This is a genomic window from Methylobacterium persicinum, from assembly GCF_022179525.1.
GTDB lineage: Bacteria > Pseudomonadota > Alphaproteobacteria > Rhizobiales > Beijerinckiaceae > Methylobacterium > Methylobacterium persicinum.
In genome coordinates this window covers 1-57671 of record NZ_BPQX01000043.1, presented here as the reverse complement: position 1 = coordinate 57671, position 57671 = coordinate 1, and the positions used below count along the sequence as shown (strand labels likewise).

At 68.8% G+C, this 57671-nt stretch carries 39 protein-coding genes (1 of these 39 running past the window's edge); 15 read left to right on the top strand and 24 right to left on the bottom strand.

What is annotated here, in order from left to right; translation table 11 throughout:
* Both MFF22_RS18295 and MFF22_RS18290 read left to right on the top strand, forming a co-directional pair.
* On the top strand, window positions 1-1038 hold the 3' portion of the coding sequence (locus MFF22_RS18295; RefSeq protein WP_238250554.1) for an aldose epimerase family protein. 105 nt of this gene lie to the left of the window's left edge; 1038 of the gene's 1143 nt are visible here — the last part of the coding sequence; the start codon falls outside the window, past its left edge; the stop codon is at window positions 1036-1038.
* Complete coding sequence (locus tag MFF22_RS18290; RefSeq protein WP_238250552.1) at window positions 1035-2828, top strand: IlvD/Edd family dehydratase; 1794 nt, start codon at window positions 1035-1037, stop codon at window positions 2826-2828. Before MFF22_RS18295 ends, MFF22_RS18290 begins: the two co-directional genes overlap by 4 nt.
* A gap of 372 nt (window positions 2829-3200) precedes the next feature.
* Here the strand turns inward: MFF22_RS18290 and MFF22_RS18285 are convergent, their stop codons facing one another.
* The 4 genes from MFF22_RS18285 to oxlT all read right to left on the bottom strand — a co-directional run bounded on the left by MFF22_RS18285 (window position 3201) and on the right by oxlT (window position 10618).
* Window positions 3201-6473 carry a PAS domain-containing hybrid sensor histidine kinase/response regulator gene (locus MFF22_RS18285; RefSeq protein WP_238250550.1) on the bottom strand — a complete coding sequence of 1091 codons (3273 nt, stop codon included), beginning with the start codon at window positions 6471-6473 and terminating at the stop codon, window positions 3201-3203.
* A gap of 144 nt (window positions 6474-6617) precedes the next feature.
* Window positions 6618-8150, bottom strand: coding sequence for an acyl--CoA ligase (locus MFF22_RS18280; protein ID WP_238250548.1), 1533 nt, complete (start codon window positions 8148-8150; stop codon window positions 6618-6620).
* Between the two features lie 34 nt (window positions 8151-8184).
* Window positions 8185-9192: a 2-dehydropantoate 2-reductase gene (locus tag MFF22_RS18275; RefSeq protein WP_238250546.1), complete on the bottom strand. Its 1008-nt coding sequence runs from the start codon at window positions 9190-9192 to the stop codon at window positions 8185-8187.
* A 121-nt stretch (window positions 9193-9313) separates the two neighbouring features.
* The gene (gene oxlT / locus MFF22_RS18270) at window positions 9314-10618 is read right to left on the bottom strand and encodes an oxalate/formate MFS antiporter (protein WP_238250544.1); all 1305 of its coding nucleotides are present in this window, start codon (window positions 10616-10618) and stop codon (window positions 9314-9316) included.
* Between the two features lie 392 nt (window positions 10619-11010).
* Between oxlT and MFF22_RS18265 the strand changes: the two genes are divergently transcribed.
* Window positions 11011-12279: an MFS transporter gene (locus MFF22_RS18265; protein WP_238250543.1), complete on the top strand. Its 1269-nt coding sequence runs from the start codon at window positions 11011-11013 to the stop codon at window positions 12277-12279.
* Window positions 12280-12287: 8 nt separating this feature from the next.
* Here the strand turns inward: MFF22_RS18265 and MFF22_RS18260 are convergent, their stop codons facing one another.
* Entirely contained in the window at window positions 12288-12587 is a 300-nt protein-coding gene (locus MFF22_RS18260; protein WP_306424685.1) for a hypothetical protein, read from the bottom strand.
* Between the two features lie 84 nt (window positions 12588-12671).
* Complete coding sequence (locus MFF22_RS18255) at window positions 12672-13106, bottom strand: GlcG/HbpS family heme-binding protein (RefSeq protein WP_238250541.1); 435 nt, start codon at window positions 13104-13106, stop codon at window positions 12672-12674.
* A 470-nt stretch (window positions 13107-13576) separates the two neighbouring features.
* Between MFF22_RS18255 and MFF22_RS18250 the strand changes: the two genes are divergently transcribed.
* From MFF22_RS18250 to MFF22_RS18240, 3 genes are all read left to right on the top strand, one after another.
* The gene (locus tag MFF22_RS18250; protein WP_238250540.1) at window positions 13577-13819 is read left to right on the top strand and encodes a hypothetical protein; all 243 of its coding nucleotides are present in this window, start codon (window positions 13577-13579) and stop codon (window positions 13817-13819) included.
* Between the two features lie 283 nt (window positions 13820-14102).
* Window positions 14103-15266 (top strand): mandelate racemase/muconate lactonizing enzyme family protein, encoded by a 1164-nt coding sequence (locus tag MFF22_RS18245; protein ID WP_238250539.1) that lies wholly within the window; start codon window positions 14103-14105, stop codon window positions 15264-15266.
* Between the two features lie 198 nt (window positions 15267-15464).
* Complete coding sequence (locus MFF22_RS18240) at window positions 15465-17153, top strand: methyl-accepting chemotaxis protein (RefSeq protein WP_238250537.1); 1689 nt, start codon at window positions 15465-15467, stop codon at window positions 17151-17153.
* A 57-nt stretch (window positions 17154-17210) separates the two neighbouring features.
* Here MFF22_RS18240 and MFF22_RS18235 read toward each other — a convergent pair whose 3' ends face one another.
* Window positions 17211-17951: a FadR/GntR family transcriptional regulator gene (locus MFF22_RS18235; RefSeq protein ID WP_238250536.1), complete on the bottom strand. Its 741-nt coding sequence runs from the start codon at window positions 17949-17951 to the stop codon at window positions 17211-17213.
* Between the two features lie 296 nt (window positions 17952-18247).
* On the opposite strand from MFF22_RS18235, the gene araD1 reads away from it, so the two are divergent.
* A complete protein-coding gene (araD1, locus tag MFF22_RS18230) occupies window positions 18248-19228 on the top strand; it encodes an AraD1 family protein (RefSeq protein WP_238250535.1) in 981 nt (326 codons plus the stop codon).
* Window positions 19229-19240: 12 nt separating this feature from the next.
* Here the strand turns inward: araD1 and MFF22_RS18225 are convergent, their stop codons facing one another.
* Complete coding sequence (locus MFF22_RS18225; RefSeq protein WP_238250534.1) at window positions 19241-19666, bottom strand: UCP034077 family protein; 426 nt, start codon at window positions 19664-19666, stop codon at window positions 19241-19243.
* Between the two features lie 290 nt (window positions 19667-19956).
* Here MFF22_RS18225 and MFF22_RS18220 point away from each other — a divergent pair, with 290 nt between their 5' ends.
* A complete protein-coding gene (locus MFF22_RS18220; RefSeq protein WP_283206191.1) occupies window positions 19957-20586 on the top strand; it encodes a sugar transferase in 630 nt (209 codons plus the stop codon).
* 196 nt (window positions 20587-20782) lie between these two features.
* On the opposite strand, the gene MFF22_RS18215 is transcribed toward MFF22_RS18220, so the two are convergent.
* Genes MFF22_RS18215 through MFF22_RS18205 form a run of 3 tightly spaced genes read right to left on the bottom strand, consistent with a single transcriptional unit; the run spans window position 20783 to window position 25225 of the window.
* Window positions 20783-22510, bottom strand: coding sequence for a response regulator (locus MFF22_RS18215; protein ID WP_238250533.1), 1728 nt, complete (start codon window positions 22508-22510; stop codon window positions 20783-20785).
* Complete coding sequence (locus tag MFF22_RS18210; RefSeq protein ID WP_238250532.1) at window positions 22507-22968, bottom strand: response regulator; 462 nt, start codon at window positions 22966-22968, stop codon at window positions 22507-22509. Before MFF22_RS18210 ends, MFF22_RS18215 begins: the two co-directional genes overlap by 4 nt.
* Window position 22969: 1 nt before the next feature.
* Window positions 22970-25225: an ATP-binding protein gene (locus tag MFF22_RS18205; protein ID WP_238250531.1), complete on the bottom strand. Its 2256-nt coding sequence runs from the start codon at window positions 25223-25225 to the stop codon at window positions 22970-22972.
* A 295-nt stretch (window positions 25226-25520) separates the two neighbouring features.
* Here MFF22_RS18205 and MFF22_RS18200 point away from each other — a divergent pair, with 295 nt between their 5' ends.
* Both MFF22_RS18200 and MFF22_RS18195 read left to right on the top strand, forming a co-directional pair.
* A complete protein-coding gene (locus MFF22_RS18200) occupies window positions 25521-25715 on the top strand; it encodes a hypothetical protein (RefSeq protein WP_238250529.1) in 195 nt (64 codons plus the stop codon).
* A gap of 488 nt (window positions 25716-26203) precedes the next feature.
* The gene (locus MFF22_RS18195) at window positions 26204-27688 is read left to right on the top strand and encodes a methyl-accepting chemotaxis protein (RefSeq protein ID WP_238250528.1); all 1485 of its coding nucleotides are present in this window, start codon (window positions 26204-26206) and stop codon (window positions 27686-27688) included.
* Window positions 27689-27721: 33 nt separating this feature from the next.
* On the opposite strand, the gene MFF22_RS18190 is transcribed toward MFF22_RS18195, so the two are convergent.
* Window positions 27722-29449, bottom strand: coding sequence for a sensor histidine kinase (locus MFF22_RS18190; RefSeq protein WP_238250527.1), 1728 nt, complete (start codon window positions 29447-29449; stop codon window positions 27722-27724).
* A gap of 132 nt (window positions 29450-29581) precedes the next feature.
* Window positions 29582-30880 (bottom strand): ammonium transporter, encoded by a 1299-nt coding sequence (locus MFF22_RS18185; protein WP_238250526.1) that lies wholly within the window; start codon window positions 30878-30880, stop codon window positions 29582-29584.
* Between the two features lie 432 nt (window positions 30881-31312).
* Between MFF22_RS18185 and MFF22_RS18180 the strand changes: the two genes are divergently transcribed.
* Window positions 31313-32665 (top strand): MFS transporter, encoded by a 1353-nt coding sequence (locus MFF22_RS18180; RefSeq protein WP_238250523.1) that lies wholly within the window; start codon window positions 31313-31315, stop codon window positions 32663-32665.
* Between the two features lie 48 nt (window positions 32666-32713).
* Here the strand turns inward: MFF22_RS18180 and MFF22_RS18175 are convergent, their stop codons facing one another.
* The 3 genes from MFF22_RS18175 to MFF22_RS18165 all read right to left on the bottom strand — a co-directional run bounded on the left by MFF22_RS18175 (window position 32714) and on the right by MFF22_RS18165 (window position 34948).
* Window positions 32714-33373 carry a hypothetical protein gene (locus tag MFF22_RS18175; RefSeq protein ID WP_238250522.1) on the bottom strand — a complete coding sequence of 220 codons (660 nt, stop codon included), beginning with the start codon at window positions 33371-33373 and terminating at the stop codon, window positions 32714-32716.
* A 45-nt stretch (window positions 33374-33418) separates the two neighbouring features.
* A complete protein-coding gene (locus MFF22_RS18170) occupies window positions 33419-33802 on the bottom strand; it encodes a hypothetical protein (RefSeq protein ID WP_238250521.1) in 384 nt (127 codons plus the stop codon).
* A 276-nt stretch (window positions 33803-34078) separates the two neighbouring features.
* Window positions 34079-34948 carry a MipA/OmpV family protein gene (locus MFF22_RS18165; protein ID WP_238250520.1) on the bottom strand — a complete coding sequence of 290 codons (870 nt, stop codon included), beginning with the start codon at window positions 34946-34948 and terminating at the stop codon, window positions 34079-34081.
* A gap of 179 nt (window positions 34949-35127) precedes the next feature.
* Here MFF22_RS18165 and MFF22_RS18160 point away from each other — a divergent pair, with 179 nt between their 5' ends.
* A complete protein-coding gene (locus MFF22_RS18160; protein WP_238250519.1) occupies window positions 35128-35634 on the top strand; it encodes a peptide deformylase in 507 nt (168 codons plus the stop codon).
* Window positions 35635-35664: 30 nt separating this feature from the next.
* Here MFF22_RS18160 and MFF22_RS18155 read toward each other — a convergent pair whose 3' ends face one another.
* From MFF22_RS18155 to MFF22_RS18140, 4 genes are all read right to left on the bottom strand, one after another.
* Complete coding sequence (locus MFF22_RS18155) at window positions 35665-37053, bottom strand: HD-GYP domain-containing protein (protein ID WP_238250518.1); 1389 nt, start codon at window positions 37051-37053, stop codon at window positions 35665-35667.
* A gap of 353 nt (window positions 37054-37406) precedes the next feature.
* On the bottom strand, window positions 37407-44138 hold the full coding sequence (locus MFF22_RS18150) for an MBG domain-containing protein (RefSeq protein WP_238250515.1): 6732 nt from the start codon (window positions 44136-44138) through the stop codon (window positions 37407-37409).
* 38 nt (window positions 44139-44176) lie between these two features.
* Window positions 44177-45871: a two-partner secretion domain-containing protein gene (locus tag MFF22_RS18145; protein WP_238250513.1), complete on the bottom strand. Its 1695-nt coding sequence runs from the start codon at window positions 45869-45871 to the stop codon at window positions 44177-44179.
* A 108-nt stretch (window positions 45872-45979) separates the two neighbouring features.
* The gene (locus MFF22_RS18140) at window positions 45980-47848 is read right to left on the bottom strand and encodes a ShlB/FhaC/HecB family hemolysin secretion/activation protein (protein ID WP_238250512.1); all 1869 of its coding nucleotides are present in this window, start codon (window positions 47846-47848) and stop codon (window positions 45980-45982) included.
* 272 nt (window positions 47849-48120) lie between these two features.
* Here MFF22_RS18140 and MFF22_RS18135 point away from each other — a divergent pair, with 272 nt between their 5' ends.
* Complete coding sequence (locus MFF22_RS18135) at window positions 48121-48438, top strand: hypothetical protein (protein ID WP_238250511.1); 318 nt, start codon at window positions 48121-48123, stop codon at window positions 48436-48438.
* A 121-nt stretch (window positions 48439-48559) separates the two neighbouring features.
* On the opposite strand, the gene MFF22_RS18130 is transcribed toward MFF22_RS18135, so the two are convergent.
* Window positions 48560-49345, bottom strand: coding sequence for an SDR family NAD(P)-dependent oxidoreductase (locus MFF22_RS18130; RefSeq protein ID WP_238250509.1), 786 nt, complete (start codon window positions 49343-49345; stop codon window positions 48560-48562).
* Window positions 49346-49687: 342 nt separating this feature from the next.
* Between MFF22_RS18130 and MFF22_RS18125 the strand changes: the two genes are divergently transcribed.
* On the top strand, window positions 49688-51391 hold the full coding sequence (locus tag MFF22_RS18125; RefSeq protein WP_370877594.1) for a PQQ-dependent sugar dehydrogenase: 1704 nt from the start codon (window positions 49688-49690) through the stop codon (window positions 51389-51391).
* A 177-nt stretch (window positions 51392-51568) separates the two neighbouring features.
* Here the strand turns inward: MFF22_RS18125 and MFF22_RS18120 are convergent, their stop codons facing one another.
* Both MFF22_RS18120 and MFF22_RS18115 read right to left on the bottom strand, forming a co-directional pair.
* Window positions 51569-54238, bottom strand: coding sequence for a bifunctional diguanylate cyclase/phosphodiesterase (locus MFF22_RS18120; protein ID WP_238250506.1), 2670 nt, complete (start codon window positions 54236-54238; stop codon window positions 51569-51571).
* A 306-nt stretch (window positions 54239-54544) separates the two neighbouring features.
* The gene (locus MFF22_RS18115) at window positions 54545-54925 is read right to left on the bottom strand and encodes a winged helix-turn-helix transcriptional regulator (RefSeq protein WP_238250505.1); all 381 of its coding nucleotides are present in this window, start codon (window positions 54923-54925) and stop codon (window positions 54545-54547) included.
* A 97-nt stretch (window positions 54926-55022) separates the two neighbouring features.
* On the opposite strand from MFF22_RS18115, the gene MFF22_RS18110 reads away from it, so the two are divergent.
* A complete protein-coding gene (locus MFF22_RS18110; RefSeq protein WP_238250504.1) occupies window positions 55023-56087 on the top strand; it encodes an SDR family oxidoreductase in 1065 nt (354 codons plus the stop codon).
* Between the two features lie 7 nt (window positions 56088-56094).
* Here MFF22_RS18110 and MFF22_RS18105 read toward each other — a convergent pair whose 3' ends face one another.
* Window positions 56095-57555: a DUF2252 domain-containing protein gene (locus tag MFF22_RS18105; protein ID WP_238250503.1), complete on the bottom strand. Its 1461-nt coding sequence runs from the start codon at window positions 57553-57555 to the stop codon at window positions 56095-56097.
* Between the last annotated feature and the right edge of the window lie 116 nt (window positions 57556-57671).

Below are 57671 nucleotides of genomic sequence, written 5' to 3'. Positions count from 1 at the left end.
GAGGAGGTGACCCTTTCCAACGGCACCCTCACCGCGCGGATCATCGCCTGGGGCGCCGCCCTCCGCGCCCTCCACGTCCCCGACCGGGATGGGCATGCGGCGGACGTGGTGCTCGGCTATGCCGATCTCGCCTCCTACCTCGACAAGCCGAACTATTTCGGCGCAAGCGTCGGCCGCTACGCCAACCGCATCCGGGACGGCCGATTCAGCCTGGACGGCAAGACCTACACCCTCGCCACCAACGACGGGCCGAACTCCCTCCACGGCGGCAAGGAGGGCTTCGACAAGAAGCTCTGGACCATCGCGCATCTCGAAGGCGGCGCCACCCCCTCGGTCACCCTGAGCTATGTCAGCCCGGATGGCGAGGAGGGCTATCCCGGCACCCTCACGGCCCGGGTCACCTACACACTCTCCGCCCCCGACACCCTGCGGATCGAGTACACGGCGACCACGGACAAGCCGACCGTCGTCAACCTGACGAACCACAGCTACTTCAACCTCGCCGGGGAAGGCTCGAGCCGCTCCGTCCTGGACCAGCGCGTCCTGATTCCGGCGGAGCAGTACACGCCGGTCGACGCCACCCAGATCCCAACGGGGGAGCGGGCGCCGGTGGCGGGCACCCCCTTCGACTTCCGCGCGCCGGAGGTGATCGACGCCCGGATCCGCGATGGGCGCGACGTCCAGATCGTCCGCGCCCACGGCTACGACCAGAACTTCGTCCTGGCCGATGCGCCGACCGACGCGCTTCACCTTGCCGGACGAGTCGAAGACCCGGCCTCGGGGCGCGTCCTTGAGGTGGCCACCACGGCACCGGGGGTGCAGTTCTACACGGGCAACATGCTCGACGCGACGGCGGTCGGGAAATCGGGCTTGGTCTACCGGCAATCGGATGGCCTCGCCCTGGAGCCGGAGCTGTTCCCCGACACGCCGAACCAGCCGGCCTTCGGCTCGGCCCGCCTCGATCCCGGCGGGACGTTCCGCAACGTGATCACCTACCGCTTTTCCACGCTGGCCCCCACCGATCGGACTGTCCGATGACCGACGCCCCCCACAAGCTCCGCTCCCGTGCCTGGTTCGACAACCCGGACAACATCGACATGACGGCGCTCTACCTGGAGCGCTACCTGAACTTCGGCCTCAGCCTGGACGAGCTGCGCTCGGGCAAGCCGATCATCGGCATCGCGCAGACGGGCTCCGACCTCTCGCCCTGCAACAGGCACCACCTCGTCCTGGCCGAGCGGATCCGCGAGGGCATCCGCGAGGCGGGCGGCATCGTGCTGGAATTCCCGGTCCACCCGATCCAGGAGACCGGCAAGCGGCCCACCGCCGGGCTGGATCGCAACCTCGCCTATCTCGGCCTCGTGGAACTGCTCTACGGCTACCCGCTCGACGGGGTGGTGCTCACCACCGGCTGCGACAAGACCACCCCGGCCTGCCTCATGGCGGCGGCGACCGTGAACATCCCGGCCATCGCCCTCTCCGTCGGGCCGATGCTCAACGGCTGGTACAAGGGCCAGCGGACGGGGTCGGGCACCATCGTCTGGCGGGCCCGGGAGATGCTCGCGGCGGGGGAGATCGACCATGACGGCTTCATCAAGCTCGTGACCTCGTCGGCGCCCTCCACCGGGTTCTGCAACACGATGGGTACGGCGACCACCATGAACACCCTGGCTGAGGCGCTGGGCATGATGCTCCCGGGCACGGCCGCGATCCCGGCCCCCTACCGGGACCGGCAGGAAGCGGCCTACCGCACCGGCAAGCGCATCGTGGAGATGGTGGCCGAAGACCTGAAGCCCTCGGACATCCTCACCCGCGACGCGTTCCTCAACGCCATCGTCGTCAACTCGGCCATCGGCGGCTCGACCAACGCCCCGATCCACCTCGCGGCCATCGCCCGCCATGTCGGCACCGAACTGGACGTGACCGACTGGCAGACCCACGGCCTCGACGTGCCGCTCCTCGTCAACCTGCAGCCGGCGGGCACCTACTTGGCCGAGGACTACTACCGGGCCGGCAGCCTGCCCGCGGTGGTCGCCCAGCTGATGGAAAGCGGCCTGATCCGGGAGGGCGCCCTCACGGTCAACGGCCGGTCGATCGGCGACAATTGCCGGGGCGTCGCCATCGAAGACGAGGACGTGATCCGGCCCTTCGACAGGCCGCTCAAGGAGGCGGCGGGCTTCCTCGTGCTGAAGGGCAATCTCTTCGACGCGGCGATCATGAAGACCAGCGTGATCGGCGAGGAATTCCGGACGCGCTACCTCTCGAACCCCGACGACCCGGATGCGTTCGAAGGCCGTGTCGTCGTGTTCGACGGCCCGGAGGATTACCATCACCGCATCGACGACCCGTCCCTCGATATCGACGAGGACACGCTCCTCGTGATGCGCGGGGCCGGGCCGGTGGGCTACCCCGGCGCCGCCGAGGTGGTGAACATGCGGCCCCCCGCCCACCTCATCAAGGCCGGCGTCTTCGCCCTCCCCTGCCTCGGGGATGGACGGCAATCGGGCACCTCCGCCTCGCCCTCGATCCTGAACGCCTCGCCCGAGGCGGCGGCCGGGGGCGGCCTCGCCCTCCTGCGCACGGGCGACCGGGTGCGGATCGACCTGCGCCGCGGCACCGCGGACATGCTGCTGCCGGAAGAGGAAATCGCCGCGCGCCGCAAGGCTTTGGAGGCGGCGGGTGGCTTCGCCTACCCCGCATCGCAGACGCCGTGGCAGGCGATGCAGCGGGCCGTCGTCGGCCAGATGCATACGGGCGCCATCCTGGAAGGCGCCGAGGCGTTCCAGCGCATCGCCCAGACCAAAGGCCTGCCGCGGGACAACCATTGAAGCATTTTCCGCCGAATTGAGTGCCAGTTCGGCGCTATAAAATGCAGCAAAAACGTTAGTCTAGAGCGTTTCCTGTGATCCAAGGATTACAGGAAACGCTCTCGCGCCGCTCTCGATCGGGTTACGCCGGGTGGGTCCACATCGGCGTCACCTTCATTCCCACCATCGCCCTCATCCTGAGGCGCCGTCGCGAAGCGATGGCCTCGAAGGAGGGGTCCAGCTACCGGGGGATCCCTGGAGCCCTCCTTCGAGGCCGCTGACGCGGCACCTCAGGATGAGGGAGCGGGTGGGACGGATCGGCGGACAGGGACTATCAGGAGTGCCCCATCGCCGGGTGCCCTGTCTCCGTTGCGTTGGCAGGCCGGGGGGCGCCTAGGCCGCGTGCCCGAGGCCGATCTCGGTGATGATGGCGGCGCAGTGGCGCCTCAGATCCGCAAGGGCCGGGGCAAAGTCCCGGCCCGAGCGGCACACCGCTTCCACATCCCGGCACAGGCGGGCCAGGTCGGAAAAGCCGAGCATGGACGCGGCGGCGATCATGGCGTGGGCGTCCTGGGCGACACCGTCCCGGGGCTGCGGCGCGGCGGCGGTGCCGAAGCGTGCGTCGAGTTCCCTGGCGAGGGATTCGAGCAGGTCCTGCACCTTTTCGCGGCCCACCACGTCGGCAATGGCGTCGAGGGCCGCGGCCTCCGGCACCGGCCGGGACGGCACGCAGGCTACGCCCTCCCCGGTACACCGGTCGATGGTGTCGAGGAGGTCGGCGCGGCCGAAGGGCTTTCCAACATGGCCGACCATCCCGGCCTCCCGGAACTCGGCCACCTGCTGGGGCAGCACGTTGGCCGTCAGCGCAACGACCGGCACCCGCGACGCCGGACCGTCGAGGGCGCGGATCTGACGGGTCGCGCTGACGCCGTCCATCACCGGCATCTGCACGTCCATGAGCACGAGGTCGTAGACGCCGGTTTCCACGGCCCGGACCGCCGCGGCGCCGTCGGGTACGACATCCACCACGTGGCCCGCCCCCTCCAGGATCGCGCAGGCGAGTTCCTGGTTCAGGGGGACGTCCTCGGCCAGGAGCAGCCGGCGGGGCCGGCGGGCCTGGCGGTCGCCCGGATCGCGGGCGGCCGCCGCGGGGACCCCGGCGCGGGGCAGGGCGACGGTGAAGCGGAAGGTCGAGCCCTGCCCTTCGGCGCTGTCGACGCTGACGGCGCCCCCCATCAGCTCCACGAGGCTCTTGCAGATCGACAGCCCGAGGCCGGCCCCGTCATGCGCGCGCCGGTAGGAACCGTCCACTTGGCTGAAGCGACGGAACAGGCGGTCGTGCTTGTCCGCCGGTATGCCGATACCGGTGTCGCTCACCCGGAACTCGATCCCGACCGTGTCGTCCCGCGTGCCAGTTACGGCAACGGTGAGATCGACCCGCCCGGACGGCGTGAACTTGATGGCGTTGTTGAGGAGGTTGAGGAGCACCTGCCGCAACCGGTCCTCGTCGCCGCTCAGCCAGTCCGGCATGGCGTCGTCGAGGGAGACACCGAGGGCGAGACCCTTGGCCTCCGCGAGGCCCCGGACGATCGACAGGGTGTTGTCGATGAGGATCGCAGGCGCGAAGGGTCGGCAGGCGATCTCGATCTGCCCGGCCTCGATCCGCGAGACGTCAAGAACGTCGTTGACCACGGTCAGCAGGGCGGCGCCGGCCGAGCGGATGCGCTCGGCATACTGGCGCAGGCGGCCGCCGATCCCCTCCTCGTCGAGGAGCAGGTCCGCGTAGCCGATGATCCCGTTGAGGGGCGTGCGGATCTCATGGCTCATGGAGGCCAGGAACTCCGACTTGGCACGGCTCCCGGCTTCGGCCAGTTCCCGGGCCGCCTCGGCCTCGCGGGTGCGCTCGGTCACCCTCTGGGCGAGGGTGGCGTTCAGGGTGCGCAGCGCGCCCTCGGCGGCATCCCGGGCGGTATCGTCCCGCACCGTGAGGACGGCGCCGATCCGGCCGCCGTCGGCGCCCCACAGGGGTTGGGCGTTGCCGACGGCGATCACCTCGGCCCCGTCCGGCCGACGGATCCGCCAGCGGGCATCCCGCACGGTCTCGCCCCGCACCGCTCTGGCGAGGGGAAGGTCGAGGGGTGGGTACGGCTCCCCGTCTTCCGTGAACAGGTGATAGGTGTCGCTGTAGGCGCCGGGTTCGATATCGAGGCGCGAGACGCCGTGGATCGCCGCCGCAGCGGCATTCACCAGGGTGATCCTGCCGCCCTCGTCGGTGACGATCACCCCTTCGGCGAGCTGGGCCAGGATGGCCGCGCTCGCCGCCGTCGTGAAGTCGGTTTGCGCCTGCATCGCCTGCAGCCGCGCCTCGGCATCGGCCCAATCCTCCGCCGCACCCCTCCGGGCCGTCTCCTCCGCCGCCACCCGGGCGCTCACGTCGCGGAGGGTGATGACATAGCCTTCCGGCTCCCCGCTCCCGGGCTCGCGCACCAGGGCGAAGGCCAGTTCCAGCCAGACCCAGTGACCGTCCCGATGGCGGTAGCGCAACACGGTCGGCGCCGGCGTCCGGCCGTCGCGGCACAGGGCTTCCACGGCGCCGTCGAAAATCGGCATGTCGTCGGGGTGGACGAACTCGAGGGGCCGCGTTCCGGTCAGCTCCGCCGGATCATAGCCGAGGATGGGGGTCACCGCGGGCGAGACGTAGCGGCGTGTCGTGTCGAGGTCGCTGAAGACGATGATGTCGCTGGCATGCTCGGCGAGCAGGCGGTAGCGGCGCTCGGTCTCGCGCAGGAGGCCGCCCGCCTCCTCCAGGGCCTTCTCGGACCGGGCCCGGTCGGTGAGGTCGAGGCAGACCCCGTGGATCGCCACGAGGCGGCCGGCGGAATCGCGCTCGTCGATCCCGCGGACGCCGACATGGCGGATCTCCCCGTCCGGCCTCACAACGCGGGAGCGATGCTCGTACCCACCCCGGGGGAGCCGGCCGCGCCCTTCGAGGGCGAGCATCATCCGGCCCCGGACATCGTCGCGGTCGTCGGGGTGATAGAAGCCGCAATGGGTCTCGAGGGGCACCGGCTCGAGCAGGGCGTTGCGGCCGAAGATCGCTGCGATGCCCGCCGACCACGCCAGGGTGCGCGTCGCCACATCGAGGCGCCAATGCCCGAACGAGGCCGTCTCCTCGGCGATGCGGCGGGCGGCCTGGGCATGGGCATGCCGGGCCTCGCTGTGGGCGAGCCGGCGTTCGGCCTGCTGGGCACGCAGGGCACCGGAGGCGAGCTGCGCCGCCTCCGCGAGGCGACCCCAGGCGGCCTCGTCGGGTCCGGGGCGCTCCGCCGGGTCGATCACGCACAGGGCCCCGATCCAGCCGCCATCGCCCCCGTGGAGGGGCGCGCAGGCGCAGAAGGCGAACCCGGGAAGCCCCTTCACCAGGGCGGCCTCCCCCGAGCGGGCGAGACCGATGCGGAATTCAGGCGACTGGGCGATGAGGCTCGCCCCGGCATGGTCGATCCCGCTCAGCCCGTCGAGGCAGAGCCCGTCCGCCTGATCGAGGACCGCGAAGGCCGCCGGGGCGGCCAGCATCGTGCGGGCGACGGTGCAGGCCGTGTCGAGGACCGCCCCGCCATGGCAACGCGGGATGGTCGGCTGTGGCGGGACGTGGGCCGCACGGTCCAAGGGCACGATCTCGTCGGAACGGAAGGTGCCCCGATCTTAGCGCACCACTCGGCCGAGTGAGGGCACGCGATCCATAATTGTTTCTTACTTCATGTTAGACGACGAGAGATTAGTCTCACCCGGCGCAGGATCCGGCCGCCTGCCTCAGGCCAGGCCGAGCTTCTGCGCCAGCCCGATCCGCTGCAGCTTGCCGGTGGCGCCCCGGGGGATCTCGGGGAGAATGACGATGCGGGCGGGGACCTTGAACGGCGCGAGCCGTTCGGAGGCGAAGCCGCGGATCTCCTTCTCCTCGGCGGAGGTCCCCTCGCGCAGGACGATCGCCGCGGCGACCTCCTCACCGAGCTTGTCGTGGGGCAGGGCGAAGGTCACGCATTGCAGCACGGCGGGGTGGTCGAGGAGGATCTCGTCCACCTCACGGGGGCTGATCTTCTCGCCGCCGCGGTTGATGATCTCCTTGAGCCGCCCGGTGATGGTCAGGAAGCCGTCCGGCGAGAGCACGCCCTGATCGCCGGTGCGGAACCAGCCCTGGCGGGTGAAGGCCTCGGCATTGGCCTTCTCATTGTTCTCATAGCCCGCCATGACGTTCGGGCCGCGAATGACGATCTCGCCGGTCTCGCCCACGGGCAGGGGCTCGCCGTCGGAGCCGACCACCGCGATCTCGGGCCCGGCGGAGATGCCCACCGAGCCGGGGCGGTTCTTCATCGGCGGAAGGGGGTTCGAGGCCATCTGGTGGGCGGCCTCGGTCATGCCGTAGGCCTCGATCACGGGGGCGCCGAAGGTCTCCTCAAGCTCGCGCAGCACCTGCGGCGGCAGGGAGGCCGAAGACGAGCGGATGAAGCGCAGCGGCGTCGCCGCGATGATCTCGCGGTTGCGTGCCGCCCGTCCGAGGATCGCCTGATGCATGGTCGGCACGCCCGTGTACCAAGTGGGCTTGGCCTCCTCCATCCAAGAGAAGAACTTGAGGGCATTGAAGCCCGGCGTGCAGCAGACCTGGCCGCCAGCCGAGAGCGGCGCCAGGATGCCGGCGATCAGCCCGTGGATGTGGAACAGGGGCATGATGTTCAGGCCGCGGTCCTCCGCGGTGAACGCGAGGCTCGTGCGGATGTGCCGGGCCGAGGCGCAGACGTTGCCCTGGCTGAGGGGCACGATCTTCGGCCGCGAGGTCGTTCCGGAGGTGTGCAACACGAGGGCGACGTCCCCCGTCTCCGCGAAGCCGGCCTGGGCCGGCGCCTCGCCCGCGCCCCCGGCGAAGGACAGGGTGAAGCTGCCCGCGCCCTCCTCAGGCGTCGGCTTGAGGCGCGCGACGCCCATGCCGAGCTTCTCCGCGACGGCGACAGCCGGGGAGTCGCTGCCCTCGGCCACGATGAGGAGCTTCGCCCGGAGGTCGGTGAGGTAGAACTCGAACTCCTCCGCCTTGTAGGCCGGGTTCAGGGGTGCCGAGGTGGTGCCCGCTCCCACCGCCATGAAGGCAGCGGCCATCTCCGGCCCGTTCGGCAACACGATGGCAACCCGCTCGCCCCGGCCGACGCCCTGGGCGTTCAGATCCGCCACCGTCCGTTCGACGATCGAACGCAGCCGGCCGAAGGTCAGCGGCATGCCCCCCGGGCTCGTGAGGGCGGGGGCATCGTCGGCGCCCGCGGCGATGAGGTCACGGAGGGTGGTGGCGGGTGCGGCCAAGTCGGCCTCCTCGGATGGCGAGTTCACAGGAAGGTCAGGCGGAGGCGATGGCCAGCCGGCCGTTCGCCCGCTCCAGGCTCTGGGCGAGAAGACGCATCAGCGCGTAGACGCTGTCGATATGCGGGGTCGCCACACCCACGAGGCGGCCCAGCTCGATCACCGAGCCCACGAGGGCCTCCAGCTCGATGGGGCGGCCGGCCTCTACGTCCTGCAGCATGGAGGTCTTGTGCGCGCCGACCTTCTCAGCCCCGGCGATCCGCCGGTCGATGCCGACCCGGAAGGTGATCCCCAGCGCGTTCGCGATCGTCTCGGCCTCCTTCATCATCGCCGTGGCGAGCGCCCTCGTGTCGGGGAAGCGGCAGATATCCTCCAGCGTCGCGTGGCTGAGCGCGGAGATCGGGTTGAAGCTGAGGTTGCCCCAGAGCTTCAGCCAGATCTCGGCCCGGATGTCGGAGGTGACGGGCGCCTTGAAGCCGGCCTTGGTCAGGCGCTGGGAGATGTCGAGCACCCGCTCCGACCGGGAGCCGTCGAGCTCGCCGAGGCCGAAGCGGTTGCCCTCGATGACCTTGACCGTGCCGGGATCGGTGAGCACCGCAGCCGGGTAGACCACGGAACCCACGACCCGGCGGGGGTCGAGGTGCTGCGCGATGAGGCCGCCCGGATCGGCGGTCTCGAGCTGCGTACCCTCGTACTGGCCGCCGTGCCCGCCGGTGAAGTACCACCACGGGATGCCGTTCTGCATCGTCACCACGGTGGTGTCCGGGCCGATCAGGGCTCCGAGGTCGGCGGCGATCGGGCCGACCTGATGGGCCTTCACCGTGAGGAGCACGATATCGTGGCGGCCGGCCTCCTGCATCGAGCGGGTGGCCTTTACGTTGCGAGCGTGGAGCTCGGTGCCATCCTCCTCGATCAAGCGCAGTCCGTCGCGGGCGATGGCCTCCGCGTTGGAGCGGGCGATAAAGGTGACGTCCTCGCCGGCCTCCGCCAGCTTCACGCCGAGATAGCCGCCGATGGCACCGGCGCCGACGATCGCGATACTCATGGGCCTTCGACTTCCGAGCAGGGTTCGGGTTCCGCGTTGCAGCGGGTTCGGTCGACTTTAATGGGAGCGCCGTCCCGCTAGCCAGCGGAAACGCCGCCTCCCCCCTCCTGGCTCCGTGCCCTCACTGGCTCCGCGCCAGGAACCGTGCCCGCATGGGCTTCAGGACGAACAGGGCCAGGAAGGCGGCCAGGAAGGCCATGCCGGAGGCGACGTAGAACACCGCCTGCCAGCTCCCGGTCTGCGTCTGGATCAGCAGGAAGACCGGCAGCAACAGCGATGCGGTGCCCTTGGCCGTATAGAGCAGCCCGGAATTCGCCGTGGCCGAGCGGCTGCCGTAGGTGTCGGCGCAGGTCGAGGGGAACAGGGAGTAGATCTCGCCCCAGGCGAAGAACACGAGGCCGGTGAGCAGGACGAAGGCGAAGGGGCTGTGGGCCAGCAGGCCCAGCGCCAGGATGCCGAAACCCTCGATGGCGAAGGCCAGCACCATCGTGTTCTCCCGCCCGATCCGGTCGGAGACCCACCCGAAGAACGGCCGCGTGACGCCGTTCAGCACCCGGTCGATGGTGAGGGCGAAGGTCAGGGCCGGAAGGGTCAGGCCGAGGATCGAGACCGGCACGCCGTCCACCTTGAAGTCCCTGGCGATGGGGGCGAGGGAGGCCGTGGCCATCAGGCCGCCCGCGGCCATCAGCACGAACATCAGGTACATCAGCCAGAAGACCGGCGTGCGGACCATCTCGGACGGGGCGTATTGCCGCCGGGTGACCACGTTGGCCGCGGGACGGCCGGCGAGCATCCGGTCGTTGTAACCGGCGTCGGGTGCGGAGAGGATCTGCGAGGCGATCATCACCACGAGGCCCTGGCCGAGGCCGAAGACGAGAAAGGTGTGTTCGTATCCGCTGTCGCGGATCATCGCGGCGATCGGCACGACGGTGAGGGCCGAGCCCGCGCCGAATCCCGCCGCCGTCAGGCCGGCCGCGAGCCCGCGCCGGTCCGGAAACCACTTGAGGGCGTTGCCGACGCAGGTGCCATAGACCGCCCCCGCGCCGATGCCGCCGATGGCCGCCGCGAGATAGAGCATGGCGAGGGATTCGGCGTAGGCGTTGAGGGTCCAGCCCAGCGCGCAGAAGGCGCCGCCGATCAGCGTCACCACCCGCGGGCCGTAGCGGTCCACGAACCATCCCTCGATCGGCACGAGCCATGTCTCGGTCAGGACGAAGATCGTGAAGGCGACCTGGATCGCCGGCTTGCCCCACTGGAACTTGTCGTTGATCGGGTTCACGAACAAGGTCCAGCCGTACTGCATGTTCGCGATCATCGACATGCATAGGACGCCGAGGGCGAGTTGGCCCCAGCGGCCGACGGCGGGCGCCCGCACCCCGGCAACGGCGGCCTGGCCCGGCGTGGGATCTGCGGCTGGCATGGCCATGTAAGGCGCGCTCCTCGGCAGGAATTCTTCTGAGCGCCAAGGTTTTAATGCAGTAAATAAGCGATACAATATGCCAGACGTACCGATCATCGCTTGTAGAGCGGCAAAATATTTTGCTGCACCGAGAAAAAATTTGAACGGCAATGCAGCACGAATGTGGGCAGTGCAGCAACGGGCGGACCGCTCCGCCGTGCCTCCGCCGTCAGATGTCCTGTGAGCGCAAACGATCGCCCGCGACGACACATCTGCCGCCAAACCCGCCGTTGCCGACCCTCGACGCCGTTCGGCCCTGCCCGCAACGCTGCCTTGTCGCGCTTCTTGTTCCGTTCTTAGGGCGTTGAGCGCATAAGGCGCGCGCACGGGGGTTTGGGCACCAAAAGGAAGCACACGAGATGGACGCGCACGGGAGCGATGACGCGCTACTGGCCACCGCGCCGGTCGCCGCGGTCGATGGGGCCTCGCCCGTCGCACCGCCCTCCCCGGCCCGCGTCGAGACGACGACCTACGGCGTCCTGGCGGCACTCAGCCTGTCGCACCTCCTCAACGACCTGATCCAGTCCCTCGTCCCGGCGATCTATCCGCTCCTGAAGCAGAGCTTTGCCCTGGATTTCGGGCAGATCGGAATCATCACCCTCACCTTCCAGCTCACCTCGTCGCTGCTTCAGCCGGTGGTGGGATACTACACCGACAAGCGCCCGAGCCCGTTCTCCCTCACGGTGGGGATGACCTGTTCCCTGTTGGGTATCGTATTGCTCGCCAGCGCATGGTCCTACGGCGTGCTGCTGATCGCCGCCGGCCTTGTGGGCATGGGCTCCTCGGTGTTCCACCCGGAATCGTCCCGGATGGCGCGGGCGGCCTCCGGCGGCCGTTACGGCCTCGCGCAGTCCGTGTTCCAGGTGGGCGGCAATACCGGCCAGGCCCTCGGGCCGCTGCTCGCCGCGTTCATCGTGGTGCCGAACGGGCAGCACAGCGTCATCTGGTTTTCCCTTGCGGCCCTCGCGGGGATCGGCGTGCTGGCCTGGGTCGGGCGCTGGTACCGGGCCCGGCTGGCGGCGTCCGGCCGGCGGGGTGCCAAAGGTGCCGGGACGGCGCAGCGGCTCGCCCGGGGGAAGGTCGTCGCCACGATCGGCATCCTGATCGTGCTGATCTTCTCGAAGTTCTTCTACATGGCGAGCTTCAACTCATACTACACGTTTTACCTGATCGACCGGTTCCACGTGTCGGTGCAGACCTCGCAGCTCTGCCTGTTCGTCTTCCTTGGCTCCGTCGCCACGGGCACCCTGGTGGGCGGACCGGTGGGCGACCGGATCGGCCGGAAGGCCGTGATCTGGGGCTCGATCCTCGGCGTGCTGCCCTTCACCCTGGCCCTGCCCTACGCCAACCTGCCGGCCACCATCGCGCTGACGGTCCCGATCGGCATGATCCTGGCCTCGGCCATGCCGGCGATCCTCGTCTACGCCCAGGAATTACTGCCCGGCCGGGTCGGGCTCGTCGGCGGCCTGTTCTTCGGCCTGTCCTTCGGCATGGGCGGCCTGGGGGCGGCGGTGCTCGGGGAGGTCGCGGACCACACCAGCATCGACTTCGTCTACCGCCTCTGCGCCTTCCTGCCGGCCATCGGCCTGCTGGCGGCGTTCCTCCCGCGGATCAGCCCCGCCCGGTAGGGAGGCCCTCACGCGGAGGCGGCGAAGTCCGCCGCCATCCGCGGCGCCGGCCACCGGGCGGGCGCTGCAGCCGGAGGGGCCAGAGGGGCCTTATCCCGCCAGCTTGCCGGCAACTCGACCACCTCGCAGGTGTCGGCCCGCATCCGCCAGTCGGCGATGCCGGCCGCCTCGCTGAACATCGCCTTGGCCGCGTAGGCGGCGGAGACCTCCGAGCGGGCGGAGACGACGGTCCGCCGCTGGAGGATGCGCCGGTCGTATCCGGCCGCGTCTGGCACGACCTTGTGGAACATCACGAGGTATTCACGCATGGATCGCCTCCGCCTTCGAAGCGGAGCCGATCCTGCTGCGGCCCGGCGCCGGATGCCTTGATCCAGCGCAAACGCCCGAACGGCTCAGGTGCGCCAGGGGTGGGCGGGCAGCTCCGTCTCGCCGATAGACCGGGCGCCGGCCTCCGCGACGGTATGGTCGTTCTCCACCGTCGAGCCGCTGACGCCGATCGCCCCGGACATCACCCCTTCGGAATCGACGATGGGGATGCCGCCGGGGAAGGTGATCAGCCCGTCGTTGGAATGCTCGATCCCGTAGAGCGGGCCGCCGGGCTGCGACAGCTGCCCGATCTGCCCGGTCATCATGCCGAAGAACACCGCCGTCTTGGCCTTCTTCTGCGCGATGTCGATGGAGCCGACCCAGGCATCGTCCATGCGGTGGAACGCCTTCAGGTTGCCGCCGGAATCGACGACGGCGATGCACATCTGGGTGCCGAGTTCCTTGGCCTTGGCCTCGGCAGCCATGATTGCCGTCAGGGCCTGTTCGATCGTGACGTGCATGGCGCTCTCCTGCCTGGATGAGAAGCTTGAGGCTTATCGGACGGGCCCGGCCGACTCAATGCGCGCCGCCACCGGATCGAGAGCTTGAAGTCGGCTCAATAACCGTCCGGCCAGACGTCGCTGAGTGGCCCGCGGCGCAAGATTCATGGCGATCGATTCCTCCGGAGCCGGGGCCGGAACTCAGACCTGCACGGGCACTTGCATGCGTCGAGACGCTTCTTATCTCCTCAGATAGTACATAAATCCGGTATCCAACGATACGGCGACCTTTACCATACTCGTAAAGCAAGTTGGCCTGGCGCTCGAAGGAGGTCGCTCAAGCGAATCGTTTTCCCGGAAGCGATTACTTAGTTGGAAATTGGCGCTTTCGTTTGTGCGGTTCCTGTCGTATAGCATGCCTATAGCGTATTCCCCCGAGTCGGATGACCGAGCGCGAAGCCGGGTGCGGATGCGTGAGGAGAACACCCGTCATGTCGAGCCTCGTCGAGGCAGCGCCGTCCCTGGCGAACGGATTCGCCGAGCGTCGTGCCATAGCCCGCGCCAACGCGAATTGGTTTCGCAAGCTGGCGATCCGTGCCCTGCGTGACGGCTGGCCGGGCAGTGCCCAGCGCGCCGCCAACGCCCGCAAGGCGGCCCGCCTCGTCCTCGCCCAGGCACGGCGGGAGGCGATGGTGCAGCGGATGATCGAATCCTCGGTCCTGCCGGCCTCCTGAGGGCCAGACCTGCACGTTTCAGACGGGCGCGACGGGCCTTTGGCCCGGATGCGCCCATGAAAAGACGGCGGAGCCGTCAGGGCTGGCCCGTTTCACACCGTGGCGCATCTCTGGATTGCTTCCCTCCATCCGGAATCAGGGCAAGTGAAGGCGATCGTTTCGGCCGGGCTTCGGCGGGAGCCGGGCCTGCGCGTTTTGCGTAGCGGGCCTGACCGAAAACCGCCTACAAACGCGCATGCCCGGCGGGCACCGTGCCCCCGGCCCCTTCCGATCCGGGAAGCCCATGCGCATCGTCGACGTCTGCGAGGTCACCAAGCCGATCTCGTCGCCCATCCGCAACGCCTACATCGACTTCTCGAAGATGACCGCGAGCCTCGTGGCCGTGGTCACCGACGTGGAGCGCGACGGGCGCCGGGTGGTCGGCTACGGGTTCAACTCGAACGGCCGATACGGCCAGGGCGGGCTCATCCGCGAGCGGTTCAGGGACCGGATCCTGCAGGCGGATCCGCAGGGCGTCCTCGACGAGACCGGCGACAACCTGTGCCCGCACAAACTGTGGGCTGCGATGATGGCCAACGAGAAGCCCGGAGGCCACGGCGAGCGCTCGGTGGCGGTGGGCACCCTCGACATGGCCATCTGGGATGCGACGGCCAAGATCGCCGGCAAGCCCCTCTTCCGGCTGCTGGCGGAGCGGAAGGGCCGCACCGCCGATCCCAGGGTCTTCGTCTACGCCGCCGGCGGCTACTATTATCCCGGCAAGGATGACGGCGCCCTGCGGGCCGAAATGCGCGGCTACCTCGACCGGGGCTATACGGTCGTGAAGATGAAGATCGGCGGCGCCCCGATCGACGAGGACCGGCGGCGGATCGAGGCCGTGCTGGAGGAGATCGGCTCGCAGGCGCAACTCGCCGTGGACGCCAACGGACGCTTCGACCTCGAGACCGGGATCGCCTACGCCCGGATGCTCCGCCAATACCCGCTCTTCTGGTACGAGGAGGTGGGCGACCCCCTCGACTATGCCCTCCAGGCCGCCCTGTCGGAGTTCTATCCCGGCCCGATGGCCACCGGCGAGAACCTGTTCTCCCACCAGGATGCCCGCAATCTGCTGCGCTACGGCGGCATGCGGCCGGACCGGGACTGGCTGCAGTTCGACTGCGCCCTCTCCTACGGCCTCGTGGAGTACCTGCGCACCCTCGACGTGCTGCAGCAGTTCGGCTGGTCGCCATCCCGCTGCATCCCCCATGGCGGGCACCAGATGTCCCTCAACATCGCTGCCGGCCTCGGCCTCGGCGGCAACGAGAGCTATCCCGACCTGTTCCAGCCCTATGGCGGCTTTCCCGACGGTGTGCGGGTCGAGGGGGGATACATCACCATGCCCGAGTTGCCGGGCATCGGCTTCGAGGGCAAGTCCGACCTCATCAAGGTCATGCGTGATCTGGCGGAGTAACTGACTGCCTTCCTTTGAAAAATCTTGGGTGCGAAGGCTGGTGGCCGACAACGCACCCAATAAGCCAATCTCCGCGCAGTATTTTCGCACATTCCATCTCTAGTTGTTGTGACAAGCGGGCGACTAAACGATTTACTTCGCGTCAAGTGGCGCATGCGATGTTATTTGCAAACCATAGCAACCATTGGAACTTGCGCTATGCTTGCGAATACAACTATAAAGACGCTGTTGTTTGCGGCATTTGCGCTCCTCGCTCTGTTCCTGGCGGCCATCACGGCGGTGGCTGTCAGGGGCGGGCTCGAACTCAACGCCCAACTGGTCGCAACCCTGACCCGCGATATCCCGAAGACGCAGGTCATCGGCGAGATCAACGACATGTCGGGTCGCTACACAATCAGCCTCTTCCGCCTCATCAACAACGCGGGCGATCCGCAGTTGCTGAAGGACACCGAGGAGGAGTTGGCCGAACGCGGATCTAAGATTGCGAAATTGGCGGCCAAGTATCGTGAATTCCCCAAGACGGCAGCGGAGGCGCGCACCCTCGCCTCTTTCGAGAAGAACTGGTCCAACTTCGTGGGTAGGGTTCAGAAGCTGATCGAGGTGATTCATACCGCTGGTGTCGAGAAGGCGCGGAACATCGTCGATACGGACGTCACCCCCCATCGCAAGAAAGCCCTCGAGGATTCGAAGGCGCTCTACACATTCGTGAAGGACTCGGCGAACGGGGCCCGGGACCGGGCCGAGGCGACCTATCTCCTGACGCGCGACATCGCCGTGGGATCCGGCATCGTCGCGGTCCTGGCGGCGATCGGTCTTGCGGGCCTCATCGTCCGGGTCGTCTCCGAGCGATGCCGGTCGGTGATCCTGCCGATGCAGGCGCTGGCGGCGGGGGATCTCTCGGCGGAGATCCCCGGCCGGGGCCGCAGGACCGAGTTCGGCCAGATCGCGGACGCCGTCCAGGTCTTCAAGACCGCCCTGATCCGCATGCGCGCCCTGGAGGCCGAGACGGCCGAGGCGCGGGAGGCGGCGGCGGTCGAGCGCAAGGCGGCGATGCATCGGATGGCCGATGCGTTCGAAGGCGCCGTCGGCGAAATCGTAGAGAAGGTGTCCGTATCCGCAACGGAGCTTCAGACCACGGCGCAGGCCATGACTGCGACGGCGACGCAGACGGCGAGCCAATCCACGACCGTCGCCGCCGCCGCGGAGGAGGCGGCCACTAACGTGCAGACCGTCGCCGCCGCCGCGGAGGAGCTCGGCACCACGGTGAAGGAGATCGGCCGGCAGGTCGGCGGTTCGGCCAGCGTCGCCCAGACCGCCGTAACAGAGGCAGACGAGACCGGGGTCCTGGTACAGGAACTGAGCGGCGCCGTCGCCCGGATCGGAGACGTCGTCAAGTTGATCTCGACCATCGCCGGCCAGACCAACCTGCTCGCCCTGAACGCAACCATCGAGGCCGCCCGGGCCGGCGAGGCGGGACGCGGCTTCGCCGTCGTGGCAAACGAGGTGAAGGAACTGGCCAGCCAGACCGCCCAGGCCACCGAGGAGATCTCCAGCCTGATCGCCCGGATCCAAGCCTCGACCGGGCAGGCCGTGATGGCAATCACCGGCATCACCGCGCGGGTCCGCGAGATGAGCGGAGTGACGGCCACCATCGCCGCCGCCATCGAGCAGCAGGGGGCGGCGACCCAGGAGATCGTGCGCAACGTCGCCCAGGCCGCGGCGGGAACGGGCGAGGTCACCCACAACATTTCCGGCGTGGCGGAGGCGGCCGCGATGACCGGCAGCGCGGCCGGCCAAGTGCTCGGCGCCGCCTCCGAGCTGACCCGGCAATCGGACCATCTGCGCGACGAGGTCGCCCGCTTCCTGGACGGCATCAGGGAGACCTGACCGGTCGTTCGGACCCGAAAACCCTTCCCGCGCGACCCTTGGACCGGGACAGGCGCGTCAGGGTGCGATGAGCGGCTCGGTATCCGCCAGGGCGAGGCGCACGAGTTCAGTCATCGCCGCCCGCGCCGCCTCCGGATCGCCGGCCACGATCGTGTCGTAGAGGGCCCGATGGTCGGGCATCGGGTCCCGGGGTTGGGCATGGCCCCGTTGCTTGAAGATCGTGGTCCAGGTCACGGCCGCCGCGATGGAGCTCGACAGGGACAAGAGCGGACCGTTGCGGGCCGCTTCCAGGATCACGTTGTGGAAGGTCTGGTCGGCCGCCCGGCCCACCTCCGTGGCGAGGCCGTGCCGGGCCATCTCGTCCAGGGCGTGGCCCATCCGCGCGAGATCCTGGATCGAACGGCGCTCGGCGGCGAGGGCGGCGGCGGCGGGCTCGACGATCATCCTGAGTTCGAACAGGTCCCGGATCAGCGCCTCGCTCGGCTCGCCTTCAAAGGCCCAGGCCAGGATGTCGGGGTCGAGGAGGTTCCAGCGTTTCCGCGCGCTCACCCGCGTCCCGGTCTTCGGGCGGCTTTCCACAAGACCCTTCGCGCTGAGGATCCGGATCGCCTCGCGGTAGGCGGTGCGGGACACGCCGAGTTGCTCGGCGAACTCGATCTCCCCCGGCAGGACATCCCCCGGCGCGTGGCGGCCGGCCAGGATCGCGACGCCGAGGGCGCGCGCCACGGAGCCGTGGATCCGCCGCCCGGCAGAGGCCAGCGGAAGGTTGATGTCCTCGCGACCGCTGTCGCGCCCCACGCGCCTGCTCCGATCAAGAGCATTCTCCGCCGATTCGGCATCGGAAAATGCGGCAAGACAATAAAACCAAGCATTTCCCTCGATCCGGAGATGGCGGGAAGTGCTTGAACCCCGCCCGGAAGGTAAGGGCAGTCGCGTCCGGCCTAAGCTGCAACGCCGACCAGCGCAAGGACGAGCTTGGCCTGCGCGCCCTGGCCCGACCGCTTGCGGGGGATTGGCCATTCGGCTACCGATTTGTATGAGTTAATTGCGGCTTTGGCACTTATGGCCGGACGGCCGCGCCGGGAGGGGGCACGATGGGATTGTCGCTCGTCCAATATGCCGGGGCGGAGGGCCGTCGCGGGGTCGCCGTCCTCGGGCCTGACGGCGCTCGCACCGTGCCTGAGGCGCCCAGCGTCCTCGACCTCGCGAGGCGGGCGCTGGCGGAGGGGCTGACCCTCGACGCCGCGGTGGCCGCCGCGGGGACGGGCTCACCCCTCGACCTCGGCACGGTGAGGCTTCTCCCGCCCATCGACCACGAGGACCCCGCGCATCTCCTCCTGACGGGAACCGGCCTCACCCATCTCGGCTCCGCCGAGGGGCGGGACCAGATGCACCGGAAAGCGATGGCCGATCCCGCGCCCACCGATTCGATGAAGATGTTCCGCTTGGGCGTCGAAGGCGGCAAGCCGGCCCCGGGGGAGACGGGGGTCCAGCCCGAATGGTTCTACAAGGGCGACGGGAGCAATCTCGTCGGCCCGGATGCGCCCCTCACCTCCCCGGCCTTCGCCCTCGACGGCGGCGAGGAACCGGAGATTGCCGGGATCTATCTGATCGACCGGGACGGGTCGCCCGTGCGCCTCGGCTTCGCCCTGGCCAACGAGTTCTCCGACCACGTCACCGAGCGCGGCAACTACCTGTGGCTCGCCCATTCGAAGCTGCGCCCGGCGGCCGTGGGGCCCGAACTCCGCGTCGGCCCCCTGCCGGCGGACGTGCGCGGCACGAGCCGCATCCTGCGCGACGGTGCCGTCCTGTGGGAACGCCCCTTCCTGTCGGGGGAGGCCAACATGTCCCACAGTATCGCCAACCTGGAGCACCACCACTTCAAGTATCCGGGCCACCGCAGCCCGGGGGACGTCCACGTCCACTTCTTCGGCACCGCCACCCTGTCCTTCAGCGAGGGGATCGCGACCCGGCCGGGGGACGTGTTCGAGATCGCCGCGGAGCCTTTCCTGCTGCCGTTGCGCAACCCCCTGGCGATAGCGCCCGCCTCCGGCGTGGCGGTGAGGTGCCTCTGACGGCGGCGCCCCTCACTGGGGTGCGAAGACGGTCACGTTGTTGTTGATCTGGTAGGCCGCCGTCGGCGCCGTGTTGACGAAGCGAAGGTAAATCGGGCTTTCGCCGAGGATCGCCCCGAAGGAGGGCGTGACCGCGATCGGGAAGCAGTGGCTCAGGGCGGCCGATGCAGCCTCCTCGTAATGCCTCTGCGCATCCCGGTCGCCGGTGAGCCGGCGAGCGGTGGTCAGGGGCTTGCCGCGGATGGCGCCCGTCTTGTCGAGGCCGAACCGGTAGGCGATCACCGATCCCTCCGTCCCCGGCGGCACCGTCCAGCACGCCGCCATCGCCCGGTGGAAGTCGGCCCAGTTCTTGACCGGTGCCGCCTGGGAATGAGCGGGAGACGTCAGCACCGCAGAGAAGGCAGCCGACAGGATGAGCGTGGCGAGCCGGTCGGACACGACGAATTTCCCCTCGGACCTGTCGTCCAAATCTATCGCGAGATTGGCCCGATGGCACCCGGCCAGGAGATCCAGTTCGCACCTGCGGCAAATTTGACCGGAATTCAGCGGGATCGGTTTTGGTTGATAAGTCGTTTCGGCGGCCTGTGCCCATGGCAACCGTGTGCCCGGCGCAGCCCTGCGTTTGCGAACGCTTGCTCCGAACTCAGTGGAGGCCCCACGCAATGATGAAAACCGGTTCGGACCCGGTGTCTTCGGTCGCCCTTTTCTCAGACGCGGAAACCTCACGCGTGCCGAAGCCGTCGCAACTGTCATGGACGGCCAAGCGCGGGCTCGACGTCAGCGTGGCCGCAACGGCCCTGTTCCTCCTGCTGCCCCTCCTGGTCCTGGTCGCCGCGGCCATCTGGGCGACGGATGGAAAGCCGCCGATCTTCAAGCACAACCGCCTCGGACGGAATGGGCGCCTCTTCGGCTGCCTCAAGTTCCGCTCGATGGTGGCGAACGGAGATGCCGTCCTGGCCGCTCACCTCGCCACGAATCCCCGGGCGCAGGCCGAGTGGGACGAGACGCATAAGCTGACCGACGATCCGCGGGTGACGGCCATCGGGCACGTCCTGCGCAAGACCTCGATCGATGAATTGCCCCAGCTCTGGAACATCCTGAAGGGCGAGATGAGCCTCGTGGGACCGCGCCCGATCGTCGAGGCGGAGAAGACCCGCTACGGATCGGCCCTGACAACCTGCTTCTCGGTGCCGCCGGGACTGACGGGGCTGTGGCAGGTCTCGGGCCGCTCCGACACGAGCTATGCCGAGCGCGTCGCGCTGGACCTCGACTATGCCGGCCGCTGGAGCCTGCGCCGGGACATCGACATCATCCTGCGCACCATCCCCGCCGTCCTCGCCCAGCGAGGCAGCCGGTAGAGCATGGTCCGGGACATGCGGATGAGGCCGCGTGTCCCGTCTTTGCGAGTAGAGCGGAGCAATCCAGGGCAGCGGAACCTGACCGGATGTGGCGCAACCCACGAGTGCTCCGCTTCGCTCGCAATGACGATGCGGGGGCCGTCGATGGCGGAGAAACCTCCTGTCACCCGAGAACCGCCGAGGGTGCCCCGACCGCTCAGCCTTGCCGGCTGCGGTCGGACACGAGGCGCAGGCCGGCGGCGACCGGAGACGCGAGGGCGGCGCTGACCTTGCGCTCGAGTTCGCCGTCCCGGAACGGCTTCAGCACGATGGCGTCCGCCCCGGTGACGCCGGCCCGATCCAGGGCCGCGGTCTCGGCAAAGCCCGTGACGAACAGGATCGGAACGGCCGGCCACCGCTTGCGGATCTCGGTGGCGACCTCCGCGCCGTTCATGCCCGGCATCGCGAAGTCGAGCACCACGAGATCGACGTTAGGCTCGGCCTCGAGGAAGGCCAGGGCCTGAAGGCCGGAGGCCGCCTCGTGGACGGTGTAGCCCGCCTCGGACAGCCGGGTCACGGTGACCTCGCGCACGCCGGCATCGTCGTCCACGACCAGGAGGACCGGTTCCCGCCCCGGGGCATAGCCGCGGATGCCCTCGACCACCGGACCAGACTCGGGCAGCGCCGCGACGGCGCCCTCGACCCGCGGCAGGTAGACCTTGATCGAAGTCCCTTCGCCCAGGACCGTATCGATGCGGACGCCGCCGCCCGATTGCTTCACGAAGCCGTAGACCTGAGCCAGCCCTAGGCCAGAGCCCTTCCCGGTCTCCTTGGTGGTGAAGAAGGGCTCGAACACCCGGGACATGACATCCGGCGTCATGCCCGTCCCCGTATCGCTCACGGAGATCATCACGTACTCGCCCGGCTGGGGCTGCTCGGGCCGCGTCGGATTCACCGTGACGATGACGTTGGCGGTCTCGATGGTCAGCCGGCCGCCCACCGCCATCGCATCCCTGGCGTTGATGGCGAGGTTGAGGATGACGAGCTCGATCTGCGTGGCATCGACCAGGGCCGGCCACAGGTCCTGCTGGAGGGTCGTCTCGATCCGGATCGCGCCACCGATGGAGCTCTGCAGCAGATCGCGCATGGACACGACCGTCCGGTTGAGGCTGACCGGCGTCGGGGCGAGGCGCTGGCGACGGGAGAAGGCGAGGAGCTGCGCCGTCAGGTCGGCGCCGCGGGCGGCCGCCCCGCGCATCATGTCGAGGCGGCGCCGGGAGCGCTCGTCCGTGACGGCGCGCTCCAGGAACTCGATGTTGCCGGCGATCACCGTCAGCAGGTTGTTGAAGTCGTGGGCAACGCCGCTCGTCAGCTGCCCGACGGCGTCCAGCCGCTGCACGAGGCGCAAGGCATCCTCGGCCCGTTCGCGCTCCGTGATCTGCGCCTCGAGGGCGGCGTTGGCCTCGGCGAGTTCGCGGGTCCGCTCGGCGATGCGCGTTTCCAGCGTGTCGTTCAGGGCCTTGAGGGCGGCCTCGGCCGCGCGTTTGTCCTCCCGGGCCCGCGCCTCCGCCAGGGCCCGGACGATGGTGCGGCACATGCGGTCGAGGCGCTGCTTGGTGACGTAGTCGGTCGCGCCGTTCTTGAGCGCCTCGACGGCGACCTCCTCGCCGAGCGTCCCCGAGCAGAAGATGAAGGGTGTGTCCGGGCACTGCTGCCGGGCGATGCCCAGGGCGCTGACGCCGTCGAAGGTCGGCAGCACGTAATCGGCCAGGATGATGTCGTGGCGCCCGGCCACGGCTGCGGCGGCGAACCCGTCGCGGGTGATGACCCGCTCGATCACCACGGGATGGCCGAGATTGTCCAGTTCGGCCTCGATCAGCTCGGCATCCAGGTCGCTGTCCTCCAGGTGGAGGATGCGCAGGGGACCAGCGGAGGCTCCGATCACGCGTTTGATGGCCAGCCTCCCCTGTGTGGCGGCGGCTCGTTCAGAAGGGCCCAGAACACGCCGATCTCCTTGATCGCCGCAAAGAACTCGTCGAAGGCGACGGGCTTCACCACGAAGGCGTTGACCCCGAGATTATAGGATCTCACCACGTCGGTCTCCTCCCGCGACGAGGTCAGCATCACCACGGGGACGCTGCGGGTGGCGGGATCGCCCTTGATCTTGGCGAGCACTTCCAGCCCATCGACCTTCGGCAGCTTGAGGTCGAGGAGGACGACCGCCGGGTCCTGGGCTTGGCGCTTCTCGTGCGTCCCCCGCCGGTAGATGAAGTCGAGGGCCTCTGCCCCATCGCGGCAGATGACGATCTCGTTGGCGAGCTGGCTCGATTCCAGGGCGGCCAGGGTCAGTTCGACGTCGTTCGGATTGTCCTCGACCAAGAGGATCGGCTTCAGTTTGGCCATATCAGTGCGCTTCCTCCCGGATCGGCAGGGTGAAGTAGAAGGTGGCACCCTCGCCGAGCCGGCCCTCGGCCCAGGTCCGGCCGCCGTGCCGCTCGACGATCCGGCGGACATTGGCGAGCCCGATGCCGGTGCCCTCGAACTCCTCCACCCTGTGCAGGCGCTGGAACACGCCGAAGAGCTTGTCGACATAGGCCATGTCGAACCCGGCCCCGTTGTCGCGCACGTAGAACACGGCCTCCCCGTCCTGGGGGGGCGCCCGTCCGATCTCGACCACCGCCACGGGCTTGCCGCGGCTGTACTTCACCGCGTTCGAGAGCAGGTTCTCGATGACGAGCCGCAGCATGACGGGATCGGCGTGGACCCGCCCGAGGTCGCCGATCTCCCAGCGCACCGTCCGGTCCGGGGTGATGTCCCGCTGGACCTTGCGCCGGACCTCTTCGACCAGGGCGTTGAGATCGCCCGTGACCTTGTTCAGGGCGTGCCGCCCCATCTGCGAGAAGCTGAGCAGGTTGTCGACGAGGGTCCCGGCGGAGAACGCGGCCTCGATGATGGTCTCGACATAGTGCCGGCCCTTTTCCGAGAGGTTCGCCCCCTCGCGGGTCTTGAGCAGGTTCGAGTATCCCACGATGTGTCGGAACGGGGCCCGCAGGTCGTGGCTGACCGAGTAGGAGAAGGCTTCCAGCTCCTTGTTCGAGCGCTGCAGCTCCTCGCTGATCGCGGCGAGTTCCTCCGCCCGGCGCAGAACGATGCCCAGCACCGAAGCCCGCAGATCCTTGGCGGCCTCGACCTCCGGCAGGGTCCAGGGCAGGGAGCGGCCCTTCACCGTCTCCTTCCAGATCTCGAACGACTTGCGCGGGTGCAGCCGGTCCGGGCCCCCGGACGGGTCGGGCCGCACCGCCTTCACGGGATTGCCGCCCCATTTGACCGTGCGGACGACCTCCGGCCTGAACCAGAGGACGTAGCTCGCGTATTTCTTGGAGACCGAGATGGCGAGGACGCCGCTCGCCCGGTCGGCGAAGGCCTCCGCCGGGGGGAAGACCTCCGAGAGCGCCTCGGCCACGAAGACCTCTTCCTCGTCGCGGGCGGCCAACCAGTCGGACAGGGCGCGCACCTCCCGCTCGGAAGGCGTCGCGCCGAGGAGGCGGCACTTCTCCGCCGTCACCACCGCGGCGCCTGAGGCGTTCACCAGGGCGAGGACGTCGTCGGGGTGGTTCAGGAGCCCGTCGACGAAGCTTTCCTCCTCGGCCATGTAGGCGAGGAGCCGGGCCTGGACCGCGCCCAGGGCGAGGCGCTGCTCGGCCTGCGCCCCCCGTTCGCGGGCGGCGAGTTGTAGGGCGAAGATCTGGGTGAGGAAATCGCAGGCGTTGCGGGCCTGGAGCGGCACCCGCTTGGGATCGCGGTTGTGGCAGGACACGAGACCCCAGAGGGCTCCGTCGACCAGGATCGACACCGACATGGACGCCATGGTGCCCATGTTGCGCATGTACTCGACGTGGACCGGCGAGACGGAGCGCAGCACCGATTGGCTCAGATCCAGGGGCTTGCCCGCCGGGGTGGCTGAGGGGTGGATCGGCACGGGCCTGTAGCCAGCATCGGGGATGATGCGCAGCCGGTTGCGGCGGTAGAGTTCCCGGGCCTGGGCGGGGATATCCGAGGCGGGAAAGCGCAGGTCGAGGTAGCTCGGCAGGATGCCGCTGCCGTCCTCCGCCAGCACCGTCCCGTGCCAGTCCCTGTCGAACCGGTAGACCAGCGCCCGGTCGAAGCCGGTGACGTAGCGGATGTCCTCCGCCAGGAGCTGGCAGAGATCCTCGACGGACCGGGCGGCGTGCAGGTGCTCCACGAAAGCGCGCAGCCGGGGCGTGAGGGCGTCGAGGCCGGCATCGCCGGACAGGTTGTCCGTCTCCTCCAGTTCCAGCACGACGAGATCGTCGACCCGGTGGGCGGCGACCTCGTAGCCCTGCCGGGAGGAGCCGGATCCGAGGGTCACGGTGCGCAGATAGGTGGCACCGTCCTGTGGGGCTTCCCCGTCGAGATAGCGCCGCACCAGGACGGCGAGCTCCGGGAACGCCCCGTCGAGGCTGGCGCCCGGGGACGCGGACGAAGGCGCGTTCTCGCTGGCCTGGACGACGGTGAGGTCCGGGAGCGCCAGGGTGAGCAGGAACCCGTGCGGCTGCACGCTGCCCACGATGTGGATGGGCTCCCGGTCGCAGACCGAGAGGTCGACCGGCCGGGTAGCGCTGTGGCTTGTCTGATTCAATCCGGCTTCCAGTCCCGGTCGATTCCCGTGCGGACCGGCCCCGGGGTGTTACCAGCCGGAGCCATGCGTCGAAATAGGTCAAAAGGACCGATCTGCACCGCTGCAGGTTGTTCCCGGTCAACGAAGCGCGGCGCGGCAATAGCAGGCCCGTGCGAGGCCCTCCGCCGCAGGATCAGGCAAGCTTGGGCGGTGATTAGCTCGCGCACGATGTTGTGTTGCAATCTATGTATAGTGGCTCGATCTTCCAAGGTCCGACGCTTATAACAACCAGAAGGCGAATCGATGGAGCGGTCCGATGCCATACACCGTCCGTGCGGAACGCGATGAGCAGTGCCGGTCGGCGACGCGGGTCCAGCCGGCCAGCGCCGTGGTCCTGGCTCTGAAATGGGCCGAGGAGGGGTATCAGGTCGTCCGCATCATCGGAGAAAATGGTCGCTCCCTCGACATCAGGACGGCGCAGGAGAGGCTGGCCCGGGGCCTGCGCTTCTGATGGGGACGCCTGTGCAAAGCTTTCGATTCCGGCCGCGGCGACCCCGTCACATCCCATCGCCGCCTGACGGACGATCGTCCGCATGGACCTTGACGCGAAGCTTGGTTGCTGTAGCTCCGGCGGGCCGCGGGGAGCTCGACCCGCCATCATCCGCGGGCAGACCGTGAAATCCTGCCTATTGCCGTCCGTCCTGAAGGTGCTTTTTCAATTTCTAGTTACGCTCCTACCGGCTCCAAGCGGGCTGGAGGTCGTTCTGCTTCTTCATGACGAGCGGAACTAGGCTCGAAATATGTTGTCTGATTATATCTGGATGTATCTCAATTATCATAGAGTTAAGTGGGACATTCGCGCGCACGGTGTAAGCTTTAAAGGAAAATTCAGCCGCATGGGGCAAGTTCTCCGACAATAGTCGCAGGGAGAACGCCACCGTAACTCCCGGACATTTTGTCGCCATTGCCCCGTGAGGACAAAGCGGCGCGGGAATACGCATGTTTGCCACAGTACTGAAAGATGTCCGCAGCGCGGATGCGATGGCGGCGTTGCAAAGGTCTCAGGCCGTCATTGAATTCGCCCCCGACGGAACGATCCTGGCCGCCAACCCCAACTTCCTCGGCGTCATGGGCTACACGCGCGACGAAGTCATCGGGCGCCATCATGGCATGTTCGTCGATCCCCACGAACGCGACGCGGCCGAATACCGGGCGTTCTGGGACGCGCTGCGCCGGGGAGAAGCGCAGATCCGCTCGTTCCGCCGCATCGCGAAGGGCGGCCGGGAGGTCTGGATCGAGGCGAGCTACAATCCGGTGCTCGACCGGTCGGGCCGGGTCGTCCGCGTGATCAAGCTCGCCACCGACGTGACCGCGCGGACCCTGCGCGCCCTCGACCTCGATGGGCAGATCACGGCGCTTCACCGGTCGCAGGCGGTAATCGCGTTCACGCCGGACGGGACGATCCTCGACGCGAACGCCAACTTTCTCGCGACGGTCGGCTATGGGCTCGACGAGATCCGGGGCCGGCACCACGGTATGTTCGTCGATGCGGCCGAGCGGACGGGCGAGGCGTATCGTGCCTTCTGGGCGGCCCTCGCCCGGGGCGAGTTCCAGTCCGCCGAGTTCCGCCGCGTGGCCAAGGGCGGCCGGGAGGTGTGGATCCAGGCGACCTACAACCCCATCACCACCGCGACGGGACAGGTGGCGAAGGTGGTCAAGTTCGCCACCGACATCACGGCCGAAGTGCAGGAGCGGCACCGTCGCGCCGAGGCGCAACGGGCGATCGGCGTGGATCTCGACGTGATCGGCACCGGCGTGGCCGACGTGAGCGCCCAGGCGGTGGAGGCGACGGACATCGTGGGCCGGGTCTCGGGCGGCATCGAGGCGTTGGCGGCGGGAGCCGAGCAACTCTCGGCCTCGGTGGACGAGATCGGCCAGCAGAGCAGCCACGCCGCGCGGATGGCCGGCGAGGCGGTCCTGCAGGCACGGCGCACACAGGAGATCGTGGCCGGGCTGAGCGGCCTCGCCTCGCAGATCGGCGATGTGGTCGGGCTGATCCAGGGCATCGCCGGGCAGACCAACCTGCTGGCCCTCAACGCCACGATCGAGGCGGCCCGCGCCGGGGCCGCGGGCAAGGGTTTCGCGGTCGTCGCCGCCGAGGTGAAGGCCCTGGCCGAGCAGACGGCGCGGGCGACGGAGCAGATTCGCGGGCAGATCGCGGCGACCCAGGGGGCGACCCGGGACGCCGTGGAGGCGATCGGCACGATCGGATCGACGATCCGAACCCTGGACGAGGCGGCGGCGGCCATCGCGGCGGCGGTGGAGGAGCAATCGGCCGTGACCCGGGAGATGTCGGGCAGCATGCAGACCGCCTCGCAGGGGGCGGCGGGCATCGCGGCGGGGGTCGCGGCGATCGCCCAGGCGAGCGAGCGCGTCGGCGGGGTCACGCGGCAGGTCCGGGAAGCGGCCCGGGCCATCGCCTGAGGACACGCAGGAGAGGGGCTGCCGGGCAGCCCCTCAGGCGGCCGAACGGGACGAATCCTCCCGGAACGAAAGGAAACGGTCGGGTTCGTCGAGGGGGACGTCGAGGGAGCAGCGCAGGCCCTCGGGGGAGAACCGCAGGGTCACCGTCCCGCCGAGTTCGCGGCTGACGCCGCCGGTGATGAGGCGGGTGCCGAAGCCGCGCCGGTCCGGCTCCCGCACGGGCGGCCCCCCGTTCTCCTCCCAGTCCAGCACGAGCCGCCTGATTCCGGCCTCCCCGACGAAGGTCCGCCACGTGACCGCGATCCGGCCCTCCGCCGTGGAGAGGGCACCGTACCGCGCCGCGTTCACGGTCAGTTCGTGGATCGTCATGCCCAGGGCCAGGACGTAGCGGGGCGCGAGGTGGAGATCCGGCCCGTCGAGGACGAACCGGCCCGCTTCCTCGTCCTGGAAGGGGGCGAACTCGTTCTCCAGCACGGCCCGCAGGGACGCGCCGGTCCAGTCGTCGCGCGAGAGCAGGTCGTGGGTCTTCGACAGCGAGAGGATGCGGGCTTCCAGGCGCTCGCCCCGGTCGTTGTCGCGCCGTCCCTGCCGCGCCAGCGACTGGATCGTGGCCAGGGTGTTGCGGACCCGGTGGTTCAGCTCGTGCAGCATCATGGTCTGTCGGTTCTGCAGGAGGCGGCTGCGGGCGATCTCCTGGCGCAGGTCGTCTTGATGCCGTTGCAGGGCTTCCGCCATCGCATCGAAAGCCTCCGCGAGTTGCCCGAACTCGCCGGGGCCCGAGATGCCGGTCCGCGTCGCGAGTTTGCCGGCCCGCCATGCCGCGGCCGCCGTGAGCAGCCGGCGGACCGGCCGCCGGATGAACACACGCTCGGCCAGGAGCGCCGCCGCCAGGGCGAGGGCAGCGCCGAGGGCGATCAGCACCACCCCCCGCCGGGTGGCGGCGTCGATGTCGGCGAAGGCCGAGGCCGGTGAGAGCCCCACCGCCACGGTGATGGTGTCGAGATTCTCCGCGATCGGGTCGGCCACGGCGGTGATCCGGGGTTGGCCCCGGAGGCCGGGGAGGTCCGCGACGGTGCCGCGATGCGCCACAAGCGATGTCCAGTATGGCGCGGGCAGCGGCTTGCCCACCCATTGCTCGTGGTCGGGCAGGCGGACGAGGACGGTCCCGTTTCGATCCGCCAGGGTCAGCGTGGCGTCCGGCGGCAGCCCGACGGCCGCCAGACGTCCGGCGAGGTAGGACAGGTCGATGCTGGTCAGCACGATGCCGTCGGGCCGGCCGTCCCGGCCGATGACCGCCAGGGCGAACTGGATGGTGGGCCGCTGGGTCACCCGGCCGATGACGACGTCCCCGATGGCGAAGCCACCCGTCCGCATGGCCTCCTTGAAGTAGGACCGGTCGGCGACCGAATAGGCCCCGGGCGAGGACCCGAGCGTGTTGCACACGATGTTCCCGTCCGCCCCGGCCAGCCCGAAGAAGAACGAGCCGGGCATCTTGTCGACGACGGTGCGGAGATAGTTCGTGCAGGCCTGCGGCTCCCTCTGGCGGATCTCCGGAACCTCCGCGAGGATGCCGAGGATCTGCCGGGCGCCGCGGATGAACTGGCCGAGTTCCGCGGCGGCGCCGCGGGCCGTGCGCATGGCCTCGGCCCGGACGGCCTGTCCCCGGGCGGCGCGCAGGGCGTATTCGTTGTAACCCTGGATCGCGAGCGCGGGCACCAGCGCCAAACCCACAAGGCCCACGATCCGCTTCGACAGTGACATCGAGGGACTCGCCCCGTTCCCGGTCACCCTCGCCGCGCGCCTCGGGACCTCGGAAGCGGAAGATAGGCGAGATCCGCCCGGGGGAAACCATCGAGGCACGGGAGCGGGATGGCCCCGCCGCGCGCGGCCGCATCAGGGCGTGAATTCGTAGGCGCGTTCGCCGTGGCTGGCGAGATCCAGCCCGTCATGTTCCGCTTCCTGATCGACCCGCAGGGGCACGACGGCGCCGAGGAGCCGGCCGATGCCGAAGGTGAGCAGCCCCGACCAGAGGGCGACGACCCCGACGGCGAGGATCTGGACCGCAAGTTGCCCCACGGCCGTCCGGCCCTCGGCGAAGCCCGCTCCCCCGAGATCGGGAGACAGGAAGACCGGCAGCAGGAGCGAGCCGAGTATCCCGCCGACGCCGTGCACGGCGAAAACATCGAGGGAATCGTCGATGACGAGGCGGTGCTTCACGTAAAGGGTGATGAAGAAGCACACGAGGCCCCCCGCGGTGCCGATCGCCAGGGCCGCCGCGGGCGAGACGTACCCCGCCGCCGGGGTGATCGTCGCGAGGCCCGCCACGCAACCCGTGACGATGCCGATGGAGGTGGGCTTGCGGATCTTGATCCATTCGGCCGCCGTCCAGGCCAGGGCGCCCGCCGAGGCCGAGAGATGCGTCACGAGGATGGCGTTGGCGGCGCTCGCATCGGCGGCCAGGGCGCTGCCGCCGTTGAAGCCGAACCAGCCGACCCAGAGCATGCCGGCGCCGGTCATCGTCATGCCGGGGCTGTGGGGTGGCGTCATGGTCGTCGGGAAACCCCGGCGGCGGCCGACCATCAGGGCAAGCAGCAGGGCCGAGACCCCCGCGGTGGTGTGAACCACGATGCCGCCGGCGAAATCGAGGGTGCCGAGACCGGCGAGCCAGCCTCCGCCCCAGATCCAGTGCGCCACGGGCACGTAGACGAAAAGCAGCCACAGCGCCGAGAACAGCGCAACGAAGGGAAAGGATACCCGCTCCGGGATCGCCCCGATGATCAGGGCCGGCGTGATGACCGCGAAGGTCATCTGGTAGAGGGCGAACACCGCCTCCGGCAGGGGCGTCCCCGGGCGGAGCGGCGCGAGGTGGGCGAGGAAGGCCTTGTGCAGGCTGCCGATCAGCGCGCCCTCGCCGTCGAAGGCGAGGCTGTAGCCGCAGACCGCCCAGAGCACGGAGGCGATGCAGCAGATGGCGAAGCACTGCATCAGCACCGACAGGACGTTCCGGGCATGGACCAGTCCGCCGTAAAACAGGGCAAGCCCGGGCAGCGTCATGAACAGGACGAGGGCGGACGCGGTCAGGATCCAGGCCGTGCTGCCGGTATCGGGGGCGGCCGTGGCCGCGAGACCTGGCGAGGCGGTCAGCGGCAGCAGGGCGAGGCCGGTCAGGCCACGGACGAGGAGCGGCGACATGCGGAGTACCTTTTGCACAACAGCCGCGCTTCCAAGCAGATTGCCCACCGAATAGGCAAGCGCGCATAAGGCTGCGGCAGCGCTCCGACACATGAATTTGAGGGCACCGCCGCCGAAACCAGGCCCGGCGCCGGTCGCGTGCCCGTAGCGGATCATGCCCGCTCACAGAACTGTTCGGCCTTCTCAGGCGGACCGGGGAAAGCCCTTGTCCGGCGAACACTTCCCTGCAAGGGACGGGAATGGGCTTGCGCGTCATTGCCGGGCGCCGCGCGTGCGTCCTCCTGGCCTTCGCACCCGCCACCGCGGCGAGATCCGCCCCGGGCCGGCGATCGGCCTGTCGCCCGCCGAGACCCCACGAAACCCCTGCGCCATCGCGCAGCGCGCAAAGCCCCTAAAGACCCTCAGTTTCCGCTCTTAGGCGAGGACAGGACCATGGCGATACCCCCCCCAACACCCGGGCCGGAGGCGGCGGCCTTTGAGGGCCGGATCATGCGGAAGGTCGGCCTGCGCCTCATCCCCTTCCTCGTCCTCTGCTACTTCATCGCCTACGTCGACCGGGTGAATGTCGGCTTCGCGGCGCTGACCATGAACCGCGACCTCGGCCTCTCCACGGCGGCCTTCGGCCTGGGCGGGGGCCTGTTCTTCGTGGCCTACGTGCTGTTCGAGGTGCCGAGCAACCTCGCCATGGAGCGGGTCGGCGCCCGGATCTGGATCGCCCGGATCATGATCACCTGGGGGCTCGTGGGGATCGGCTCGGCCTTCGTGACCGGCCCCGTGAGCTTCGCCGTCGCGCGCTTCTTCCTCGGGGCGGCCGAGGCCGGGTTCTTCCCCGGCGTGATCCTCTACCTGACCTACTGGTTCCCCAAGGCCTACCGGGCGCGGATCGTGGCGATGTTCATGGTCGCGATTCCCCTGTCGAGCTTCTTCGGCTCGCCCCTCTCGGCCCTCCTGCTTACCCTGGACGGCGCGGGCTCCCTCCACGGCTGGCAATGGCTGCTGATCGCGGAAGCCGTGCCCGCGGTGCTCCTGGGACTCGGCGCCCTGGCGCTGCTTCCGAGCCGCCCGGCCGAGGCGACGTTCCTGAGCCGGGACGAGCGGGTTTGGTTGACCGACCGGCTCGACACCGAGCGCCGGGCCGCCGAAGCCGCGAGCCCCGATCATGCCCACGGCCTCGCCGCGGTGCGGTCGGTACTGACGAGCGGCCGGCTCTGGATTCTTGCCGTGATCTACGCGGGCAGTTCGGCCACCAGCAACACGCTGTCCCTGTGGATGCCGCAGATCCTCAAGGGCTTCGGCCTCAGCAACCTGGAAACCGGGCTGCTGAACATGATTCCCTTCGGCATCGCCTCGGTGTTCATGATCGTCTGGGGTCTGCGGGCGGACCGAAGCGGCGAACGCATCTGGAGCACCGCCCTGCCCCTGGGCCTCACCTCCGTCAGCTTCGCGTTGACGCTGCTGACGGGCTCTCTCTGGGTGACGCTGGTGCTGTTGTCCCTGGTCCTGCTCGGCAACTACGCCATCAAGGGACCGTTCTTCGCCCTGGCCACGGAGACGCTACCGCCGGCCCAGACGGCAGCCGGCATCGCCGCCATCAACACCCTCGCCCATCTCGGGACCGGGGCGATCACCTCGCTGATCGGGCTCCTGCGCGAGCAAACCGGGAGCTTTCCCGTCGCCCTGCTGCCCCTCTGTGCCCTCACAGGGCTGGGCTGCGTGATGGTCTTCTGGCTGGGCCGGAAGGGACCGCCCGTGGGCGACATCCGCTCCTCCCCTTCCGCGGCCTGAGGCGCAGGCGGGCCGGATCGCAATCCGGCCCGCCCGTCACGTGTTAAATCAGATGCCGCTGCCGGTGCCCGGATAGGAGCGGACACGAGTGCGGCCGTCGGGCGTGCCGTTGAGCTGTGCCGAGGTCGTGGCCGACGGCGAACCACCCATCGGCGACCACCCTTCCTGGCTCCAGGCGGCGGACTTCTGGTCGAGATCGACCGAACCGTGCTGCTCCAGGATGTCCATCACCATCGGGCCGCGGGCTTCGTCGGCCCTGACGGTTACGAGGGTGCCGCCCCGGCGGACGCCTTCGCCATAGGCATGGGCATCCTTCTCGCTGATCCCGGCCCCGGTGAGGGCACCCGCGAGGCCGCCCGCCGCGGCGCCGACGCCGGCTCCGGTCAGGGTCGCGACGAGCCACCCCGCAGCCACGACGGGGCCGACGCCGGGGATCGCAAGGAGACCCAGGCCCGCCAGGAGGCCGGCCGCGCCGCCGACGACGGTGCCGAGGGTCGCCCCGGTGCCGGTGCCGTCCTTGGCCTTTTCCTTGGTGTCGGCGCTCACGTGGGTGCCGTCATGCCCGCCGAGGCCGGCATGCCGGTCGCCCTCGTTGTTGCCCACGAGGCTGATATCCCCGTGCGGAATGCCACCCGCCTCCAGTTTGGCGACGGCGGCGCTGGCGTCCTCGTACCGGTCGAACAGAGCGGTCACTGTCTGCTGAGCCATGTGATGTCTCCTTGAAAGATCGCCTTCGATGATCGCCGTCGGCGATCACTGAGCGGCGACGTTGCCCTTGAAATCCATGCCGACCGAGACGGACTTGCCGCTGTGCATGGCAGTGCCGCGCCAGATGCCCTGGTCGTCCTTTTTGAGGTCCTTGGCATCGGTGAAGCCGGCCTTGTTCAGCCGCGAACGGACTTCACCCTCGGTGAAGCTGTTGGCGCCGCGCTCCAGCTTGGCGTTCATGTGAGCGCCCGCAGGCATGCCGTCCGGCGTGGCCTTGTCGGTGTTCGGCCGGGTGACGCTCTCCTGGCCACCCGATTGCTGACTGGTCTTCGCGTCAGGGGCAGCCGGCGAACCGGTCGTGGTGGTCTGGGCAGAAGCTCCCGACCCCAGCACAGTGGCCAGGAGAAGAGCAGTGACGAGGGGACGCATGGCAGACTCCGATGATCGTTCGGACCCCTTCAATCAATGCGAGCAAAGAACTGTTCCGATTTAAATCGTTTGGCCAAGCTTGCCGCACGATTTCTCAGAGCCCGCCGATCATGACGGACAAATATTCACGAAACGAACGGGACTTGCTTGAAAGCGGGACCGGAAAAATCACGGAACCGGCATGGGCCGGGCCGGATTGTCTCCCCCATCGCGGCGAACGAACAACCGGCATCCGCCGGAGCCGGGCCGTCGGCGAGGGAGCCGGCGGCCATCACGCTACAGCAGGGGCTTCGTCCTGAAAGTGTAGTCGATCCGCAACCCCAGGGTGAACTGGTTGGGGTTCCCATAGGGCCGGTCGACGAGGGGGCTCTCCCCCGAGGCGCCGAGGATCCGGCTGTAGCCGCCGAAGGTGGTGTAGGACCACGCCTCGCTCTGGTGGTACGTGACCGCCGCCAGGAGCCCGGCGGAATAGAAGCTGCCGGGGTTGTAGGGCATGACATGCCCGTTGATCGCTGCCTCGACCGGGCTCACGCCGAAGTACGTCCGGGCGAAGCTCGCGTCGCCGATGTTGAAGCGCGGCCCCACGGAGAACAGCCAGCGGTCGACGGGCAGGAGGTAATCTGCGGCGACGGTCCCCACCGTCCCGTGATGGCCGTAGACACCCTGCCGGATCTCCCCGCGCAGCCGGACGGCGGGGACGGGATACACCTCCACGAACAGCCCGGGCTCGAAGGCAATCCGCGCATCGCGGAAGCCGAAGAGATGGCGGCGGTCGTCGCCGTAATAGCGGCCCGGCACGTAGCGCACCGTGGCACCCGCCCGGAAGTTGTCGGAGTCGTAGACGGTGAAGCTGAAATTGTCGTCCGGCGCCGAGAAACGACGGGGCTCCCCCACCCGCCGGATGTCGATGCCCGGATAGCCCACCACGGTGTAGTCCGCCGCGCCGGGATAGCGCGGGATGGCCTGGATCGTGCCGCTGAGCGTCACCTCCCAGGTGTTGGGATCGACATAGGTGAAGGCCGGCGGACGCGGAGCCGCCGGCACCTCGGCATCCGCCGCCACGGCGCCGCCCTGGACCGCCAGGGCCACGAGCATGCCGCCGGCCGCCGGCCGCAATCCGGATAGGACGTTCACAACGATACCCAAGCCACGCACCCTGCGTCCCATACCCTGCGCATACGGGTCACGAGATTCCCGGTCGAGCTTTGACACGCCAGACACATTGTCTCGATCACCCGATTTCCACCGCCTGCGTTGCGGATTGGCCAGCCTTCTCCGATAGACGGCAGGCCCGCCCTGCCCCTGCCGCGATGAACCGAGACGCCATGCCGGCCCGCCCCCTCGTCCTGTTTCCCGATCCCAGGCTTTCCCTTCTGGCACCCCCGGTCACCACGTTCGGGCCGGCCCTCACCGCCCTGGCGGACGACGTGCGGGACACCCTCATGTCGGTGCAGGCCATCGGGCTGACGGCGCCGCATATCGGCGTGTCGGCGCGGGTGGTCGTCGTCAGGATGGCGCCGGACGAGGCGATGCGCGTCTTCGTGAACCCGGCCATCCTGTGGGCGTCCGCCGAGACGGCGGCCCACGACGAGGGCAGCGTCAGCATGCCCGGCGTGCGCGAGAGGATCGTCCGGCCCGCCCAGGTGCGGTTCGGCTACCGCGCCCTCGACGGATCGGAACATGAGGAGGATGCGGACGGCTTCTTCGCCGCCGTCATCCAGCACGAAATCGATCAGATCGACGGAGTCTTCTGGATCGACCGGTTGTCGCGCCTGAAGCGGGAGCGGCTCGTCAAGCGCTTCGGGAAGCGGGGTCCGGCCGCCTCGGCCTGACGGGGCCGGCGTCGGGGTCGGCCGGGTGGCTCAAGCCGCACGGGCGAGGTCACCCTCGACGCCGGCGATCGCCCGCTCCAGCGCGGCGAAGCAGGCGGGGTCGAACGCCGTGTTCAGGTCGGCCCGGAGGATGCCCATGGCCTTCTCGATCGGCATCGCGGCCCGGTACGGCCGGTCGGCCGTCAGGGCGTCGAACACGTCGGCCACGGACACGATCCGCGTCTCCAGGGCCAGGGCGTCCGCCTTCAGGCCCCGGGGATACCCCTTGCCGTCAAGGCGCTCGTGATGGCTGCCGCCGATACTCGCCAAGGTCCAGAAGGCTGGAACCCGGCTGAGGATGGCCTCGGACAGGGTCGCGTGAGCGCGCATGTCACGCCATTCCTCGTCGCTCAGCTTCCCGTTCTTGTCGAGGATGGTGTTGGAGACGCCGAGCTTGCCGATGTCATGCAGCAGCGCCGCGCGCCGCAGCCAGCGCCGCCGCTCGGCATCGATCCCCAGCTCGGCGGCGATCATGTCGGCATAGACCGCCACCCGCTCCGAATGGCCCGATGTGAACGGGCTCTTCGCGTCGATGACCTGGGCGAAGGCCCGGGCGATGTCGTCCAGATAGTCCTCATCGACCACGATGTGGTTCTGCGCCGGCTCGAGGGCGGACACCGCCTCGTCGATCGTCTCCGAGGCCAGGATCTCCCAGAAGCCCGGCGCAGCCGCCGCCCGCTCGAAACACGCGACGAGGTGCGGGTCGAACCACGTCCCCGCCCGGTCGCGGACCTCGGCGAGGGCCGCCGCCGGGCCGGCGGCGGTCCTGAACACATCGGCGACCTGGGCGAGGAGGGCGATGCGGGCATAGAGCGGGATCGCCGGGCCGGCGAGACGGTCCGGCCGCCCCTTGCCATTCCAGTGCTCGTCGAGGGCATGGATCGCCCCGCAGACGGCGGGCGGGAAGCGCAGACGGGCGGCGATCTCCGCGCCCCGCTGGCAACGGGTCTGGATCAGGTCGTCGACGATGGTGCCGCCATTCTGCAGGATGTTCAGCACCGCCTTGAACCGTTCGGCCAGCCCGGCCTTCAGCCCCGTATGGGAGAAAACGAAGCTCAATACCTTCGGCAAGCTGTCGCTGACGGTCTTGAAATCGCGCTTGAAACCGAGATCGTCTGACAGATAAAGGGCGCAGATCCTGGCCGCATTGCTGGAGCAGCCGAGATCCTTCAACATGATCGTATAGTAGAGTTCCCACAACTCGGCGGCCGGGAGGCCGAGCGCATGCCCGACATGCATGCCGATATACGTCGCCCGGACACAGTGCCCGGCGGGCTGGCCCTCCGTGAGGTCGAGGGCGTGGCTCAAGGCCGCGAGGATGTCGGAAAGCTTGACGTCATCGGCCGCCGTGGGGACCGCGTCGAACGATTGTAAGTTCATCGGACCGGTCCGTCGCGAAACAATCCCCATTGTCTCGAACGATTGGTAAAGGCCGCTTGAATCGCTGAACCATGACCGATTCTGCCATGTTTTATTGTCAACAAGGCCTTCATGACCCTGCCCGTGTCGATGTGCGGCGGCTCGGGGTCGATATGCAGGTCCTCTCCCGAAGGGCAGCACAGCGCCCCAGCGCGAAAGCGCAGAGGTCGAGCGCCCCCGGGGGCCAACCGCGATGCGGCCCCCTTGGGAGGCTCCAGTCCGAAGGGCGCCCGACGCGTCACCGCACCTTCACCCTGAGCCTCCGGGACGCGTGGGGCCTGCCTGCCCCTTCCCGGTCCCGGAAGGCTATACCACTATCGGTATCCGGCCCTGTCGATCTCGGCCCTCTGCCCCGTCTGATGTCGGATCTGGGGTACCGCGAGACAGGCCCCTGTTGCCTCTATGCATACGACCGGGAGGTCGAAGCGGGGATTCTTTACGACCACCTCATCCATGCGGATGCGCTCGATCGAAGGCCGCGTCGGCGACGTCTGCAATGCTCTCGATTGCGGGCTGGCGAAAAAGATGGTGCTCGCCAGCTGAGGCGTGACGGAGGTCAGGGGCACTGTGGAAGGGGTGATGGCCGTCACCGTCAGGTCCGCCCCGGTATAGGACAGGTCGTAGTTGCCCCCCGCCGCGAGGGTGCCCTGCGTGATGGCGTAGCGGCCCGCAGTGCTGGCGCCATCGGCCGACGTTGCGAGGCTGCCCGAGAGCTCATCCCCGGTCAGAAGGCCGGTCGTCGTGTAGGTCAAAGGCGGGTTGGCCGCGCCCGCCGTCCGACTCACCGGGTTTGCCGTCACGCTCAACGTACGGGGGCTCACCGTCCAGGTTCCATCCCGGCGCGCCGAGACGGTGTAGTTGCCGTTGCTCAGCACGCCGGCCACCGTGAGCCTGTACGGGCTGCCCGCCACGCCGCTGCGGGCGGTCACCCCGAAGCTGTTCGAAAGACCGGTCAGGGCATCAAGCCCGTCGCCGTTCTGCAGGCCCGTCGCAGTCAGACCTGGATTGACGGGGCTGTCGCCGTAGACCGAATGACCGCTGACCGCGGTGATCTCCACGGGGGCCGGGGCGACGGTGAGCGCACCATCGTGGAAGGCGATGGCATAGTTGCCCGAGATCAGCCCCGAGGCCGCGAGGGCGTAGCGGCCCGCGTTCTTCGCACCCTGCGCCGCACCGCCATAGGCCAGCGTGCCGCCAAGCACGGAGGCATCCTCGCCGGCCACGAAGCCGGCATAGCTCACCCCGTTGCCCCCGCTGAACGCCTGTCCGTCGTAGGTCTTCGACGCATCCGCGGCCGTCACGGTGAGGGGCGCCTTGGCGACGGTGAGCGTACCGTCCTGGAAGCCGATGGTGTAATTGCCCGAGGTCAGGCCCGAAGCGGCGATGGCATAGCTGCCGGCATTCTTCGCACCCTGCGCTGTACCCCCGTAAGCGAGCTTGCCGCCGAGCACAGAGGCATCCTCACCGGCCACGAAGCCGGCATAGGTTACACCGTTGCCGCCGCTGAATGCTTGCCCGTCGTAGGTCTTCGCCGCATCCGCGGCCGTCACGGTGAGGGGCACCTTGGCGACGGTCAGGACGCCGCCCTGGAACTGGATGGCATAGTCGTCCGAGGTCAGCCCCGAGGCCGTGAGTGCGTAGCGGCCTGCGTTCTTCGCACCCTGCGCTGCACCGCCATAGGCGAGCGTGCCGCCGAGCACAGAGGGATCCTCACCGGCGACTAAGCCGGTATAGCTCACCCCGTTGCCCCCGCTGAACGCCTGTCCGTCGTAGGTCTTCGACGCGTCCTTGGCCGTCACCATCAGCAACGCCTTGCCGATCGTACCCACGGCCCCGGATACGGTCGTGCCCGTGAGGGTATAGTTGCCCACCCCGTCCCCGCCGAGGATCAGGCCCGTGACCGTGACCGTCTTGCCCGTGCCGGCAATGGCCGTATCGTAGGCCCCCGTGCCCGAGACCGACACCGTATCCCCCTGGACCACGCCGGTGAGGACGTAGTTGTCGGCCGTCAGGGTGGCGGCTTTGGTGCCGTCGTAGGTCTTCGACACCGGGCCGGCGAGGGAGGCTGTCAGTGGCGCCTTGGCGACGGTGAGCGTGCCGTCCTGGAAGCCGATGGTGTAATTGCCCGAGGTCAGGCCCGAAGCGGCGATGGCATAGCTGCCGGCATTCTTCGCGCCCTGCGACGTGCCCCCGTAAGCGAGCGTGCCGCCGAGCGCGGAGGCATCCTCGCCGTCCGCGAAGCCGGCATAGCTCACCCCGTTGCCCCCGCTGAACGCTTGTCCGTCGTAGGTCTTCGACGCGTCCTTGGCCGTGACCGTGAGCGACGCCTTGGTGATGGTGAGCGTGCCACCCTGGAACGTCAGGGCGTAGTTGTCCGCCGTCAGGGTGGCGGCTTTGGTGCCGTCGTAGGTCTTCGACACCGTGCCGGCGAGGGACGCCGTCAGCATCGCCTTGGCGATCGTACCCACGGCCCCGGATGTGGTCGAACGCAAGAGGATGTAGTTGCCCGCGCTGTCCCCGCCGAGGGTCAAGCCCGTGACGGTGACCGTCTTGCCCGTGCCGGCATTAGCCGTGTTGTAGGTCCCCTTGCCCGAAACCGAAACCGTGTCCCCCGGGATCACGCCTGGGGCGTGCTCCTGGGCGTTGGCGGCAGTGAAGTTGAAGTTATCTGCGGTGAGGGTGGCGGAGGTGGTGCCGTCATAGGTCTTCGACACCGTGCCCGTGAGGGAGACATTCAGCTCCGCCTTGTTGACGAAAAGCGTGCCGTCCTGAAACTGGATCGCGTAATTGTCCGATGTCAGTCCCAGGGCGGTAATGCTGTACCGGCCTGCGTTCTTCGCCCCCTGCGACGTGCCGCCATAGGTGAGCGTGCCGCCGAGCACAGAGGTATCCTCGCCGGCCACGAAGCCGGTATAGGTTACCCCTTTGTTCCCGCTGAACGCCTGCCTATCATATCTCTTCAACGCGTCCTGGGCCTTCACGAAGAGCGACGCCTTGGCGATCGTCCCGACGGCCCCGGACGCGGTCGTGCCCGTGAGGGTGTAGTTGCCCGCCCCGTCACCGCCGAGGGTCAGGCCCGTGACGGTGACCGTCTTGCCCGTGCCGGCACCGGACGTGTCGTAGGCCCCCGCACCCGAGACCGAAACCGTGTCCCCCGAGACCAGGCCGTCGAGGGCGTAGTTGTCCGCCGTCAGGGTCGCGGCATTCGTGCCGTCGTAGGTCTTCGACACGGGGCCCGCGAGGGAGGCTGTCAGCGACTTCTGAGCGATGATCAGGGTACCGGTGCTGGGCAGGATGTAGTTGCTTAGCTTCCCGTTGGTGACGGTGAAGCCCAGCCCGGAGATGGCGACGTTATCACTCGTCCCGGCATTGCCGGAAGGGGCGGAGACGATGGGTCCGGTGGGTCCGGTGAGGCTCAGCGTCTCTCCGCTCGCGGCCCCGCTCAGCGAGATCTGGTCGAGCGTGAACCCGGCGTTGCCGTCGTAGGTCTTCCGGCCCGTGAGGCCGATCACCGCCTTGGAGATGGTCAGGGTGCCGGTGCCGGGCAGGGCGTAGTTGCTCGCCTTCCCGCCAGTCACGGAGAAAGTCAGCCCGGAGAGGCTGGCACCCGTATAGATCCCGGCATCGGCCGAGGACGCCGTGGCAGCGTCGCCGGGCCCCGTTGCCGCCAGCGTGACGGTCTGGCCCTGGGCCGCCCCGGTCGCGGACATCTGCGCTGCGGAGAAGCCGGTCTTGCCGTCGTAGGTCTTCGAACCAGCGACGTTCAGCACCTTCGGATCGATGACCAGCGTGCCGTTATCGATAATGATTGGGCGGGAGTAGCTTGACGTCGCCAAGCCATTCGAGAGGTACGCCGTGTAAGTGCCTGCATCCACGGCGTCGGCGGGGAGCCTGACCGTGCTGAGCGTGGTGACGAAAGTCCCCGGGCGCAACGGACTGTAGTTCGTGACCAAGTCGCTCGGTGCCTGACCGGTGTAGCTCACGTGACCGTCGAAGGAGGCGACCACGGCAGTACCCAGGCCGAAGAATTCCGGATAGTTCGAATTCCTCTGATTAATCTGACTCGCCTTATTCGGCACCGCCCACGTCGAAACGAAATCGAAGCCGGCATAGTTCGTCTTGTAGGACGTGAAGTCTTGCATCTGGTCCGTGGTCAGACCGGTCATGCCGGTGCTGCTGCCGGTCCCCGTGCCCTGGCTCTGTTTGGTCGTCTGCGTATTCCAGAACGCCGCGGTCACCGCGCTGCCGTTCGACACCGAGCCGAACAGCCCGCCCAAACTCGGTTCCGGGGTTGGAGCGTCGCCGTTGTTCGAGTTATCCGGACCGGACACCGCGCCCACGGCATAGACCTGCGCGACCGTTCCGGAATTGGTGCCGACAAGGCCGCCCACCGCGCCGGCGCCCTTGGTGGTCCCGGTGGCATACGCCTTCGACAGGGTGCCAGCGTTGATGCCGACCAAGCCGCCGACGGCGGCGCCGCCACTCACGCTATTTGCCGAGGACACCTGCGTGATCGTCGCGCCGGCTTCGTTCTTGCCGATGAGACCGCCCGTGCCCGAGCTGGAAGCGGAGCTCTTATTGGTGACTCGCCCAGACGCCGTCACGCCTGTGACCGTGCCGAAATTGTCACCGATCAGCGTGCCGACTGTCCCACTCCCAGTGATCGTCGCGTTCGTAAGCGCGACATTCATCACCGAACCGGCGGCGCCCACCGTACCGAACAGGCCGGCTTGAGCGCCCGACGCATTGACGGTCAACGAATCCATTTGGAGGCTCTTGCCGTCGAAGCTGCCCGTGAAGGCCGTAGAGCCCCCCACCGGCGCGAAGCCCGCGGCACCCCAGATGCCCGTGGATAGATCGGTACCGTTCGTATCGCCGGCGTTGATAGTATCGGCGAGGCGATATTGTCCCGCGGGGTTGGCATCCATCAGTTGCAGCTGGTGAATGTTGGACACCGGGACCACCCCCGTGACCGGGTCGGCATCCGCTGCCTCCGCCCGCAGGATCGGACGAATTCCACCGCCCTGGTACCAGTTCTTGGCGAAGTCGAAGCCGGTATAGCTCGCGGCTTTGCGCGCATCGCTGTTGCTCAGCCCGACCGGCGTACCGGATGACACTGTATCGGTAGAGCCGTAGGCGTTTGCCTGACCGGTGGTGTCCTTGTCCCAGAAGGCCGTTGAGACGGTCCCGGCGTTCTTCCCGATAAAGCCGCCCGCGGCCGTTCCGGATACTGCACCGCTGGCCCAGGTCTCGCTGACGGTTCCGGTGTTCTGCCCGACGAGGCCGCCCGCGACGCCACTGGTTGCGCTGCCCGCCGCATCCGTGGACGTGGCCGTGATGGTCCCGGTCGCGTAAGCCCGGGTGATCGTGGCGGAGTTGGAGCCGACGAGGCCGCCAGCTTGCTGTACCGCACTGACATCACCCGTGGCATAGGATTCGGTGATAATCGATTTTCCACTGTTTTCGCCAACTAATCCGCCAGCGGTTGTGGCGCCCGAGACGGTGCCGGTGGCGTGGGATTTCGTGATCGTCACACTATAGGCAGCACCGATCAATCCGCCGAAAGCCGTTCCAGTACCTCCGGATGCGTCGATCGCAACGGTGGAATAGGCGTTCGTGATCTGTCCGCGCGATGCGTAACCGACGAGGGCTCCGACGTAATCCATGCCCCTGATTGTGCCGCCGATCATCCCGAAGTTCTTGATCGTGGCGTCCGATGCATGGCCGAAGAGCCCCGCATACTCGTTCGAGCCTTTGATGACGAGCCCGTCGATCACGTGCCCCCCACCGTCGAAAGTGCCGGAGAAGGTGTCGTTGCCGTCGTTTCCTCCGGTCCCAACCGGCGCGAAACCGGCCGGGCCCCAAACGAGTGGGTTAGAATTATCACGAACGTTTGTATCGTACGCGGTGCAATTGCGGGTCAGGAGGTATTTGCCGCTGAGATTGGTCTCCATCAGCGCAAGCTGGTGGAGGTTCGACACGGCGACCACGCCGTTTGCATCCGCCGGGGCAACTTCCGATCGCAGGATCGGGCGCATGTCGCTGGTCTGAAACCAGACGTGGTTGAAATCGAAGTTCGTGTACTTGGCGGAGTTGCGCGCATCCGCACTCGCCAATCCGGTCACCCCGGTGGACGCGGAGTTGTCACTCGACGCACTGCTTTGAGTGGTACTAGTCGTATCCCAAAAGGTATCTGTCAACGTGGCAGAAACTGGACCGCTCCGACCACCATCCCCCTTGTTGGTGCCTACCAAGCCACCAAAACTGCCAGTGCCGCTGACAGCCCCAGATGCGTAGGCCTGCTGGATCGTTCCAACGTTCTGACCGACTAGCCCACCAAGAATGGCAGTCGACGTGGAGCCTGTCTTAGCTACGCCCTTCACCGTACCTGTTGCATAGACGTTGGCCAGCTTCCCGCCGATATCGTTGACGCCGACAAGGCCGCCAACATAACTTTGGCCCTTGACATACGCCTGCGAGTAGGAGTTCTCGACGGTGCCGGTATTCTTGCCGATCAATCCACCAACGGTGTCCCCATAAGTGAAGCCGGTCACGTAACTATTCTTGACCGTACCGAGGTTGACGGCAGCGAGTATGCCGGCATTGGAGCTAAATTTCTTGTCAGCGAAGACCCAGCCGAGCTCGAGGCTCATCCCTGTGACGGTCCCATTGTTCTGGCCGAACAGGCCCGCATTGCCGCTACTTGGTGCGACGGTCAGGTACCTGATGAGGTGGGACCGACCGTCGAGGGTGCCGAGGAACGGAGCGGTCTCGCTGCCGAGCGGCTTGAACCCGTGACCGGCGTTCCAGGATCCCGTGACCGTAGCGTCGATATCGGCCACCAGCACGGAGCTCGCGGACAGGGGTAGCCCCTGCAGGCCGTAAACGTCCGCGATCTGGTAGGGTGTGTCCGCCGATCCGTCGCCCCCGGTCACCCGCAGGAACGAGCCCCCGGCGATCTGGAAATTCGCCGTCGCGAAGGCGGGAAGGGTCGCGGTGTTCTGAACCCATCGGCCGCTTGCCAGGGTGAAGCGCGCCACCGACACGCCCGCGCTCGGCGTGATCTGCCCCCCCGAGGACAGCGTCAGCCCCCCGCCGCCGCCGCGATGTCGCTGTTCAGGGTGATTCCGCCCGCCGCCTGGAGCGTCAGCGTCGCCCCGCTCGTCCACGACAGCGGCGTGTTCGCCGCCAGGGTGATCGTGCCCGCCTGCGTCCCGTCCGTCCCCGTCGAGACCGTTACGTTCGCCGTCTTCAGCGCCGTCAGCAGCGTCGTCGCGTTGACGACCGAGTCGTCCCCGCTCGCCGTGAAGCCCGACGACGCCTTGTCCGCATCGCCCGAGATCGTCACGTTGTGCGGATCGAGCAGCAGGGTGCCGAACGCCCCCCGCGCCGCCGTCAGGTCCGACGTGCCGGCGTAGGCCAGATGCCCCTTCGAGGACACCTCTGCGTTGCCGCCGTCGCCCCCCTGCCCACCGCCCCGGGCGGTGATCGTCCCGGCGAACCGCGTGGCCGCATCCGACCACACCACCACCTCGCCGCCCCGGCCGGACACCTCGGCATCCGCCAGGATCGTCGTGGCGCCGTCCACCTCCACCGTCTGCGCGTGGGCGAGCGTGCCCCCGCCCTGCCGGCCGCCACCGAGATGCACCGTGCCGCCCCCGGCCGTGCCCGACGCGTCGAGCGAGGCCCCCCGCAGCGCCACCGCCGGGGCCGTCGCCTCCACGAGGCCGCCCGTCCCCGCGGTGCCCCGGGCCGCGACCGAACCCGACAGGCCCAGCCCCTCCGACGCCCGAAGGCTCACCCGGCCGCCGGTGGTGCCGGACGCGTCCACCGTCCCCGCCACGTCCAGGCGCCGCCCGGTGATCCGCACCCGCCCGCCCCGGGCGCCCGCAGCTCCCGCCGCGTCGATCCGGCCCCGGGCGCTCACCACGCCCTCCCCGCCCGACAGCAGGATGTCCCCGCTGTGGCCGGCTACGCCCCGGGCCTCCACCGTCCCCGACAGGTTCACCGCCTGCCGCGCCATCTCCCGCGCCGCCGCCGCGCTCAACGTGACGCGGCCGCCCTCGGAGCGGATGACGCCCTCGTTGGACACCAGCGCCGCCGCGCCCCCGGCCTTCGTCGGCACCGCCACCTGCAGGAACCCGTCCCCCGACAGGTCCAGCGTCGCCTGCTCGCCCGAGCCCAGCCCGACCCGGCCCATCGGCACCGTGATCGACCCACTGTTAGCCGCACGCCCTCCCAGGAGTGCCGCGTAGCCCCCCCGGCCCACGCTGACCGTTCCCGCGTTGGTCACCGCCGCCGAGGCGCCCCCTCCCCGGAACACCCGCTTGCCGGCCGTGAAATCCCGGTCCGTGATGTCCAGGCTCGAGGCCACGAACCCTCCCTCCGCCGACACCACCCCCGAACGGGTGATGGCGATGCCGTTCGGGTTGACGAGGTAGACTTGCCCATCCGCCTTAAGCTGACCGGCGATGGTCGAGGGCGTCGCGCCCGTCACCCGGTTCAGGATCGCCGCCCCCGCATCCGGCTGGCGGATCTCCACCCGGCTGCCCTGGCCGATCGAGAAGCCCTGCCAGTTCACGATCGCCGTCCGGCTCGCCTGCGTGATCACCAGGGCGTTGTCGGCCGGCGTGCCGACGCTCACCGCCCCGGACACCACCCGCGCCCCCGTGGGCAGCGACTGGGCCAGCCCCGGCAGCGGCGCCACCAGGGCCGTCGTCGCCAGCAGGGCGGCCAAGAGGGAACGGGCCAGCGGGCGGGTGGAGGGCGATGCGGTCATCGGGCGGATCCTCGGAAGAACGGAAGCGGCTGCCGGCGCGGCCTGGGCGGTCGCGCCGGGAACAGGCGTTGGGGGCCTGGCCGATGCCCCGGGGGCATCGGGAGCGCCCTAGAACTGCAGGCCGGCCGTGAGGGTGAAGCGGTCATCGCCGGGCAGCCGGCCCGAGCGTTCGGCATGCCCGTATTCCAGGCCCACCGAGACGTTGGTGAAGCTCTGCCCCGGCGCCGCGCCCAGCCGCAGGCCCGCCCCGTAGGCCGTTCCGCGCACCACCGGCCGCTCAAGAGCGGTCACCCGCTGCGACCGCGTCAGGCCGAACGCCCCGAACCCGTAGGGGCTCAGCACCACCAGACCCTGGGTCTCCTCCCCCGCGGCCACGTTGCCTTCCTGCGCCGGCACCGACGGCAGCCGGAACGGCAGGGTCACCGCCACCGCGAAGGGCAGTTGCACCTCGCCCCGGACCACATAGCCCTCGTCCCCCTGGAACAGGCCCGAATCCACCGCCGAGAGCCCCGTCGGCGAGGCGAGGCCGATCTGCTCCGAGCGCGGCAGCGCTTGATTGAACGAGGTCTGGCCCCGGGCCATGAGGGCCACGCTCAGGTGCTCGGCCAGGGGCTGGGTCCAGTTCACCAGCGCGTCGAGCTTCTGGAACTCCGGCCGCGCCCCCTGCCGCGACAGGCCCGCCAGATGCGAGCCCGCGGGCGGCGCGTCCCGGGCCCCCAGCCCGTTGAGGCCAAACGAGCCCGTTAGGCGCGCCGTCACCAGCCCCCCGGACAGCGTGCTGCCGCCCAGCTCCGCCTCCGGCAGGAACCACACCGTCTCGCTCGTCCCGCGCAGGATGCGCAGGCGGTCGAGGGAGAACGGCGCCTGCATCGGCAACCGGACGTCGACCTTTTCCTCCTGCGCGTCGAAGCTGCCCTCGGCGTTCCAGGTGAAGTCCCGCCCCCGGATCACCGGGTAGCGCAGCCGCGCCGAGTAGCGCGCGAACTCCGAGGCGAAGGCCGGGGTGCCCGGCCGCGAGCGGGCCGCCGTGTGCGTGTCCGCCGCCTCCAGGGTCAGGCTGAGCCCGTCCGTCCCCAGGGGTAGGATCGCCCCCACCGCCAAGGCGCGGTTGCGCGGTTCGTCTCCCAGGAAGGCCGTGCTGCCCCCCGTGGTCGGCAGGCCGAAGGTGCGGAAATAGAGCGTCTCCCCGTGGCCGGTGGGGGAGTTCAGGTCCAGCCCCAGGGAGGCGCTGTAGGTGCCCAGTGCTTTGAACAGGGTGTTGTCCACCCCCACCGAGCCCGTGACCGCCTTGTAGCGGGCCTCGACCACCAGCACGCTCGCCCCCGCCCTTGCCCCCGGCGCCAGCGTGGAGCGCAGGATCGTGCCGGGGGTGTCCGAGGCCAGGAGCAGCCGCCGCTCCAGCTCCGCCTGCGACAGGCCGCGCTGTCCCACTAAGGGGGCCATCACCTGCCCGATCCGCTCGCGGATGGCGCCGGGCAGGGCCGAGACGTCCACACGCTCGATGACGCCGTCGACGACGATGAGGCGCAGGTCGGCGCCGTGGCGCAGGCGCTGGGCGGGCAGGACTACCCGCACCAGGGGGAAGCCCGCCGCGGCATAGGCCTGCTCGAGCTCGCGCGCGGCGGCGAAGACCGCGGCGGCGGAGACCACCCGCCCCGCCAACTTCTCACGCAAGGCGGCGGTAGCCTCGGCCAGGGCGGGCAGGCCGCCCTCCACCGCGACGCCGCGCAGGCGCACAGTGAGCCGATCCGCCCCGGGGGGCGCGGCCAAGCCCTGCGCCTCCGGAATGACGAAGCCGCCGCCTCGGCTCTCGATGGGAGGACTGAACGAGGGCGGGGTGATCTGCGAGGCGGTCTGCGCCCGGGCCGGCCCCGCGCCCGCGCTGAGCGCGAGGGCGCAGACGGCGACCCCGGCCGCGATCCGCTGCCGGATCGATCCGGTGCAGCAAGGGAGTGCTCGAAGAAGATCGATCGCCACGTGAGCCTGCCGTCCCGACTTGCCGCGCTATATTGGAGCGCAGTCCGATGGCACATCTGGCTCTATCGGAGCAACAAATCGGCAGTTGCTCTTGGTTTTTGAAGCAACCCGGCATTGTATTTACGGCATACATCGATCAAATGGGCCGATAGTTGTTGCAATATTGCCGAAATCAGGAGAAAGAGACATCGAAGCCTTGCGCCCGCAGGAGCTCATCCAGCTCACGGACGCACCTTTGACGGTGTTCGCCCTGCCGGCGACGGAGAGCGAAGGTGCAGATGGCTGCGATTAATGCTAGTTTGATTCTCAGCCTCGCGGTTCCTGCCGAGCTGATGGAGGCTGATGCCATGCGGCTCGAGTTTGGGCAGAACGACGATTGGATCGTCGACCCGAAGGATCTATCGACGCGCTTCGGCGTCAGCGCATCCTACTTGAAGCATCTGAAGACCCTCGGAGAAGTTCACGCGTCCATCGAGCCGGCGGATGAAACACTGCCGAAGGTGACGCGCGTGAAGGTCCGAATGCTGAACAGGGTGTGGCGCGGCACCTTCGATGAGGTCGGCGACCTCATCCACGAAGAGTTGTACTGATCGCAGCCGCGCCCTCAGGCGGCCTCCGGACGAGGGCGCGGGATCGCCGCAGCAGGCGGCGAACGACCGTCGCGCCGCCCGTCCGCACGGGGAGGGTATCGCGGAAACCGGCGGAGCGGGTCTACTCCCGCAGGCGCGTCAGCTCGGCATGGCGCCGGGCCTTGACCGGCTCGGGCGTCCGGCGGTTCTCGACGACCTGCTGCTTGGTCTCCTCGTCGCCGCCGACGACGTGATCGACATCGTTCATCAGGGCCTCGAAGCCCTGGCGGGCGACCTCGATCTTGTCGTTCTTCTTGCCATTGTCGATGGCGCTCGTCGCCATCCCGGCATTTTTGTGGAACCGGCTGTCGGTAGCCCCGGGCAGGAGCGCCGTCACCGTCACGCCGGTGCCGCGCAGCTCTTCGCGGAGGCTTTCAGCGAACATGAAGCCGAACGCCTTCGAGGGGCCATACACCGTCTCGTAGGGCGTCGGCTGGGTGGCCGAGATCGACGAGGTGATCAGAATCCGGCCGCGCTTGTTCGGGACCATGTGTTGGACCACGCGCTTGGCCAGATGCACGGTGCCGGTGATGTTGATGGCGATCAGCCGGAACTCATCCTCCAGGGCGTTGTCGAGGAAGGCGCCGCCACGGCCGATGCCGACATTGAGCGCCGCCGCCTCCACTGGACGCCCGAGCCCCTCCACGAACGTCCAGAAGCTCTCGACGCCCTCGTAGGTTCCGGCATCGGCCCTGTGGGGATAGGCCTCGACGCCGAGGTCGCGGAGCGCACGGGCGGCCTCGTGAACCTTGTCGCTGGACGCGGTGATGGCGACGTCGAAGCCATTCTGCGCGAACTGCTTCGCGAGCTCGAGGCCGATGCCGGAGGAGCCTCCGGTCACAAAGGCGAGCGGACGGTGAGAAGCCATGGGGACCGAACCTGTGTCTCGAAGGGGCGCGGAGGGCGCGGAGGGCGGGGAGCCCGTCGGCCGCAGGAGCAGGCCGGGACTCTCCGCAGCGGTGAACGGGTCCTAAACCCGGAGCGGCCCGTGGGGATGCACAGCGACCAGGTCGACCGAGCGCAGGATCGCGCCGCGTGACATCGCGGCGATAGACCCGCGCGATGGCGGGATCGCTGGCGGTGGGTTCGACGTTACGCCCTACGCAACGATTGCCTGAATGATCGCGGCCACTTCCCCGAAGTGCTCGACGCTCAGGACGGGACGCGACCGGTTCAGCCGGTGTGTGTCGCCCGAATCCCCGACGGCTCCGTGACGCTAACGCGTCACACCCTGCTTCGCGAGGACATGCTCATGCGCCGCAACCCGTGGTCTCTGTCCCCCCTCGCCGGCCTCATGGCCGGGGTCGGCGGGGCAGCGCTGATGGCCTCCGCCCCGGTCGCGGCGGCGGAGACGGCGTGCAAGGGGGATCAAGGTGGCTTGAGCCTGCCGCCGGGCTTCTGCGCCAGCGTCTTCGCCGACGGGATCGGCCACGCCCGGCAGATGGTCGCGGCACCGGACGGGACGCTCTACGTCAACACCTGGAGCGGCCGGTACTACAAGAATGACACGCCCCCGCCCGGCGGGTTCCTCGTCGCGCTGAAGGACACGAACGGCGACGGCAAGGCCGACGTCGTCGAGCGGTTCGGCGAGACCCAGGCGGAGGGCGGGGCGGGCGGCACCGGAATCGGCCTCTACGACGGCGCCGTCTACGCCGAGATCAACGACCGCATCATGCGCTACCCGCTGAAGGCGGGCGAGGTCGTGCCCAAGGAGGCCGGAAAGGGCCAGGGCGAGGTGGTGGTCTCGGGCCTGCCACTCACCGGCGACCACCCGATGCACCCCTTCGCGATCACGCCCAAGGGCGAGATGCTGGTGGATCTCGGCTCGGCCACCAATGCCTGCGAGGTGAAGAACCGCGTGCCCGGCTCCGTCGGCAACGAGCCCTGCACCGAGAAGGAGACCCGCGGCGGCATCTGGCGCTATGACGCCAAGGGCCGCGATCAGGCCTTCTCCCCCGCCGCACGCTATGTGTCCGGCATCCGCAACGGCGAGGGCATCGCCCTCGACGCGGAGGGCCGGGTCTATTCGACCCAGCACGGGCGCGACCAGCTCCATGAGGACTGGCCGAAGCTCTACACCCAGCAGCAGGGGTTCGATCTGCCCTCGGAGGAGGTGGTCGAACTGAAGCAGGGCGCCGATTACGGCTGGCCCGAATGCTACTTCGACCCCACCCGGACCAAACTCGTCCTCGCCCCCGAATACGGCGGCGACGGCGGCAAGAAGGTTGGGGTCTGCTCCGGGCGACAGGGGCCGGTGGCGTGGTTTCCCGCCCACTGGGCGCCCAACGACATGAAATTCTATGTCGGCCCCGGCACGGAGGCGAAGGGAGCCTTCCCGAAGGCCTACCGGAACGGCGCCTTCATCGCCTTCCACGGCTCGTGGAACCGGGCTCCCGGGCCCCAGGGCGGCTACGTCGTGATGTTCCAGCCCATGAAGGACGGCAAGGCGGCGGGCAAGGCCACCTCCTTCGCGGACGGCTTCGCCGGCCCGGTGAAGGAGCCCGGCCGGGCGACCTACCGGCCCACAGGCCTCGCCGTGGCCCCGGACGGGGCGCTCTACATCTCGGACGACGTGAAGGGCCGGATCTGGCGTGTCACCTATGCCGGTGCCGACGCAGACGCCCCCGTGGCGGCGGCTCCGGCGCCCAAGGTCGGTTCGACCGCCTCCCGCGGCGAGGGGCCGCCCGAGGGCATGCACCCGGATGCCGGACGGGCCGTCGCCGCGACGCTTCCGGTGCCGAAGGGCGCCACCCGCCAGCAGGTGGCCCTGGGCGAGCGCGTCTTCCACGGCGAGGTCGGCGGGGCGACCTGCGGCGGCTGCCACGGCTCGGACGCGAAGGGCTCGCCCATCGGTGCCGACCTGACGACCGGACACTGGCTCTGGAGCGACGGAAGCCTCGCCGGGCTCGAATAGACGATCACCAACGGCGTGCCCGAGCCGAAGGAGCACCAGAACGCCATGCCGCCGATGGGGGGAGTGCCGCTTTCGCAGGCCGACCTCAAGGCGGTGTCGGCCTATGTCTGGGCCCTCGGGCACCAGACGAACTGACGGGACGCACCGCGTCGGCCGGTCAGGTGCCGGCGGTTGCGGCTACGCCACGCGGAGGTTCTCGATGGGAGCGATGAGCCGGCGGTACTCGGCGATCGGCCGCGGCTTGCCGCGCAGATAGCCCTGGATCGCCGCGCAGCGGTGCTGGCGCAGGAACGAGAGCTGTTCCTCCGTCTCGATCCCCTCGGCGATCACCGGGATGTCCAGGCTCTCGCCCAGGCTGATGATCGCCCGGACGATCGCACCGCCCTTGCTCGTCACGCCGATCTGGCTGACGAAGGACCGGTCGATCTTGATCTTGTCGAACGGGAAGGCTTGCAACGTCACCAGTGACGAGTAGCCGGTCCCGAAATCGTCCATGGAGATGCGGACCCCGAGGGCCTTCAGGTCGCGCAATACCTCCTGCGAGCGTGCCGAGCCCTTTAGGAAGAGGCTCTCGGTCACCTCGAGTTCGAGCCGTTCGGGCTTGAGCCCCGTCTCCTCGAGCACGGTGCGGACGACCTCGCACAGGTCGGCCTGCCCGAGTTGCGCGATGGAGAGGTTCACGGCGATGCCGAGGGGCAGCGCCCACGACGCGGCCTCGCGGCAGGCCTCCCGCAGCACCCACTCGCCCAGGGGCAGGATCAACCCCGTCTCTTCCGCCAGGGGGATGAACTGCACAGGGGGGATCGGCCCGTGCTCCGGATGCGTCCAGCGGAGGAGCGCTTCGAAGCCGCAGGCCCGGTTCGAGTCGACATCGAACTGGGGTTGATAGTGCAATTCCAGCTGCTCGGTGCCGATGGCGGCGCGCAGGTCCAGCACCAGCCGGTGCCGCTCGCGGGCCGCCGCATCCATCGTCGGCTCGAAGAAGCGGTAGGCGCCCTTGCCCTCCTTCTTGGCACGCACCAGCGCCATGTCGGACGCGGAGAGAAGCTTCTCGCAAGTGGTGCCGTCCCGCGGGAACAACGCGATCCCGACGCTGCAGCCGACGTCGAGCCACCGTTCGCCGTCAGCGTAGGGGGCGGAGAGCGCATCGAGGACGGCCTGTGCGGCCACGGCGGGCGTCTTGGTGCCGTTGAGGCCCGTGGCGAGCACGGCGAACTCGTCGCCGCCGAGACGCGCGGCGACGCAGCGCTTGCCGAGCAAGGCCCGCAGGCGCGTGGCGACCTCGCAGAGCAGACGGTCCCCGGCGGGATAGCCGAACAGATCGTTGACGTGCTTGAAGTCGTCGAGGTCGAGGCAGAGAAGGGCCACGTCCTCCCCCGTGTCGGCGCAGATCGCCAATTCCCGTGCGACGAACTCCTCGAACTGCAGGCGGTTCGGCAATCGGGTCAGGGCATCGTGACGGGCGAGGAACCGCAGGCGCTCCTCGCTGCGGCGGCGCTCCGTGATGTCCTCATGCGTGCAGAGCCACCCCCCGCCAGGCGTGAGGACGCGCAGGACGCTGATCTCGCGGTCGTCGGACAGGCGAACGATGCTCGCGGAGCGCGACGACGCGTACGGCATCGGCGGCATCATCACCATGTCCCAGCCGCCCGCATTGTCCCCCTGCTGTCTCAGCACGTGGGGGCGAAGATCCTCCACCCGCGTGCCCGGTTGCCGGAGTTGCGCGGGGACGTCGTAGAGCGCGGCGAAGCGCTCGTTCATGACGACGACGCGCCGGTCGGCGTCGAAGAGGCAAAGCCCCTGGATCATGTTGTCGAGGGCGACGCCGAAGCGCTCGTACTGTGCCCGCAGGTCGCGCTCGCCCCGGGCGCGCTCCTCGGCGCTCGCCATGCGCCGTTCGGTCCGGGCCTGCCGCAGGAACAGGAAGAACAGGACCGCGATGCAGGCCACGAGCAGGGCCGCCGACGCGCCGACGACGACGGCCTGCCGGCGGAAGGGGGCGAGGCTCGCCTCCGCCGTGCGGCTGATGCTGAGGATGAGCGGGTAGCCGGCGAGAGCCTGCGTCGCCAGCAGGCGCTCGTGCCCATCGATCGGGCTGACGTTCCGCAGGACGCCCCCGGACGGGTTTTTGGCCGCGATCAACGCGGCCCCCGTCGTGGGGTGGACCTTGCCGATGACCCTGTCCCGGTACGGATAGCGCACCAGCAGCATGCCGTCGTTGCGGAACACCGAGACCACGGTGTCGTCGGTCGGCGCGATCCTCTGGTAGAGGCGCTCGAAGTAACCGAGTTCGACTGCGCCGAGCACGAGGCCGAGGAACGTCCCGTCGGGCGCCGTGACCTTGCGGGCGATGTAGATCGTCCACGCCCCGTCGCCGCGGTTCTGCACCGGCTCGCTGATGAAGCGCTGCAGACCGCGGTCGGCGGCGAGCGCCTTGAAGTAGTCCCGGTCCGAGATGTTGACGTCGGGGATCGGCCAGAACCGGCTGAAATTCAGAAGCTTGCCGGTGCGGTCGATGATCGTGATCGCGTTGATCTGCGGCAGGGCGGCGATGCGGGCCTTGAGCGCCGTGTGCAGATCCATCCGGCTCGCCGCGGCGGCGTAGTCCGCGGGCGTCGACACGTTCGCCTCGTGAAAGCCGTGGATGACGCCTTCCTGAACCACCTCCATGGCCTGGAGCGCGCGATCCGCCTGGTCGGCGAGGATCGTGGAGAGCCCGACCAGACTGCGCTCGACATCCTGCACAGCCTGTTGGTGCATGTCGGCGACGATGACAGTCGCACCCGAGGCGATGACCAGAGACAGCACGGCGAACGACGCCACGAGCGCCGGGATGGGCCGAAACAACGGTGCGAGTGTCGATCGAATTCCCGACACCGTTATTGCGCCCCCGATTCATCCGGCATTCGAGATAGCGTCCATTTCCGAATGCGATGGAAGGATTTTTCGTGCTGTATGTCCGCTCCACATCAATCGCCGGGGACAATGAACCGGAGGTTACGACTTTTAGAAAAGCTCACTCATCACCTGAGGGGAACGAGGGACGGCGACAACATCGCGCACCCCGCGCGCCTCTCCGCCCATCATTACAACAACCGGAGATTCCACTGTTGTCCGGCTGGCACGCTGCACGCGCCGCGGGAGGCCCCTTCCTCATCCCCGCCGCGCGGTCGGCCGGCTTCCGAGGCTGTCGAGGGCGTCGGCATTGGCCCGTCCCCAGGCGTAGAGGAGTTCCACCGGCTCCACGAAGCGCAGGCCCAGCGCGGTGAGCTTGTATTCCACGGCGGGCGGCACCGTCCCAGCCACGTGACGGGTGATGAGGCCGCTGCCCTCCATCTCGCGCAGGGTCTGGGTGAGCATCTTCTTCGAGATGCCGGGCAGGCTGCGCTGGAGGACCCCCGTGCGTGAGCGCCCGCCGTGACGGACGTGGAGCGTGTGGAGGATCATGCTGGTCCACTTGGTCGTGAACAGCGCCAGGACGCGCCGCGGCGCGCAGTCCTCGCGCCATGTGTCCTCAGGAGCGCCGGCCAGCATGGTGGGTACCCTAGGGTGCCTATGACCCGAAAAGGTGCCTTCTAGCGATGTCGCTGCCCGCCGACTAGCTCCGGGCGAACCGGTACGGAGACCCACCATGAGCGGAACGGCACTCATCGCCGGCGTCAGCGGCATCGTCGGCAACAACCTCGCCCGCCACCTCGTCGACACGGGCTGGGCGGTCCAGGGCCTCGCGCGGCGTCCCCCCGCCGACCTTCCCGGGGTGGAACCGGTCGCGGCCGACCTGCTCGACCCCGGCAGCCTCGCCAAGGCCCTGGCGGGCCGGAGCCCCAGCCACGTCTTCATCACGACCTGGCTGCGGCAGGCGACGGAGGCCGAGAACATCCGGGTCAACGCCGCGATGGTCCGCAACCTTCTCGACGCGCTGCGTCCCGCGGGCAGCGTCCGCCATGTCGCGCTGGTCACCGGCCTCAAGCATTATCTCGGGCCGTTCGAGGCCTACGGGAAGGGCAGCCTGCCGGCGACGCCGTTCCGGGAGGACCAGCCCCGCCTCGACATCGAGAACTTCTACTACGCCCAGGAAGACGAGGTCTTCGCCGCTGCTGAACGCGACGGCTTCGGCTGGAGCGTCCACCGGCCCCACACCATCATCGGCTATGCCCTCGGCAACGCCATGAACATGGGCGTGACGCTGGCGGTCTACGCCACCCTCTGCCGGGAGACCGGCCGCCCCTTCCGCTTCCCCGGCTCCGCCGCGCAATGGAACGGGCTCACCGACATGACCGATGCGCGCCTGCTGGCGAGGCACCTGTCCTGGGCCGCCACGACGCCCGCGGCGCGCGACCAAGCGTTCAACGTCGTCGATGGCGACGTCTTCCGCTGGAGCTGGATGTGGGGCCGGATCGCCTCGTGGTTCGGCCTGGAGCCCGCGCCCTTCGACGGCACCGTCCGCCCCCTGGAGGCGCAGATGGCGGGCGACGCCCCTGTCTGGGCGGACATCGCCGCCCGGCATGGGCTGGTCGAGGGCGATCTCGGGCGCCTCGCCTCGGCGTGGCATACGGATGCGGATCTCGGCCGGCCGATCGAGGTGGTGACGGACATGAGCAAAAGCCGCCGCCTCGGCTTCCTCGACTACCAGCCCACGGACGACGCGTTCCTGGATCTATTTGCCCGCCTGAGGGCGTCGAAGGTCATCCCGTAGCCGCCCGTCAGAGGTGCGGATCCTCCGCCGCCTTGAGCCTGCCGGCAGCGATGGCGTCCTGGAATGCGCGATAGTCCTCCGCATTCCGGTCGCCATAGGCGGCGGCCCAGTCGGCGATGGCCTCCCGCAGGTCGATGTTGCCCTCGTGACCGCAATAGCCCGCGATCGCGGCGGCATCCCCGGTCCGGGCGTGGGCCTTGGCCAGCAGGGCGCCGTAGGCATGGGAGAAGTACTGGAGGGACTGGCCCGTCATGCGTGAGACCGGAATCTCACCCTTCATGTTCTTCATCTGCCGCACGTAGAACGGCCGCCCGTCGATCGTGGTCCACCCGAGCAGCGGGTCGCCCACGGCCTGGAGCAGGCGCTGGCCGTAGATCACCCGCTCGCCCTCGTGACTGGCGTAGGGCTGGGGCATGCCGCGCAGGTACGGGGCGTGGGCGGGCCGCACCGCCTCCTTCACCTGGAGGAAGAGCGCATCCTGATCGGAGTTGCCGCAGAGCAGCGCGACATAGGCCCGGGTGCCGACACTTCCGACGCCGACGACCCGGTGCGCCACATCGACCACGTGGTAGCGGCTCAGCATGAAGCGCCGCTCCCGGGGGAGGGTCTCCGCGTAGCTTTCCAGGCCGGTCGTGACGGCCTCGCGGGTGGCCTCGTCGACGCGAACGAGGATCGGCGGCTCCTCGCGGAAGCGCCAGCCGCCATCGGTGCGACGCTCGCCCACACGGTCGAGCAGGCTCTTATTGTTCTTCCGCCGCGCCTTCTCGACGGCCTTGCTCACCACCGCCTGGGAGCGTTCATCGATCTCGACGCCGGCGAAGACGAGGTCGTCGGCCCGGGAGGCCCGCTGCCAGACGTCGAGGGAGCCCCGCGGGGCAAGGTCGTCCATGGTGAGCTGGTAGCCCGCCACGGCGCTGAGGGTCGCGTCCCGCCGCTCGGAGGGAGGGATGTCGGCATCCCGTGCCGCCACCTCGATGCTGGCGCAGAGACGCTTGAGATCCCACTCCCACGGACCGACCGTGACCTCGTCGAAATCGTTGAGGTCGAGCACCACGTCGCCCTGCGGCGAGCCGAACAGGCCGAAATTGGAGATGTGGGCGTCCCCGTTCATCACCACGTCGATCGCGGTGCGTGGGCCCTCAGCGAGGTCCCAGGCCATGACCTGGGCGGCCCCGCGCAGGAATGCGAAGGGCGAGGAGGCCATGCGGGCGACGCGCAACGGGATCAGGTGGGCCTGACGCCCCTCCTGCGCCGCCTCGATGAGGGACACCGGATCGGGGCGGTCGGCCCCGACCGTGAGCGTGGCGTGGGCGGCGTGGGGGATTTCCGCCCGGAGGGTCTTGCCGGCCGCGCGGCGCTTGTCCCAGGGCTCCACGCCCGAGCGCAGGTTGATGCTGGGGAAATCCGCCAGGGGCTCGAGGACCGTGTCTTCGGCCGCCTCGACCAACGCATCCTGCTGATCATCCATGCCCTGCGGAGTGTCCTTGGGATGCGTCGACCGTTCCATCGCCCTCGTCCATGTGTCTGAGGACAAGCTAATGCTCACGTTGCGGATTAAAAGCCTCGGCATCGGCCTACGTCGTG

What these genes read in the sequence shown, in the direction of transcription:
- MFF22_RS18290 (WP_238250552.1), top strand. Translation starts at nt 1,035, where the DNA reads ATGACCGACGCCCCCCACAAGCTCCGCTCCCGTGCCTGGTTCGACAAC.
- MFF22_RS18275 (WP_238250546.1), bottom strand. Translation starts at nt 9,192, where the DNA reads ATGAGTATCGCGATCGTCGGCGCCGGTGCCATCGGCGGCTATCTCGGC.
- oxlT (WP_238250544.1), bottom strand. Translation starts at nt 10,618, where the DNA reads ATGGCCATGCCAGCCGCAGATCCCACGCCGGGCCAGGCCGCCGTTGCC.
- MFF22_RS18265 (WP_238250543.1), top strand. Translation starts at nt 11,011, where the DNA reads ATGGACGCGCACGGGAGCGATGACGCGCTACTGGCCACCGCGCCGGTC.
- MFF22_RS18260 (WP_306424685.1), bottom strand. Translation starts at nt 12,587, where the DNA reads ATGCGTGAATACCTCGTGATGTTCCACAAGGTCGTGCCAGACGCGGCC.
- MFF22_RS18255 (WP_238250541.1), bottom strand. Translation starts at nt 13,106, where the DNA reads ATGCACGTCACGATCGAACAGGCCCTGACGGCAATCATGGCTGCCGAG.
- MFF22_RS18250 (WP_238250540.1), top strand. Translation starts at nt 13,577, where the DNA reads ATGTCGAGCCTCGTCGAGGCAGCGCCGTCCCTGGCGAACGGATTCGCC.
- MFF22_RS18245 (WP_238250539.1), top strand. Translation starts at nt 14,103, where the DNA reads ATGCGCATCGTCGACGTCTGCGAGGTCACCAAGCCGATCTCGTCGCCC.
- MFF22_RS18240 (WP_238250537.1), top strand. Translation starts at nt 15,465, where the DNA reads ATGCTTGCGAATACAACTATAAAGACGCTGTTGTTTGCGGCATTTGCG.
- araD1 (WP_238250535.1), top strand. Translation starts at nt 18,248, where the DNA reads ATGGGATTGTCGCTCGTCCAATATGCCGGGGCGGAGGGCCGTCGCGGG.
- MFF22_RS18210 (WP_238250532.1), bottom strand. Translation starts at nt 22,968, where the DNA reads ATGGCCAAACTGAAGCCGATCCTCTTGGTCGAGGACAATCCGAACGAC.
- MFF22_RS18200 (WP_238250529.1), top strand. Translation starts at nt 25,521, where the DNA reads ATGCCATACACCGTCCGTGCGGAACGCGATGAGCAGTGCCGGTCGGCG.
- MFF22_RS18195 (WP_238250528.1), top strand. Translation starts at nt 26,204, where the DNA reads ATGTTTGCCACAGTACTGAAAGATGTCCGCAGCGCGGATGCGATGGCG.
- MFF22_RS18190 (WP_238250527.1), bottom strand. Translation starts at nt 29,449, where the DNA reads ATGTCACTGTCGAAGCGGATCGTGGGCCTTGTGGGTTTGGCGCTGGTG.
- MFF22_RS18185 (WP_238250526.1), bottom strand. Translation starts at nt 30,880, where the DNA reads ATGTCGCCGCTCCTCGTCCGTGGCCTGACCGGCCTCGCCCTGCTGCCG.
- MFF22_RS18180 (WP_238250523.1), top strand. Translation starts at nt 31,313, where the DNA reads ATGGCGATACCCCCCCCAACACCCGGGCCGGAGGCGGCGGCCTTTGAG.
- MFF22_RS18175 (WP_238250522.1), bottom strand. Translation starts at nt 33,373, where the DNA reads ATGGCTCAGCAGACAGTGACCGCTCTGTTCGACCGGTACGAGGACGCC.
- MFF22_RS18170 (WP_238250521.1), bottom strand. Translation starts at nt 33,802, where the DNA reads ATGCGTCCCCTCGTCACTGCTCTTCTCCTGGCCACTGTGCTGGGGTCG.
- MFF22_RS18160 (WP_238250519.1), top strand. Translation starts at nt 35,128, where the DNA reads ATGCCGGCCCGCCCCCTCGTCCTGTTTCCCGATCCCAGGCTTTCCCTT.
- MFF22_RS18155 (WP_238250518.1), bottom strand. Translation starts at nt 37,053, where the DNA reads ATGAACTTACAATCGTTCGACGCGGTCCCCACGGCGGCCGATGACGTC.
- MFF22_RS18145 (WP_238250513.1), bottom strand. Translation starts at nt 45,871, where the DNA reads ATGACCGCATCGCCCTCCACCCGCCCGCTGGCCCGTTCCCTCTTGGCC.
- MFF22_RS18130 (WP_238250509.1), bottom strand. Translation starts at nt 49,345, where the DNA reads ATGGCTTCTCACCGTCCGCTCGCCTTTGTGACCGGAGGCTCCTCCGGC.
- MFF22_RS18115 (WP_238250505.1), bottom strand. Translation starts at nt 54,925, where the DNA reads ATGCTGGCCGGCGCTCCTGAGGACACATGGCGCGAGGACTGCGCGCCG.
- MFF22_RS18110 (WP_238250504.1), top strand. Translation starts at nt 55,023, where the DNA reads ATGAGCGGAACGGCACTCATCGCCGGCGTCAGCGGCATCGTCGGCAAC.
- MFF22_RS18105 (WP_238250503.1), bottom strand. Translation starts at nt 57,555, where the DNA reads ATGGATGATCAGCAGGATGCGTTGGTCGAGGCGGCCGAAGACACGGTC.